The sequence below is a fragment of the Aeromonas sp. s13 genome (assembly GCF_040907905.1).
GTDB lineage: Bacteria > Pseudomonadota > Gammaproteobacteria > Enterobacterales > Aeromonadaceae > Aeromonas > Aeromonas veronii.
Genome location: NZ_JBFOCS010000040.1, coordinates 55,461 through 109,446, shown reverse-complemented (window position 1 = coordinate 109,446; position 53,986 = coordinate 55,461). Strand labels below are relative to the sequence as shown.

The 53,986-nt window shown below is 57.1% G+C and carries 65 protein-coding genes, 1 other RNA gene and 1 riboswitch (2 of these 67 only partly in view); of the genes, 20 read left to right on the top strand and 46 right to left on the bottom strand.

The window, feature by feature from the left end:
• The 12 genes from AB5Y82_RS07160 to lfgB all read right to left on the bottom strand — a co-directional run.
• On the bottom strand, positions 1-456 hold the 5' portion of the coding sequence (locus tag AB5Y82_RS07160; RefSeq protein ID WP_139494816.1) for a hypothetical protein. The gene continues 549 nt to the left of window position 1, outside the view; the window shows 456 of its 1,005 coding nt (coding positions 1-456); the start codon lies at positions 454-456; the stop codon falls past the left edge of the window.
• 17 nt (positions 457-473) lie between these two features.
• On the bottom strand, positions 474-1,373 hold the full coding sequence (gene lfgL / locus AB5Y82_RS07155; RefSeq protein ID WP_368173801.1) for a lateral flagellar hook-associated protein LfgL: 900 nt from the start codon (positions 1,371-1,373) through the stop codon (positions 474-476).
• 11 nt (positions 1,374-1,384) lie between these two features.
• The gene (lfgK, locus tag AB5Y82_RS07150; protein ID WP_047438681.1) at positions 1,385-2,728 is read right to left on the bottom strand and encodes a lateral flagellar hook-associated protein LfgK; all 1,344 of its coding nucleotides are present in this window, start codon (positions 2,726-2,728) and stop codon (positions 1,385-1,387) included.
• A complete protein-coding gene (locus tag AB5Y82_RS07145; protein WP_005336207.1) occupies positions 2,728-3,126 on the bottom strand; it encodes a rod-binding protein in 399 nt (132 codons plus the stop codon). The genes lfgK and AB5Y82_RS07145 overlap by 1 nt, the downstream gene beginning before the upstream one ends.
• 8 nt (positions 3,127-3,134) lie before the next feature.
• On the bottom strand, positions 3,135-4,241 hold the full coding sequence (gene fgIL / locus AB5Y82_RS07140; protein WP_139440290.1) for a lateral flagellar basal body P-ring FlgIL: 1,107 nt from the start codon (positions 4,239-4,241) through the stop codon (positions 3,135-3,137).
• Between the two features lie 8 nt (positions 4,242-4,249).
• Positions 4,250-4,921, bottom strand: a complete 672-nt coding sequence (gene flgH, locus AB5Y82_RS07135) for a flagellar basal body L-ring protein FlgH (protein ID WP_047438686.1) — start codon at positions 4,919-4,921, stop codon at positions 4,250-4,252.
• Positions 4,921-5,706, bottom strand: coding sequence for a lateral flagellar basal-body rod protein LfgG (gene lfgG / locus AB5Y82_RS07130; protein ID WP_127006221.1), 786 nt, complete (start codon positions 5,704-5,706; stop codon positions 4,921-4,923). Before lfgG ends, flgH begins: the two co-directional genes overlap by 1 nt.
• Positions 5,707-5,784: 78 nt before the next feature.
• Positions 5,785-6,519, bottom strand: coding sequence for a lateral flagellar basal-body rod protein LfgF (lfgF, locus tag AB5Y82_RS07125; protein ID WP_005336213.1), 735 nt, complete (start codon positions 6,517-6,519; stop codon positions 5,785-5,787).
• Positions 6,520-6,528: 9 nt separating this feature from the next.
• Entirely contained in the window at positions 6,529-7,719 is a 1,191-nt protein-coding gene (gene flgEL / locus AB5Y82_RS07120; RefSeq protein ID WP_368149910.1) for a lateral flagellar hook protein FlgEL, read from the bottom strand.
• 18 nt (positions 7,720-7,737) lie between these two features.
• Positions 7,738-8,445 (bottom strand): flagellar hook assembly protein FlgD, encoded by a 708-nt coding sequence (locus AB5Y82_RS07115; RefSeq protein WP_368149909.1) that lies wholly within the window; start codon positions 8,443-8,445, stop codon positions 7,738-7,740.
• 4 nt (positions 8,446-8,449) lie between these two features.
• Positions 8,450-8,875 (bottom strand): lateral flagellar basal body rod protein FlgCL, encoded by a 426-nt coding sequence (gene flgCL, locus AB5Y82_RS07110; RefSeq protein WP_019444815.1) that lies wholly within the window; start codon positions 8,873-8,875, stop codon positions 8,450-8,452.
• 2 nt (positions 8,876-8,877) lie between these two features.
• Positions 8,878-9,267: a lateral flagellar basal body rod protein LfgB gene (gene lfgB, locus AB5Y82_RS07105; RefSeq protein ID WP_019444816.1), complete on the bottom strand. Its 390-nt coding sequence runs from the start codon at positions 9,265-9,267 to the stop codon at positions 8,878-8,880.
• Between the two features lie 212 nt (positions 9,268-9,479).
• On the opposite strand from lfgB, the gene flgA reads away from it, so the two are divergent.
• The 3 genes from flgA to AB5Y82_RS07090 all read left to right on the top strand — a co-directional run bounded on the left by flgA (position 9,480) and on the right by AB5Y82_RS07090 (position 10,910).
• Positions 9,480-10,118, top strand: a complete 639-nt coding sequence (flgA, locus tag AB5Y82_RS07100; protein WP_368149908.1) for a flagellar basal body P-ring formation chaperone FlgA — start codon at positions 9,480-9,482, stop codon at positions 10,116-10,118.
• A 76-nt stretch (positions 10,119-10,194) separates the two neighbouring features.
• Positions 10,195-10,470: a flagellar biosynthesis anti-sigma factor FlgM gene (gene flgM, locus AB5Y82_RS07095; RefSeq protein ID WP_236341175.1), complete on the top strand. Its 276-nt coding sequence runs from the start codon at positions 10,195-10,197 to the stop codon at positions 10,468-10,470.
• A complete protein-coding gene (locus AB5Y82_RS07090) occupies positions 10,467-10,910 on the top strand; it encodes a flagellar protein FlgN (RefSeq protein ID WP_021231854.1) in 444 nt (147 codons plus the stop codon). Before flgM ends, AB5Y82_RS07090 begins: the two co-directional genes overlap by 4 nt.
• 9 nt (positions 10,911-10,919) lie before the next feature.
• Here AB5Y82_RS07090 and lfiJ read toward each other — a convergent pair whose 3' ends face one another.
• The 16 genes from lfiJ to rsmI form a co-directional block, all read right to left on the bottom strand.
• The gene (gene lfiJ / locus AB5Y82_RS07085; protein WP_019444820.1) at positions 10,920-11,333 is read right to left on the bottom strand and encodes a lateral flagellar protein LfiJ; all 414 of its coding nucleotides are present in this window, start codon (positions 11,331-11,333) and stop codon (positions 10,920-10,922) included.
• A gap of 9 nt (positions 11,334-11,342) precedes the next feature.
• Positions 11,343-12,674 carry a lateral flagellar FliI-like assembly ATPase LfiI gene (gene lfiI, locus AB5Y82_RS07080; protein WP_201986373.1) on the bottom strand — a complete coding sequence of 444 codons (1,332 nt, stop codon included), beginning with the start codon at positions 12,672-12,674 and terminating at the stop codon, positions 11,343-11,345.
• Entirely contained in the window at positions 12,667-13,359 is a 693-nt protein-coding gene (gene lfiH / locus AB5Y82_RS07075) for a lateral flagellar assembly protein FliH (RefSeq protein ID WP_118854511.1), read from the bottom strand. Before lfiH ends, lfiI begins: the two co-directional genes overlap by 8 nt.
• Before the next feature lie 12 nt (positions 13,360-13,371).
• Positions 13,372-14,400, bottom strand: a complete 1,029-nt coding sequence (gene fliGL / locus AB5Y82_RS07070) for a lateral flagellar motor switch protein FliGL (protein ID WP_005336238.1) — start codon at positions 14,398-14,400, stop codon at positions 13,372-13,374.
• Positions 14,387-16,135, bottom strand: coding sequence for a lateral flagellar M-ring protein FliFL (gene fliFL / locus AB5Y82_RS07065; protein ID WP_279460514.1), 1,749 nt, complete (start codon positions 16,133-16,135; stop codon positions 14,387-14,389). The genes fliGL and fliFL overlap by 14 nt, the downstream gene beginning before the upstream one ends.
• Before the next feature lie 17 nt (positions 16,136-16,152).
• On the bottom strand, positions 16,153-16,479 hold the full coding sequence (gene lfiE / locus AB5Y82_RS07060) for a lateral flagellar hook-basal body complex protein LfiE (RefSeq protein WP_005336241.1): 327 nt from the start codon (positions 16,477-16,479) through the stop codon (positions 16,153-16,155).
• Between the two features lie 3 nt (positions 16,480-16,482).
• The gene (gene lafK, locus AB5Y82_RS07055; RefSeq protein WP_368173800.1) at positions 16,483-17,868 is read right to left on the bottom strand and encodes a lateral flagellar response regulator transcription factor LafK; all 1,386 of its coding nucleotides are present in this window, start codon (positions 17,866-17,868) and stop codon (positions 16,483-16,485) included.
• A gap of 138 nt (positions 17,869-18,006) precedes the next feature.
• Positions 18,007-18,094: riboswitch (cyclic di-GMP riboswitch) on the bottom strand.
• Between the two features lie 174 nt (positions 18,095-18,268).
• Positions 18,269-20,344 carry a lateral flagellar biosynthesis protein LfhA gene (gene lfhA / locus AB5Y82_RS07050; protein WP_368173799.1) on the bottom strand — a complete coding sequence of 692 codons (2,076 nt, stop codon included), beginning with the start codon at positions 20,342-20,344 and terminating at the stop codon, positions 18,269-18,271.
• A gap of 3 nt (positions 20,345-20,347) precedes the next feature.
• Entirely contained in the window at positions 20,348-21,484 is a 1,137-nt protein-coding gene (gene flhB, locus AB5Y82_RS07045) for a flagellar biosynthesis protein FlhB (RefSeq protein ID WP_019444827.1), read from the bottom strand.
• The gene (gene lfiR, locus AB5Y82_RS07040; protein WP_005336245.1) at positions 21,481-22,263 is read right to left on the bottom strand and encodes a lateral flagellar biosynthetic protein LfiR; all 783 of its coding nucleotides are present in this window, start codon (positions 22,261-22,263) and stop codon (positions 21,481-21,483) included. The genes flhB and lfiR overlap by 4 nt, the downstream gene beginning before the upstream one ends.
• Positions 22,260-22,529 carry a flagellar biosynthesis protein FliQ gene (fliQ, locus tag AB5Y82_RS07035; RefSeq protein WP_005336246.1) on the bottom strand — a complete coding sequence of 90 codons (270 nt, stop codon included), beginning with the start codon at positions 22,527-22,529 and terminating at the stop codon, positions 22,260-22,262. The genes lfiR and fliQ overlap by 4 nt, the downstream gene beginning before the upstream one ends.
• 1 nt (position 22,530) lies before the next feature.
• Complete coding sequence (gene fliP / locus AB5Y82_RS07030) at positions 22,531-23,265, bottom strand: flagellar type III secretion system pore protein FliP (protein ID WP_005336248.1); 735 nt, start codon at positions 23,263-23,265, stop codon at positions 22,531-22,533.
• Positions 23,265-23,642 carry a lateral flagellar motor switch protein LfiN gene (gene lfiN, locus AB5Y82_RS07025; RefSeq protein ID WP_068978376.1) on the bottom strand — a complete coding sequence of 126 codons (378 nt, stop codon included), beginning with the start codon at positions 23,640-23,642 and terminating at the stop codon, positions 23,265-23,267. Before lfiN ends, fliP begins: the two co-directional genes overlap by 1 nt.
• Positions 23,643-23,650: 8 nt before the next feature.
• Positions 23,651-24,523, bottom strand: a complete 873-nt coding sequence (gene lfiM / locus AB5Y82_RS07020; protein WP_174218975.1) for a lateral flagellar motor switch protein LfiM — start codon at positions 24,521-24,523, stop codon at positions 23,651-23,653.
• Between the two features lie 227 nt (positions 24,524-24,750).
• Positions 24,751-25,137: RNase P RNA component class A (rnpB, locus tag AB5Y82_RS07015), an RNA gene on the bottom strand.
• A 157-nt stretch (positions 25,138-25,294) separates the two neighbouring features.
• On the bottom strand, positions 25,295-26,128 hold the full coding sequence (rsmI, locus tag AB5Y82_RS07010; RefSeq protein ID WP_111899819.1) for a 16S rRNA (cytidine(1402)-2'-O)-methyltransferase: 834 nt from the start codon (positions 26,126-26,128) through the stop codon (positions 25,295-25,297).
• 199 nt (positions 26,129-26,327) lie between these two features.
• Here rsmI and AB5Y82_RS07005 point away from each other — a divergent pair, with 199 nt between their 5' ends.
• Genes AB5Y82_RS07005 through dolP form a run of 4 tightly spaced genes read left to right on the top strand, consistent with a single transcriptional unit; the run spans position 26,328 to position 29,611 of the window.
• Positions 26,328-28,115: a penicillin-binding protein activator gene (locus AB5Y82_RS07005; RefSeq protein WP_236757990.1), complete on the top strand. Its 1,788-nt coding sequence runs from the start codon at positions 26,328-26,330 to the stop codon at positions 28,113-28,115.
• Positions 28,036-28,428 carry a YraN family protein gene (locus AB5Y82_RS07000; protein WP_085941981.1) on the top strand — a complete coding sequence of 131 codons (393 nt, stop codon included), beginning with the start codon at positions 28,036-28,038 and terminating at the stop codon, positions 28,426-28,428. Before AB5Y82_RS07005 ends, AB5Y82_RS07000 begins: the two co-directional genes overlap by 80 nt.
• A gap of 9 nt (positions 28,429-28,437) precedes the next feature.
• Positions 28,438-29,028 carry an SIS domain-containing protein gene (locus AB5Y82_RS06995; RefSeq protein WP_005336275.1) on the top strand — a complete coding sequence of 197 codons (591 nt, stop codon included), beginning with the start codon at positions 28,438-28,440 and terminating at the stop codon, positions 29,026-29,028.
• 4 nt (positions 29,029-29,032) lie between these two features.
• On the top strand, positions 29,033-29,611 hold the full coding sequence (gene dolP / locus AB5Y82_RS06990; protein WP_005336277.1) for a division/outer membrane stress-associated lipid-binding lipoprotein: 579 nt from the start codon (positions 29,033-29,035) through the stop codon (positions 29,609-29,611).
• A 43-nt stretch (positions 29,612-29,654) separates the two neighbouring features.
• On the opposite strand, the gene AB5Y82_RS06985 is transcribed toward dolP, so the two are convergent.
• The 8 genes from AB5Y82_RS06985 to zapE form a co-directional block, all read right to left on the bottom strand.
• Entirely contained in the window at positions 29,655-30,080 is a 426-nt protein-coding gene (locus tag AB5Y82_RS06985) for a ClpXP protease specificity-enhancing factor (protein ID WP_005336278.1), read from the bottom strand.
• A complete protein-coding gene (gene sspA / locus AB5Y82_RS06980; RefSeq protein ID WP_005336279.1) occupies positions 30,077-30,706 on the bottom strand; it encodes a stringent starvation protein SspA in 630 nt (209 codons plus the stop codon). Before sspA ends, AB5Y82_RS06985 begins: the two co-directional genes overlap by 4 nt.
• Positions 30,707-30,793: 87 nt before the next feature.
• A complete protein-coding gene (locus AB5Y82_RS06975; RefSeq protein WP_111899817.1) occupies positions 30,794-31,528 on the bottom strand; it encodes a cytochrome c1 in 735 nt (244 codons plus the stop codon).
• On the bottom strand, positions 31,525-32,742 hold the full coding sequence (locus tag AB5Y82_RS06970) for a cytochrome bc complex cytochrome b subunit (protein ID WP_040068842.1): 1,218 nt from the start codon (positions 32,740-32,742) through the stop codon (positions 31,525-31,527). Before AB5Y82_RS06970 ends, AB5Y82_RS06975 begins: the two co-directional genes overlap by 4 nt.
• Before the next feature lie 2 nt (positions 32,743-32,744).
• Positions 32,745-33,335 carry a ubiquinol-cytochrome c reductase iron-sulfur subunit gene (gene petA, locus AB5Y82_RS06965; protein ID WP_040068840.1) on the bottom strand — a complete coding sequence of 197 codons (591 nt, stop codon included), beginning with the start codon at positions 33,333-33,335 and terminating at the stop codon, positions 32,745-32,747.
• A 295-nt stretch (positions 33,336-33,630) separates the two neighbouring features.
• Positions 33,631-34,023, bottom strand: coding sequence for a 30S ribosomal protein S9 (rpsI, locus tag AB5Y82_RS06960; RefSeq protein ID WP_005336286.1), 393 nt, complete (start codon positions 34,021-34,023; stop codon positions 33,631-33,633).
• 15 nt (positions 34,024-34,038) lie between these two features.
• Positions 34,039-34,467, bottom strand: a complete 429-nt coding sequence (rplM, locus tag AB5Y82_RS06955) for a 50S ribosomal protein L13 (RefSeq protein WP_005336289.1) — start codon at positions 34,465-34,467, stop codon at positions 34,039-34,041.
• Between the two features lie 266 nt (positions 34,468-34,733).
• The gene (zapE, locus tag AB5Y82_RS06950) at positions 34,734-35,828 is read right to left on the bottom strand and encodes a cell division protein ZapE (RefSeq protein ID WP_111899815.1); all 1,095 of its coding nucleotides are present in this window, start codon (positions 35,826-35,828) and stop codon (positions 34,734-34,736) included.
• Between the two features lie 140 nt (positions 35,829-35,968).
• Between zapE and AB5Y82_RS06945 the strand changes: the two genes are divergently transcribed.
• The 12 genes from AB5Y82_RS06945 to AB5Y82_RS06890 all read left to right on the top strand — a co-directional run bounded on the left by AB5Y82_RS06945 (position 35,969) and on the right by AB5Y82_RS06890 (position 46,890).
• Positions 35,969-36,349 (top strand): YhcB family protein, encoded by a 381-nt coding sequence (locus AB5Y82_RS06945; protein ID WP_005356646.1) that lies wholly within the window; start codon positions 35,969-35,971, stop codon positions 36,347-36,349.
• Between the two features lie 81 nt (positions 36,350-36,430).
• A complete protein-coding gene (locus AB5Y82_RS06940; protein ID WP_005336295.1) occupies positions 36,431-37,792 on the top strand; it encodes a Do family serine endopeptidase in 1,362 nt (453 codons plus the stop codon).
• 109 nt (positions 37,793-37,901) lie between these two features.
• Positions 37,902-39,026: an outer membrane-stress sensor serine endopeptidase DegS gene (gene degS / locus AB5Y82_RS06935; protein ID WP_368173798.1), complete on the top strand. Its 1,125-nt coding sequence runs from the start codon at positions 37,902-37,904 to the stop codon at positions 39,024-39,026.
• Between the two features lie 314 nt (positions 39,027-39,340).
• Entirely contained in the window at positions 39,341-39,700 is a 360-nt protein-coding gene (locus tag AB5Y82_RS06930; RefSeq protein ID WP_368173797.1) for a transcriptional regulator, read from the top strand.
• Positions 39,701-39,717: 17 nt separating this feature from the next.
• Complete coding sequence (locus AB5Y82_RS06925) at positions 39,718-40,083, top strand: SFCGS family glycine-rich protein (RefSeq protein ID WP_005355141.1); 366 nt, start codon at positions 39,718-39,720, stop codon at positions 40,081-40,083.
• The gene (locus AB5Y82_RS06920; protein WP_245148008.1) at positions 40,083-40,379 is read left to right on the top strand and encodes a DUF4312 family protein; all 297 of its coding nucleotides are present in this window, start codon (positions 40,083-40,085) and stop codon (positions 40,377-40,379) included. Before AB5Y82_RS06925 ends, AB5Y82_RS06920 begins: the two co-directional genes overlap by 1 nt.
• A gap of 39 nt (positions 40,380-40,418) precedes the next feature.
• Positions 40,419-41,195, top strand: a complete 777-nt coding sequence (locus AB5Y82_RS06915; RefSeq protein ID WP_005341754.1) for a DUF4311 domain-containing protein — start codon at positions 40,419-40,421, stop codon at positions 41,193-41,195.
• An 11-nt stretch (positions 41,196-41,206) separates the two neighbouring features.
• Positions 41,207-41,857: a DUF4310 family protein gene (locus AB5Y82_RS06910; protein ID WP_368173796.1), complete on the top strand. Its 651-nt coding sequence runs from the start codon at positions 41,207-41,209 to the stop codon at positions 41,855-41,857.
• Between the two features lie 42 nt (positions 41,858-41,899).
• Positions 41,900-43,039 (top strand): amidohydrolase/deacetylase family metallohydrolase, encoded by a 1,140-nt coding sequence (locus AB5Y82_RS06905; protein WP_368173795.1) that lies wholly within the window; start codon positions 41,900-41,902, stop codon positions 43,037-43,039.
• Positions 43,023-44,138 (top strand): DgaE family pyridoxal phosphate-dependent ammonia lyase, encoded by a 1,116-nt coding sequence (locus tag AB5Y82_RS06900; protein WP_111899813.1) that lies wholly within the window; start codon positions 43,023-43,025, stop codon positions 44,136-44,138. The genes AB5Y82_RS06905 and AB5Y82_RS06900 overlap by 17 nt, the downstream gene beginning before the upstream one ends.
• The gene (locus AB5Y82_RS06895) at positions 44,138-44,878 is read left to right on the top strand and encodes a KDGP aldolase family protein (RefSeq protein WP_058058617.1); all 741 of its coding nucleotides are present in this window, start codon (positions 44,138-44,140) and stop codon (positions 44,876-44,878) included. The genes AB5Y82_RS06900 and AB5Y82_RS06895 overlap by 1 nt, the downstream gene beginning before the upstream one ends.
• 107 nt (positions 44,879-44,985) lie before the next feature.
• Positions 44,986-46,890, top strand: a complete 1,905-nt coding sequence (locus tag AB5Y82_RS06890; RefSeq protein WP_058057522.1) for a transcription antiterminator — start codon at positions 44,986-44,988, stop codon at positions 46,888-46,890.
• A 17-nt stretch (positions 46,891-46,907) separates the two neighbouring features.
• Here the strand turns inward: AB5Y82_RS06890 and npr are convergent, their stop codons facing one another.
• The 10 genes from npr to AB5Y82_RS06840 all read right to left on the bottom strand — a co-directional run bounded on the left by npr (position 46,908) and on the right by AB5Y82_RS06840 (position 53,724).
• Positions 46,908-47,180: a PTS phosphocarrier protein NPr gene (gene npr / locus AB5Y82_RS06885; RefSeq protein WP_005336318.1), complete on the bottom strand. Its 273-nt coding sequence runs from the start codon at positions 47,178-47,180 to the stop codon at positions 46,908-46,910.
• A 20-nt stretch (positions 47,181-47,200) separates the two neighbouring features.
• Complete coding sequence (rapZ, locus tag AB5Y82_RS06880; RefSeq protein ID WP_111899812.1) at positions 47,201-48,067, bottom strand: RNase adapter RapZ; 867 nt, start codon at positions 48,065-48,067, stop codon at positions 47,201-47,203.
• Between the two features lie 45 nt (positions 48,068-48,112).
• Positions 48,113-48,559 (bottom strand): PTS IIA-like nitrogen regulatory protein PtsN, encoded by a 447-nt coding sequence (ptsN, locus tag AB5Y82_RS06875; RefSeq protein ID WP_111899811.1) that lies wholly within the window; start codon positions 48,557-48,559, stop codon positions 48,113-48,115.
• A 2-nt stretch (positions 48,560-48,561) separates the two neighbouring features.
• On the bottom strand, positions 48,562-48,849 hold the full coding sequence (gene hpf, locus AB5Y82_RS06870) for a ribosome hibernation promoting factor (RefSeq protein WP_005336323.1): 288 nt from the start codon (positions 48,847-48,849) through the stop codon (positions 48,562-48,564).
• 20 nt (positions 48,850-48,869) lie between these two features.
• Positions 48,870-50,309: an RNA polymerase factor sigma-54 gene (locus AB5Y82_RS06865; protein WP_111899810.1), complete on the bottom strand. Its 1,440-nt coding sequence runs from the start codon at positions 50,307-50,309 to the stop codon at positions 48,870-48,872.
• Between the two features lie 65 nt (positions 50,310-50,374).
• On the bottom strand, positions 50,375-51,100 hold the full coding sequence (gene lptB, locus AB5Y82_RS06860) for an LPS export ABC transporter ATP-binding protein (protein WP_005336333.1): 726 nt from the start codon (positions 51,098-51,100) through the stop codon (positions 50,375-50,377).
• Positions 51,101-51,103: 3 nt separating this feature from the next.
• Positions 51,104-51,631, bottom strand: coding sequence for a lipopolysaccharide transport periplasmic protein LptA (gene lptA, locus AB5Y82_RS06855; RefSeq protein WP_040068817.1), 528 nt, complete (start codon positions 51,629-51,631; stop codon positions 51,104-51,106).
• Entirely contained in the window at positions 51,618-52,178 is a 561-nt protein-coding gene (lptC, locus tag AB5Y82_RS06850) for an LPS export ABC transporter periplasmic protein LptC (protein WP_111899809.1), read from the bottom strand. Before lptC ends, lptA begins: the two co-directional genes overlap by 14 nt.
• A complete protein-coding gene (gene kdsC / locus AB5Y82_RS06845) occupies positions 52,175-52,729 on the bottom strand; it encodes a 3-deoxy-manno-octulosonate-8-phosphatase KdsC (RefSeq protein ID WP_101530526.1) in 555 nt (184 codons plus the stop codon). Before kdsC ends, lptC begins: the two co-directional genes overlap by 4 nt.
• On the bottom strand, positions 52,729-53,724 hold the full coding sequence (locus AB5Y82_RS06840) for a KpsF/GutQ family sugar-phosphate isomerase (protein ID WP_005336342.1): 996 nt from the start codon (positions 53,722-53,724) through the stop codon (positions 52,729-52,731). The genes kdsC and AB5Y82_RS06840 overlap by 1 nt, the downstream gene beginning before the upstream one ends.
• 207 nt (positions 53,725-53,931) lie before the next feature.
• Between AB5Y82_RS06840 and mlaF the strand changes: the two genes are divergently transcribed.
• Positions 53,932-53,986, top strand: partial view of a phospholipid ABC transporter ATP-binding protein MlaF gene (gene mlaF / locus AB5Y82_RS06835; protein ID WP_111899808.1) — the start only. The gene runs 746 nt beyond the window's last position; 55 of the gene's 801 nt are visible here — the first part of the coding sequence; it begins with the start codon at positions 53,932-53,934; its stop codon lies beyond the right edge, outside the window.

The following is a 53,986-nucleotide window of genomic DNA, read 5'->3' as shown; positions in this document are numbered from 1 at the left end:
GGGGAAAGAAAACACCAGTCGCTCAGTGCTTTTTTTGGCGCTTAATAAATCCAGATGCTCGGCACTGAACCGGGTGCGCAGTTCCTGAGGTGACGCAAGAAGTCTGGGCTTGAGCTCGTCAGTCAAAGGGCCTCTTGGTTGGGTGACTTTCTCTTCCAGCATTTTTAAGCGGTTGGCAACGTCACTGCTGGCCAGCTCACGCTGACCCAACTGGCGTTCCAGCCGCTTCAATTCGCCCCAAACCTGATTGAGTGCCTGTTCCCCACCCTGAGCATGGGCAATGCGCTGTTGCGCTGCGCCGATCAGGGCCCATCTATCCATCCGGATAATATTGGGGTGGCGCTCGTTCTGCTTTCGATTTTCCGGAGTGTGAGCCTGTGCAGTTGCGCGGCCCTGCAACTTGGGCTTTGCCTGCGCCTCGGCAACGCCCCCAAGACGGGTTTGCTGGATCTGCATCATGACTCCTTCACTCGTTACGGCATGTAGTTGAACAGGCTAAGGCCATTAACCTTGGCAAAAGCTTGCTGCTGCACCTGCAATGCCATCAGGACATGGGCCTGTCGGGTCGCGGCCTCGGCATAATCCAGCGACTCTATCTGGTTGCTCACTTCCTTGCTATAGACACCTTTCTCGGCATGGCTCTCGTCAATCTGATCCAGCAGATTGATCCGGGCACCAATCGTGCTCACCGCCTGGCTGATACTATCTTGCAGTGTCTGGCTGCGGCCGAGCATGGCTCGGGCTTGATCGACGGCGTCAGGTGCTGCGTCATTAATTGCCGTCACCATGCTATCGAGTCGTTTGAAAAAATCGTCAGGCTTCAGAAACAGCTGGTCAGCAGTCTGGTTCAAGCCCACAGTGACGCCGTTTGCAATACTGACCTCACGCACCAGATTGTCCCCCTGGTAGCTGTAGTCACCACTCGCCTGCTTTACCAATGCAGTCTGATCAACCTTGCTACCGGTAAAGAGGCTGGAGCCACTCTCGTTACGCGCATTGGCCAGATCCAGCAGACCATCCTTGATAATGGCGACCTCGCTGGCTACCGCTTTACGATCCGCATCCGACAAAGAGCCTGTTGCAGCTGTCTGGGTCAACTCCCGCAACCGCATCAGCATGTTGGTCATGGTTTCAAACTGCAGTTCCCCTTGAGAGAGCTGGCTCTTGGCGTTGGCAATATTTTTCTGGTACTGCGCCATCGCCACCTGCTCTTTCAGCAAGCCCAGCAGTTGCACACTACCAACAGGATCATCAGAGGGCTGAAGAATGCGTTTTTGCGTGGAGATTTGGCGATCGAGGCGGGCATATTCACCGAAGCCATGCTGCAAGTTGTCTAGCATGCTGAGCTGGATCTGGTTGGTACTGATGCGCATGGTCACCCTCCTCAGAACATATTCAGAATGGAATTGAAGAGTTGTTCCGAGGTGCTGATCACCTTGGCATTGGCCTGATAAGCCTTGGTGTAAGCCATCACTTTCACCCCTTCCTCATCGGTATTCACCCCGCTGACACTGCTCAGCTTGGCCGCCATCTGTTTTTCCATATTGGCATCGGCCTGCATGCTCGCTTTCGCCTGCCCGCTCTGCACCGCCATCTTGCCAAGCAGGGCACTATAGGCATCGTATTGGCCATTTTTTATCGTCAGCAGGTCCTGCAGGTTGCGGTTATCGCCCTTGCCACCACCGGCCTTGGCAAAAGCCAGGTCGTCTCCGGTAAAACCATCAGCCACCCGCAATGTTCCCAACGCATTGATGTAGTTACCATGGATATCTTTTGTTTCGTCAAAAGCGAATAGCCGTTTCCCGGTTACTCCATGAAGGTCAAAACCACCGGCCTGTTTATCATTGAAATCCTTTGCGAGCTTGCCCGCTATCTGATTCAGCGCCTCTCTGGTCGGCCGCAATACAGTGGTGCGATAATCCATCACACCCGCCAGCGAACCACCGTGCAATTTAGGAACTTCAAACGTCTGACCACCGAAAGCGAGGCTGAGTTTATCGCCAGCAAGCGCGAGAGTACTGCTGCTTCCCCCCAACACCAGCGGCTGTCCTTGCGGCAGGCTGATCGCGAAAGCGCCGTCACTCTGACGATTAACCCGCACTTCCATATAGGTCGACAACTCACGAACAACCTGTTCGCGACTATCTTCCAGCGCTGAGGTATTGACTCCCTTGGCGGCTTGATCGCCAATCTGGACATTCAATTCGGCCAGTTGTGACAGGTAGCTGTTCACTTGGGAAACAGTGCTGCTCAACTGATCGTCGATCTGTTTTTCCTGGGTAACCAGGCTCTCGTCCAGCTGGGTAAAGCGGTTGGCGAGCGCCCCAGCCGAGCTGACGATCTGGCTGCGCTGTGCCGGGGTTTCCGGACTGTCAAGCGCAGCACTGAGCGAGGCAAAAAAGCTGTCGAGCCCTTTTGCGATATTCATCGACTCACTGCCCAGCAACTGCTCTGTCGTATTGATGTACTGATGAAAGGCATAAGAAGAACCGGTGGCCGAACGGCTACGCCAGTGTTGAGCAACCAGATAGTCATCCGTTACCCTGCGTACCCCTGTCACCTCGACACCGGCACCATTATCCAACCGCCCGAAACCGGACAGACTGCCCATCATGGCTTCCTGACGGCTATACCCGATGGTATTGACGTTCGCGATATTCTGGGCGGTCAGGTTCAATGCAATCTGGGCTGCATTTAGTCCGCTGGCGCCGATATTGAGCAGTGACATCAGTCAACCTTCTTCATTTTTGCCGAGTTGAGAGGCTGGCTGAACGCAGCCAGGGTCTGCTGCTCTGAAGCGACCACCCCGTCCGGATTCTTTAATGACGGAGCTAGCTGGTTGACCATCTGCTCCCGCAGACCGATGCCACCTCGCTTGACCATGCTCATCGCCAACTGGCTGTCATACATATCACGATAGAGGGATTGCCCCTTGATGATCTTGTCGTCCTCATCCTGCAGGGCATCCGTCGCCGAGCGCATATGTTTGAGCACGGTTTGCAGAAAACTGACTTCAAACTGACCGGCTGCAGCATCCAGCGCGGCACGCTGATCCGGGTTGCTTTTGATTTGCTGCAATTCATTGAGATCCTGATAAAAACCGGGATCCGAGCTAATTCTGGTCATGATAGTCCTTAGATAACCACCAGCTCACCTTCGAGGGCGCCAGCCTCATTGAGCGCTTGCAAGATGGCCATGACATCATCGGGGGTTGCCCCGAGTGAATTGACAGCCTTGACGATCACTTCCAAGGAAGTGCCATCCGGCCAGACAAACATGTTGTTACGTTCCCGATCGACCTGGATCTTGGAGTTGGGGGTTGTCGTGGTCTGCCCATTGGAGAAGGCGTTGGGCTGACTGACCGTCTGACTCTCGCCAATGGTCACCGTCAGACTGCCATGACTGACTGCAGCCTTGTGAACCTTGACCCCCTGCCCCATCACCACAGTGCCGGTTCGGCTGTTGAAGACCACCTTCGGCCGCTCCTGACCCGGATCCACCTTGATATCTTCCAACAGAGCCATAAACGCGATGCGCTGGCTCTCGTCCCTGGGGGCTGCAACCTGAACCCGCCCGGCACTCACCGCTCGGGCGACCGGCCCCAGCTGATGGTTGATGGCGCGCTCCACATTGCGGGCTGTCTTGAAGTTGGGTTGGTGCAAATTGAGGGTCACTTCCGGCTTTTCGGCAAAATTGCTGACCACCTCTCGCTCGATGGTGGCGCCATTGGGGATAATCCCGGCTGTCGGCACGTTAATCGTGACCGATGAACCCGATTGCCCTTCCGCTTTCACACCGGCGACAACCAGATTGCCCTGCGCCACGGCATAGACTTCACCGTCGATACCACGCAGGGGGGTCAGCAGCAGAGAACCACCACGCAAACTCTTGGCATCACCAATGGAAGTCACGGTCACATCAAGCAACTGCCCCTTGCCAGCCAAAGCGGGTAGCGTGGCCTGGACCGAAACGGCTGCCACGTTCTTGAGCTTGGGATCGAGATCGTCCGGTAACTGCACACCAAACTGTTTGAGCATGTTGGCCATGGATTGGCCGGTAAATTTGACCTGGCTTTTGTCACCGGTCCCGGAGAGACCAACCACCAGACCATAACCTACCAGCTGGTTGGTTCTCAGCCCCTGTACATCGGCAATATCCAGCAAGGCTCGTTTGGCCGGTGCGGCAGCCTGACTCACCCAGGGCATGCTGAGACACAGCAGGGCGATAAACCATCTGTTCATGTGATTCCTCAAAATGGCGCAAACGCCGAGCTAAAGAAGCGGCCCAGCCACCCCATCTGGTTACTGTCGGCGAGGGCACCACGACCGGCATAGGTGATGCGGGCATCGGCAATGCGCTGGGACGAGATACGGTTACTCTGGTCAATATCTTCAACCCGAACCATGCCGCCCAAGCGGATATATTCATCCCCCTGATTGAGGCGGATCCACTTTTCACCGCGGATCCCCAACACACCGTTGGGCATCACTTCTGCCACGGTCACGGTAATGGAACCTGCCAGGGTATTCTGCTGACTGGAGGTCGCTCCACCATCAAAATCCCGATCCGCACTGAGGGCGGCCCCCCAGTCGGGGCGCAGTTTACCGCCAATAGAGGGGGCCGGCACATTCATGCTGCTGTTTTTGCTCATGCTGGTATTGGCTTTCTTGCTCGACTGGGTACGCTCTTCCAGCACAACGGTGAGAATGTCACCAACACGGTAAGCACGCCGATCCTGAAACAGGGTCATCATGTAGTTGCCACGATAGAGACCACCATCTTCGCCCTGCGCAGCCGCAGTCACCTTAGGACGGGATGGCGCCCATTTCTCGTCACCTGGCTCGGGCGCCTGCAGCTCATAGGTGGCACAGCCGCCCAACAGCAATACCAACCAGATATAACGCAGCATCGACTTCATCATTACAGTGCCTGAGTGACAAACTTGAGCATCTGGTCGGCGGAAGAGACCACCTTGGCATTCATCTCGTAAGCCCGCTGGGTCGTGATCATGTCAACCATCTCCTCGACCACGTTCACGTTGGAGCTCTCCAGCGTGAATTGCTTGACGGCCCCCATCGCCTCTTCACCCGGTACACCTTCAATGGGCTCACCGGACGCGCCGGTTGCACGGTAGAGGTTGCCACCAAGCGCTTCCAGACCGGCCGGGTTGGAGAAGTTGGTCAGGGTGATACGGCCCAGCTCGACGTTCTCTTGTTGACCCGGCAAAGATGCGCTGACAGTGCCGTCGGTACCAATGGAGATCTTGGTGGCGTTATCGGGGATCTGGATCTGCGGCACCATGGGCAAACCATCCGCGTTAACCAGCTGCCCCTCGGCATTGCGATGCCATTGACCATTACGGGTATAGGCCGTCTCGCCATCCGGGCGCTCAACCCCGAAGAAACCGGCACCAACCACCGCCATATCCAGCTCCTGATTGGTATTCTGGAATTGGCCGGAGGTGAAGACCTTCTGGGTACCCACCACCCGCACACCATTACCCATCTGAATACCGATAGGCGCCAAATTCTGCTGATCCTGCTGGGCACCTGGCTGGCGCTGCACCTGATAAAAGAGATCTTCAAACGCTACCCGATCACGCTTGAAGCCGACCGTGTTCACGTTAGCCAGGTTGTTGGAGATACTGGACATCTTGGCATCTTGTGCCGACAGACCTGTTTTACTGACCCATAATGCTGCGTGCATTGTTATTCCACCTTGTTCATCAAGCCCAATCCATAAAGGAGTGGCCAGATACCGGACATCAGCCCGATACCATCAATCTCAACCCTGACCGGAAATCAATTTGGCCCCTTGACGAGCCTGATCATCCGCCGCTTTCATCAACTTGACCTGCAGTTCGAAATTGCGGGTCAATGACATACTGCTGACCAGCTCATCCACAGCATTGACGTTGGCCCCTTCCAGAAAGCCGGATGCCATCACCACCTGTTCGCTGCTTTCGGCATCCCCCCCCTGGCGCATCCGGAACAGACCATCGTGGCCTTTTACCAGCTCAGCCGGATCAGGATTGACCAGTTTCAGACGCCCCACATCGAGCCGGGCGCCACCCCCCGGAGGAGTGATACTCAGGGTGCCATCCTTGCCGAAACTGATGTCACGATAAGCGGGCAGCACCAGCTCGCCCCCCTCCCCCAGCACCGGCCGACCATTGAGGGTCAACAGCCCGTCGGCATCGGCCTCCAGATTACCAGCGCGGGTATAAGCCTCTTTGCCATCAGGCGTCTGCACCGCCAGAAAACCCTCGCCACGAATCGCCACATCCAGCTTGCGACCGGTCTGCATCAGAGGGCCAGCTTTGAAGTTGGTCCCGGCCATCTCTTCTCTGGCCATCACTCGGCTCTGGTAACCATCGCCCGTCAGGGCATAAGCCGAAACCCGCTCAAAGTCAGCCCGAAAACCGGCGGTATTGACGTTGGCCAGGTTATTGGCCCGGATTTGCTGGGCCATCAGGGTATGCTGCGCCCCGGACATGGCGGTGTAGATAAGCTTTTCCACGGGTTACCCTTAGAAGGAGTTGAACAGAACCTGGGTCATCTTGTCAGCGGAACTGATGGTCTTGGCGTTGGCCTGATAGTTACGCTGGGAAGTCATCAGGCTTACCAGTTCACCGGTCAGATCCACGTTGGAGCTCTCATAGGCCCCGGCGGTCAGCTTGCCCATGGTGCCGGTTCCCGGCGCCCCCAGTACCGGCTGGCCGGAACTGAACGACTGTTGCCAGGTGGTGTTGTTGGTCTGCAGCAGACCATTGGGATTGGTGAAGTTCGCCATCACGACCTGCCCCTGCAACAGGCTCTGACCGTTGGTAAAGGTGGCATAGACACCACCATCGGCATCAACCCGCACACCGGTCAGGTCACCTGCGGTATAACCATTGGACTGGTTGCGGGTAGCGTTGAAGTCAGAGGCATACTGGCTCACCTTGCTGATATCCACTGCCAGCGTGATATCTACAGCCCCTGGCGCATTAAGGGTCAACTTGGGCATTTTTTCAGCAGCAGGCGCATTCAATGTGCCGTTTTTGGTGAATTCCAGATCCGTTTTTGCAGCCAGATCACTACCATCGAGGGTGTAATGTACTGTCCACTTGTTCTCATCGGTCTTGACAAAATACTGGGTCAGGCTGTGCTCACTGCCGAGGGAGTCGTACACCTTGCTGGTCTGGGAGTAGTTATAGGTTTCCGAATTATCTTTGTTGAACACCTGGGTAATCTTGCTGGCATCCGCTTTTAGGTTCGCCACAAACTCCAGCTTGTCGGATGCCTTGGCTGGCAGGCTGCCCGCCTTGACCTGAATATCCCCGACCACACCAGATTGCAGTTTGCCCGCGTCATCCGTGGTATAACCCTGCAGACGGGTACCACTCGCCGTGGTCAGGTAGTTACCGCTATCACGCTGGAACATGCCAGCTCTGGTGTAGGAGGTTTGTCCGCTGCCATCTTTCAGCACGAAGAAACCACTGCCAGAAATCGCCAGATCCAACCCGCGCCCGGTGCGCATCACATCACCGTTGCGATCAAAGTTCTGGGAGACGTTGTTCATCTCGACACCGCCAGCCTGACCACCACCATAGATGGCAGCAAACTCGGCACGGCTGGATTTGAAGCCCGCGGTGCTGGCGTTAGCAACGTTGTTACTGATAACGCTCAATTCCTGGTTTACGGCGCGCAGGCCGCTCAATCCGATACTGAAAGACACTGTGTCGCTCCTATCTAATTACGCTGATTTGCCGAACTGGATTGCACTGAACAGCGGGACATCGCCCACACCGGCAACCTGCAGCATGATTTCTCCCGTACCGGGCAAAGCAACACGTTCTACCTTGCTCGCTACATAATTTTTGGTCGCCACCAAGGTCTTGCCCGCCGAGGCCTTGACCTCAAAGTGGTACTCTCCGGCAGGAAGGGGGGGCAGTTCATAATCCAGCCCGCCCGCCTTGCTCTCACCCCAACTCTTGCTGGCCACCAGCACGCCGTGCTGGTCATACACTTTGAGATCCACTTGCTCCGCCGCACCTTGCAGCTCGATTTGACCGCGGACCTTGTGCTCTTGCTGTTGTTTAAGGGTTTTGCTCGGCACCATGACCTCTTTGTCGACCAAAGCGGTACTCTGCAACACCTGCTGGGTATCCATCTTGGTGTTGCTCTGTAGCTGAAGCTTCTTCAGTCCTTCGACGCCCTCTACCATGCTGAACTGGGCCAGCTGGGCAACATACTGGGCTCCATCAAGTGGGTTGGTGGGATCCTGGTTCTGGATCTGCGCCACCATCATCTGCAGGAATTCGTTACGCAGTTGCATCCCGCTATTCTGATTGGCTTGCGTTTCCTGAGCAGCACCGGCGCCATTGCTGACGATCTTGGGGTCAGCAACAGCCTGACCCGTACCACGCGCCGTATCCAGACTGCTTATCTGTGGCAGACTCATGGGCTTAGGCTCCCTGACCAAGACGCAGCAAACCTTGCTGCATACTGTTGATCCGGTTGATCACCTCCACCGAGGTTTCAAAACCGCGAGAGGCGCTCATCATGTCAGCCATCTCTTCCACCACGTTGACGTTGGAGTAGTAGACAAAGCCATCCTGATCGGCCATCGGGTTGGTCGGCTCCAGCCGTTTCTCTACCTGACGGTCGGACTGCACGATACCCGCCACTTGCACCGATGCAGCGCCGAGGCCATCGGCATCCTGAATCTTCTGATAGAGAGTGGAAAAAACCGGCTTGATGGCTCGAAACGCGGCGTCTTCACTGGCGGCCGCGCTATCCACGTTGGCCAGGTTGGAGGCAACGGTATCCAGCCGCACGGTCTGGGCGCGCATGGCACTGCCGGCGATGTCATAAATCTTGTTGAACGACATGGTTAACGGCCCTCGATCGCCTTGGCGATCCCGGTAATCTTCATATTGAGGAAAGTGAGACTGGTCTGAAAATCGGTGGCGTTGTTGGCAAATTTGCCCTGCTCAACCCCCAATTCGGCGGTATTGCCATCCATGGAGACCTGATAAGGAATGCGATAGAGGGGGTGACGCATATCGTCACGCATGGCGCCCTGGCTGATGGCCTGACTCTCCTCGCCCGCAGCAACTTGCTGCGCGACACGGCCCAGAATCGTCTTATAATCGACATCCCGAGCCAGATAGCCCGGTGTATCCACGTTGGCCAGATTTCCCGCCAGAATACGCGCCCGCTCCGCCCTGACATCGAGGGCATAAGGGTGTACGCCGAGGGCGCTGTCAAATGAGATACTCATGCTTCATCCTTTATCGTTCACTCAGACCGGGGTTACCCTTATCAAGACTCATGCCAACCATGAAGATACCTAGTTTCAAGCGGTTACCATGCACCATCCGCCGCAAGCAGATGAGAAATGAGGAAGTGCGACTTCCCGTGTGGAAATGGAGTGGCATCCTCTGGCTACTGCTGAGCGCATTCGCGGACGGTGCCCCGCAGGTGCAAAGCACCATGCTTGAACAGTTGCTTGAACAAGATGCCCGCCAGAGTCTTGATGACTACATCACCCAGCAGGGATGGCCTGTAACCACAGGAGAATTTCGAGTCTGGCTTGCCCCTTCCGCCGAGCACCTTCCTCCCTGTCCCTCACAGTCACTCTCGTTACAAGCAGGTGGCCAGTATCGGCAACCCTGGGGACGACGCCCCTATCTCATCGAATGCACAGATCCCGCCTGGCAAGTGCGCGGGCGGGTAGAGGTCTCGCTACTGTTGCCGGTCTGGGTTGCTGCACGGGATATCGCAAAAGGTCAGGGCATCAGCGCCAGCGATCTGGTGGAGAAAGAGTTGGATGTCAGCCGCATACAGCGCGGGTTCACCCCGAGTAATCACTCCCTGCTGGGCCATAAAAGCAACCGGCATCTGAGAAGCGGGCAACTCATCGGTGAGCTGGACTTACAAAAAAGTTGGGCGGTCAAACAGGGGGAAGGGGTACTAATTCGTGCAGGGAAAGGTGAGTTCTCCGCCACAACCAGAGGGGAGGCCCTCGATAATGGCGGAATAGGCGAGGGGATCAGAGTGAAAAATCTTAGCTCTGGCAAGCAGATACAGGCATGGGTGACTGATATAGGGGAAGTTGAAACCCGTTTTTGAACCAAGATCGCAATTTGATTCAAGTTCGACAAGCCTTGGGTCGCTTGTCATAAACAGACCATCAGGAATTTATGTTATGAAAATTACCCGTACTGACTCGCTCTATATTCAAAACCAGTCTGGCCGCAAACCGGATGTGACGGCCAAACCGGAAACCAAATCTTCACAGTCATCCGAAGCCCGGATCAGCAGCACAGCGCAGTCAGTAGCCAACGCCCGCAGCCAGCTGGCCACCACATCCGACGTCGACATGGACAAGGTCAACGAGATCCGCAAAGCCATCAGTGAAGGCAAACTGGAGATCGATCTGGATGCGCTGGGTCAGGCCATTCTGGATATGCATCGCCGATGAGCGTGGATACCAAGGCCACCGTCAAGGCATTGATCCTCGGGATCCAGCAGGATAACGGCCACTACACCGAGCTTACAGCCTTGTTGCTGCGCCAACATGCACTGCTGGCAAGCCATGATGTCGATGGCCTGCAAGTCCATAACGAGCAGCAGACAGCGCTGATGGCCAAGGTGACACAACAGGCAAAGTTACGCTGCCAGCAGCTGCAGACATTGGGCCTCAAACCCGATGAGAAGGGGATGGCCACCCTGATAGCCAAGCTGCCACTTCCCCTGCGCACCACGGTAACCAATCAATGGCAACAGCTTGAACAGCTGCTGCACCAGTGTCTGCGCCAGAATGATCTCAATGGCCGCCTGCTGGCAGGCCAGATGGAGACGATTCATTCGCTGTTGGGACAAGAGTCAGGTTATCGCGACCCGGACAGCATCACAGATTAACCTTCCGTCTTACTCTTTGCGGGTCAGGTGACGCAAACTCGCCAGCTCATCCAGCTGCAGTTGATCCCGCCTCTCCTGCTGCTGGCGAGCAACATCATCACGTCTTGCCAGCAATAGCTCCAGCCCCTTGACCCGCCCGAACTGCCGGACAAGTTCCCCTTCGTGGCGCTCCAGATCCAGTCTGGCCAGCGCAGATTGCTGCACCTGATGGGAGAGCAAGCGGCGCAACTGGCCATCCATCTGTTGCTTGTTTTGCCATAGCAAAGGGTGAAACTTGTCGGAACCGGGCCGCAGCGAGGAGATCACTTCCTGCAATTTGTGTGCTCGCTGCTCTTCCCGCAACGCCAGCTCCCGCAAACGCTGACGCTCAGCACCAAGATTTTCCAGCTCTTCCTGTTGCAACCCCAGATAAGACTTCAGCATAACGAATCCTTATCCCTGCCCCAGCACCTGCTTGAGACCAACCATCACCTGTTCAAAGGCCATCTCTTCATGCAAGCCTTGCTGCAGGAATGCGGCAATCCCCGGATAACGCTGAACAGCCTCATCCATCTGCGGATCGGCCCCGGGTTGATAACCGCCCAGTGGCAGCAGTTCACGCACCTGCTGATAGCGTCCCCACAGCTGGCGCAAGGTGACCGCCAGCTTTTGCCATTCGGCAGGCACGACTTGTGGCATAACCCGACTGACCGAGGCACCGATATCGATGGCTGGATAGTGGCCCTCTTCCGCAAGACGGCGGGTCAGCACGATATGACCATCGAGAATGGCGCGCGCCGCATCGACCACCGGATCCTGTTGGTCATCCCCTTCCGCCAGCACGGTGTAGAACGCACTCAAACTGCCATCCGGATGCGTGCCGTTACCGGCTCGCTCCACCAGCTGGGTCAGCATGCTGAATACCGAGGGTGGATAACCCCTGGTGGCAGGAGGTTCACCGATGGCCAGCGCGATTTCCCGCTGCGCCTGGGCATAGCGAGTCAGTGAATCCATCAGCAGCAGCACATCCTGCCCCTGCTCACGGAAATACTCGGCAATCCGGTGGCATAGCTGGGCCGCTCGCAGCCGCATCAGGGGAGATTGATCCGCTGGCGCCGCAATGACCACGGCGCGAGCCAGACCATCGGCCCCCAGACTGTGTTCGATGAATTCGCGCACTTCACGGCCCCGCTCACCAATCAGCCCCACCACCACAATCTGGGCTGCAGTATTGCGGGTCATCATGCCCAGCAACATACTCTTGCCGACCCCCGAGCCGGCGAACAGCCCCAAGCGCTGGCCCTTGCCAACCGTCAGCAGGCCATTGATGGCGCGGATACCGACATCCAGCGGTTCACGTACCGGAGTTCGCAATAGCGGATTGGGGGGAAGAGCAAACAGGGGGACACTGTCACCAACATCGGGTAACGGCTGCCCGTCGAGGGGCTGCAGCAGGCCATCGAGTACCCGCCCCAGCAGATGACAACCAAGCCGAACGGTTTCCTCCCCATCGATCGGTTCGACCTGAGCTCCCGCGAAGAGGCCACTCATCGGCTGCAGCGGCATCAGGTAAGAGATATCCCGGTTAAAACCGACCACCTCGGCCAGCAAGGGGGCGCCACTTGCCGTGCTGACACGACAACGCTGCCCCATCACCAGTTGGCAGCCGACTACCTCGAGAGTCAAGCCGGTCACTCGCACCAACCGGCCAAAACGACGAAACGCGGGCAGTTCATCAAGATTATCCAGCGCACTGGTCAGTGCCTGCTGCAAGGCTTCATGCATCTTGCGGCACGTCCAGCGAGCTGTTGAGCTGTTCGATGCAGGTTGCCAGACGGGAGCTGGTGCTTACCTCGACGACGGCAGCGCGCGTTTCGATACGGGCATCGCCTACCCCAAGTGCTGCATCAACTTGTAATGGCCACCCTTCGCAGCGAGTCACCCCCTGCTCGGCGAGTCGCTGTCGATCTCCCTCGTTGAGGTAGATCACCAGCTCTTCCGACCCACTCGGCAAGGTAGCCAGCGCCTGCTCGACCTGATTCATCACCTGCTGCGGATTGAGGGTGAACTCGGCCATGATGACCCGCTTGGCCACCTGCGCCACCAGCTGGGCAATCAGCTCTTTCTGCTCGGCCATTCGGGCCCGGCTCAGTGACTCCCACTGCTCTTGCAGCTTGGCAAATGGCACCATTGCCTGTTCGAAGGCAGCGCGTCCCTCCGAAAGGCCCTGAGCAAACCCGCGAGTTTGCCCTTGTTGCAAACCGGTGCTCTCGCCTTCCTGCAGGCCGCTAGTCAGCCCTTGCTGATAGCCGGCCTGATAACCTTCGTCATGACCTTGCTCCAGCCCCTGCTGATAGCCGAATTCAAACTGTTCTTGCTGACTCCGGGCCTCTTCCCCACTCTGACCGAGCGCAGGGAAACGATACAGACGGGTCGCCCCAGGCATCAATTTGCGCACATTGTGACTCATGAATGCCTCCTGTTAACTGACGGTGGGCTCTTCGAACAGCTGGAACTCGATCTCGCCCTGCTCCACCAACTCGCGGACCAGTTGCATGACCTCTTCCCTTGCCTGCTCGACCTTGCGCAAAGAGACACTGCCCTGGTTCTGGATCTGATCGTCCAGCGCCTGAGCCATCCGCTTCGGCATGGCACCCAACACCACCTTGCGGAAGCTGGTTTCTGTGTTCTTGAGAGCCAATGCCAGCAATTCGCTGGGCAGCTCCTGCACCAACCGTTGCAAGGTGTCGTCGCTCTGACGGCGCAACGCCATGAAATCGAACATGTTCTTCTCAATTTCAAGCGCCATGTCACCATCGTGTTCCCGCAACAGGGAGAGCATCTGCTCCTTGTCACCCTGATAACGGTTGAGAATATCGGCTACCTGCCGCACCCCGTTTACCTTGGCACCAGATTGATCCGCCACGTAGGTGAGACAGCGATCCAGTGTCAGCCTGAGTTCGCCCAGCACATGTTCACTGACACTGCTGAGACTGGCGACGCGCACCAGCAAATCGTCATGCACCGAGCCGGGCAAGGCATCAAGCACGGCGGACGCAGTCTGGGGCGGCAGGAAGGCCAGCAGCACAGCCTGCATCTGGGGATGCTCGTTGCGGAAGAAACGTGCAAGCACATCGGCAGGTACCCACTGCAGACGCTGGATATCCTGGCTCATCACATCGCCGTACAGACTGTCGAGCAGACTACGGGAGAGTCGTTGCCCCAAAGCAAGATCGAGCGTCTGTTCCAGATACTCCCGTGAAGCGCTGCCAATTCCGCTCTGCTCACGGTAGTGATTGAAGAACTGCTGCAACGTCCACTTTGCCTCCATCGAACTGACGCCAGAGAGAGAGGCCATCTTGGAAATCAAACGCTGCACCTCGTCGCGGGAGAGCTTTTGCATCACCTTGGCCGCAGATTCGGTCCCCATGCTCAGCAACAAGATGGCGGCCTTCTCAAGGTTGTCGATATCGATATCGACGGCACTCTGATTCAAGTTAACGCTGTTCATTGCCACTCACCCATGCTCTGACAACCTCCGCCACCCGGGCGGTATCTTTTTCAACCAGCAACTGCAAATGCTTGAGCTGAACCTCCAGCTCGGATCCAGGTTCCGGCAACGACTCCATATCGAGTGACGAGAACTGGGGCTCCATCTTGTTGTCAGTACGGATCAGACTATTTGAAAGAGCAGACGTCAGCTGGGGATCATCGTCATCCCTGCGCATGGACAATCCGACTGTGGGCTCCAGCTCTTCTTCCGTCTCACCCATTTCCATATCCGGCTGCTGTTGGGTGCGAACCAGATGTTTCACCAACGGACGAATACCGAAGAAGACCAGTGTCAGGCCAAGCAAACCTCCGACCAGATAGCGCAAGGAGTCTTGCCAGTAGGGGGTCTCCCACCAACTGGATTCGGGAGCGGCTACTTGTACTGCACCATTGAAATCGAAGGCCTGCAGACTAATCTGATCGCCACGCGTCTCATCGAAACCGACAGCACGCTCTACCATCTGACGGATCTGTTCCAGCTGCTCGGCACTCCAGCCACCTTTCGGTGCAATCTGCTGGTTAAGCAGAATTGATACGTTAATTCGTTCCAGACGTCCCTGCTGGTAACGGGTGTGTACTATGGTGCGACTGTTTTCGTACTGCTTGCTGACTTCCTGACGCTCGGTACGAGTGTCGTTCTGTTGTGTAGCGGTATTGGCATTTGCATTGCTTTTGTCAGCACCAGCCTTTTCATCTTTTGCCGCCGTTTCAGGCGGGCGGTTGGATAACGCCCCCGGGATCCCCATCGCCAGCGCATCGATGGTCTTGTCTGACTTGTTGGACTCGCGAGTCACCACACCTTGCGGATCAAGCTGCTGCTGGGTCTCTTCAACAGCGTTGAAGTTAACGTCTGCCGCAATCTGCACCTTGAAATTGGTGCTGCCGAGCATGGGATAGAGCATGTCATTGGCACGCTGACGAATGTATTGTTCCAGCTTGCGGACATACTCCATCTGTTGAACGCTCTGCTTGCCAAAACCGACCTTGTCCCCCAGCTCTGCGCTGAGCAACTGGCCGGATTGATCAACCACAGTGACGGCACCGGGCTTCATTCCGGAGATACTACCTGCTACCAGGTTGGCAATCGCCTCGACCTGACCCGCTTCGATGGATTGGCCCGGTTGCATATCGAGCATTACCGATGCGCTGGGTTTCTCCTCATCGCGCCCCACGAACAACGTGCGTTTCGGAATAGCCAGATGAACGCGGGCACTGCGCACGGCATCGAGGGCTATGATGGTACGGGCCAGCTCCCCTTCCAGGGCATGACGATAACGCGCCCCTTCCATAAATTCGCTGGTACCCAATCCGGTTACGTTGTCCAGCCCTTCCAGACCAGACGGCATGGCTGCACGCACCCCTCGTGCAGCAAGCGCCATCCGGACATGAGCCAGCTGGTTTTCAGGAACCAGTACCTGACCGGTGCTCTTTTCCAGACGGAAAGGCACCTGCTCTTTCTCCAGCATCTCCATGATGTTGGCGGTATCGTATAGCTCCTGTTTGCCATACAGGGGTACATAGTTTTTGCTGGAGGTCCACAGGATAACGACTATGGTGCCTGCCACAATGGCAGCCAGCAGAGCAATGGTCAGGATCGATTTGTTGTCACGGGAGAGGGTACGCCAGTTGCGTAATCCCTCTTGTAGCCTGATTTTGAGCGAATCAGGGGCTGCCCCCTGAGGAGACGTTACCAGTTCAGTCATCTGTTACCTCAGAGCGGCATGCGCATAATGTCGTCAAAACCGGTCATCAGCTTGTTGCGAACCTGCATCAAGGCTGAAAAACTCAAGCCGGCTTTTTGACTCGCCACCATGGCGCCCACCAGATCATCGCTCTGCCCAGCATCGACCGATGCCATTAATTTTGACGCGACATTCTGCTGTTCATTGACACGCCCGACCACATCCCGCATGGCATCGGTAAATGATGCTCCCGACAGATCATTGGATTCGATAGAAGGGGTCTGGCTTGCGACACGCTGCATCTCCTGCATCTGCTGCAGTAGTGTCACTTGTGATGACATCATCTGAATCTTCACTCTTTATCCCTCTGCTTGAATCTGCTGTTCAATATCAATGCCTTGCTCACGCATCGCCGCAAGCTTGTAGCGCAGTGCCCGGGTTGTCATGCCCAGTGCATCGGCTGTGCGGGTACGATGGCCACGAAAGCGGCGCAAGGTCTCTAATACAAATTGGAACTCGGCATGCCGCCGGGTTTCACTCAACCCCTCGGGAGCATGCCACGTGTCTGCTGCGACTGTTTCTTCGGGAAGAATACAATTTGGCAACATCAAATCGACGGACTGTATATGCAAACCACGCGCCATTATTAATGACCGTTGAATGACATTATCCAGCTCTCGTACATTTCCTGGCCATTCATATGACAGCAACAACTGACAGGCACGTTCACTCAGGCGATAGCCCTGTTGGGATGCATAACGCTCAATAAAGTAGTTGGCCAGCGGAATAATATCCTCAGGACGTTCACGTAATGCAGGCCAATTCATTGGCAATACATCAAGACGATAGAAAAGGTCTTCACGAAATAGCCCACATGCAACCAGTTTGCGCAGATCTTTATTGCTGGCGGCAATGATTCGAACATCAAGAGCAATCGTTTGATTGCTGCCAAGTCGCTCAACTTCTTTTTCTTGCAGCACCCGTAATAATTTAGCCTGCAGGTTCAAAGGAAGCTCTGATATTTCATCCAGCAACAGGGTTCCCCCCTGAGCCAACTCAAATTTTCCGGGCTGGGCAGAAACAGCACCGGTAAATGCACCTTTATTGTGGCCAAAAAGAATTGACTCAAGCATTGCCTCAGGAATTGCTGCACAATTAATCGCCAGAAATGGTTTTTCCGCTCTGGCAGACATTTCGTGAATATAACGGGCCAACCGTTCTTTACCGGTTCCTGACTCACCACCGATCAGAATGGTGGCAGAGGTTTTGGCTGCTCGTCGGGCCAGTTGCAAGACCTGCAGGCTCATGGGCGACACAGCGATAAGATTGGGGATCGCCTGACGAAGGCGTAGAGCACCACGGACAACATCGAGCAATTGCTGGGGGCAGAAGGGCTTGATAATATAGTCAACAGCCCCGGCACACATAGCTTCCGCAGCAATGGTGGCCTGGCGCTCATTGACCATGATGACACAATCAAGTCCTTCGAACTCACGCAGAATACGCGGCCCGAGCTCGGTCATAGCATCCATATCGAGCAGGATCAAATTGACATTACCATCAGCAATAATGCCCTTTGATTGTTTAACAGAATTAACGCTTGATACCCTGATGCCTTCCTTTGATAGGACTTTTTCAACCTCATTTTCGGAAACTATTAGCGGCTGAATCAATAATATATATGGTTCAGCCAAGCTATCGCCACATAACCCGATGATTTTATTTATTGATAATCCCGAAGACATAGACGTCTGACACCTGTGATTGTGGATAGAACAATCAATAGAACTGAAGTATCAGGCACAAAGGAGCAATACAAGATCATACTGGAAAAAACAGCATACCCAATATCTATATGGTAACAATTTTGTATCCAAATTCACCTTGGTAACCCCGCTGTCATTAGCTTTCCTGCTGTTAGACCGGAGGCTTTGCGTCCTGACTTTTCAGTTCAGTTTGCCCTTACAATGTGATAACACACCCGACCTGATGGTCTAAGCGTGTAGCAACACAATTAATATTGTTTTTGTTATTTAACTTTCACACATTGCTGCGTCAATTTTCGCCACATCATATAGTATTCATACGGCAATTCAAGCTGGGGCGGAAAAAACACTTCCCTTCAGGATATTTATCCAACAGTAATTAACCAAGTGTACCAATTACCTCCACCCGTAGCTCTTCAGGTATCTCATTGTAAGAAAGCACTTTGAGTCCCTTTGAAAATGATCGGGCATAACGGGCTATTAACGGTCTCAGTTGCGGCATAACAACCAATACGGGGGCATGTCCCAACTGCTGCAACTGCTCCTTCACCAACGGCATATTTTGCTGCAATTGGGCCAGCAGTTGCGGATCAACCGGGAAGCTGTCCAGCTGGATTTTGCCCTGCTGTTGTGACTGATTCATTGCAGCCAGCAATGTCTGCTCAAGGCGATCATCCAGCGTAAACGTAGCCAGCACATCGCGATTACCAATGGCCTGCCGCACAATCTGGCGCTTCAAGGCACAGCGCACATCGGATGCCAGCAAGACAGGGTCTTTGGTCAGCTCGCTCGCATCCAGCAGCGTCGTGGCAACGGTTCGTATATCGGTAAGACTGACCTGCTCCTTTAGCAATTGACGAAACACTCTCAATTGCTGCATCTGGGTCAGCGCCAGATTCAGCTCTTCAGCCAACCGGGGGGACTGACTGGCGAGATATTGGCCCAGTTTGCCAACTTCATCGTGACCAAACAGTGCATCAAGTTGTTCACGCAACAGCTTGCTGGCGTGAGTGGCAATCACGGTGGCCGAATCCACCACCGAGTAACCAAGATTAAGGGCCTTGGCCTTTTGCTCCGGGGAGATCCAGACCGCACTCATGCCGTAGGCCGGGTCCTGGGTCAGCTCGCCATCGAGCGCACCATAAGTCTCACCACTGCTGATGGCCATCAAGCGCTGGCAATCCACATTCCCCATCGCCAACGCGACACCGGACAACTTGATCCGGTACTGATCCGGCTGCAACTGCAGATTGTCGCGCACCCGGATCTCGGGGAGCAGAAAACCGTACTGCTCGGAGAGGGTTTTACGGATCCCGCGCACACGGGCAAGCAGTTCAGCCCCTTTATCAGTTTCAGCCAAAGGCACCAGACGATAACCAAGCTCGATGGAGACCGTATCAACTGGCGGCAAATCCTGCCACTCCAGTGCCTGCTGTTCAGGCTGAATCATTTGACGAGTCAGCTCTTGCGCTGCATCCAGATCCGGCACATTGACGGCTCGTTGGCTGACACTCCAGCCAGTCCAGGCCAGTACAGCTGCGAAACTGAGGAATGCGAGCATCGGCATCCCGGGCACCAGACCCAGGATCAGCATGATGGTTGCGGAGGTATAGATAACGCGAGGTGATGCCAGGATCTGCTGACCTACCTGATCAGCCATCTCCCCCTCATCGCTGACCCGGGTCACGATAATGGCCGCAGCAGTCGACATCAGCAGGGACGGGATCTGGGCAACCAGACCATCACCAATGGTCAGCAGCGCATAGCGCTGGAAGGCTTCGGCAACGGGCAAGGCATGCTGGAAGATACCGATGGCCAACCCACCCACCAGGTTGATGATCAGCACCAACATGCCAGCTATCGCGTCACCACGAACGAACTTGGAAGCACCATCCATCGCACCATAGAAGTCCGCCTCGCGCGCGATCTCCTCACGGCGAGCCCTGGCCTGATGCTGATCCATGGTGCCGGCATTCAAGTCGGCATCGATGGCCATCTGCTTGCCGGGCATGGCATCCAGAGTGAAGCGGGCGGATACTTCCGAAATCCGCTCACCACCCTTGGTGATCACCACAAAGTTGATGATCATCAGGATCACGAAGACCACCAGACCGACGACATAGTTGCCACCGATCACGACTTCACCGAATGCCTGGATGACCTTACCGGCTGCTTCATGCCCTTCGTGACCGTGCAGCAACACCACCCGGGTAGAGGCCACGTTCAGCGACAGTCGCATCAAGGTGGCCACCAGCAACACGGTTGGGAATACCGAGAAATCGAGTGGTCTGCGGGCCGAGACGGATACCAGCAACACCAGAACCGCCAACACGATGTTGAAGGTAAAGAGCGCATCCAGCAGCCAACCGGGCAGAGGCAGGATCATCATGGCCAGAATGGCCAATAACATCAGCGGAATTGCGGTATAGGATTGGGTGAATACACGCCAGTTCACAACTTACCTCTCAGGTTGACGTAACTCGGGCGGTACATATAACGGGGCAAGAGGGGTCGGTTTCCTCCCCTTGCCTGCCTCATACGCCCTTAACTGCAATACATGGTTCAATACATAGGCAACTGCCGTGTACAGCCCTGCGGGGACTTCCTGATCCACCCTGGTCGAGTGATAGATGGCTCGCGTCAACTCGGGCAAGCTCATCACCATTTTGTCATGCTGTTTGGCGACCTGACGGATCCGCTCGGCCATGCTGTCGACCCCTTTGGCAATCACGAAAGGGGCATTGGCACGAGTCGCATCATATTTTATTGCCACCGCATAATGGGTCGGGTTAACGATAATCACATCTGCCTGCGGTACCCGCTGCTCGATACGCGCGCGGGCAAGCATTCCCTGTACCTGGCGGATTTTGGCTTTGATTTCGGGACGCCCTTCGCTGTTCTTGTGCTCATCCTTGACCTCTTGTTTGGTCATCCTGAGCTGCTTGTTAAGCGACCAGCGCTGATAGGGCACATCCAGCACGGCAATCAGCATCTGAACGCTCCCCAGCAGAATAAATGCCTGGGAGAGGATTCGTAGCGCCTGTTCGAGGGCCGCCTGAGGGGGCATCCGGTTCATCATCAACAAGGAAGGCCATTGATGATTTAACATCAACGCCAGCGTGCCGCCGATCAGCGTCACCTTGAGCAGTGACTTCAGCAACTCCATCAGGCTGTTCTTGGAGAACATGCGCCCCAGCCCCTTCAAAGGGTTCATCTTCTCGCCACTGGGTAGCAGCTTTTTCCAAGTCAACGCCATACCGCCCGGCACTATGCTGAGCAACACCAGCATCAGAGCCAGAAAACCAAACAGGGGCAGCAGCACCCACAGCATGTTTATGAGCGCTTCACCCAACCAATGGATCATCATCTGCGGGTCACGGGCACCTTGCCAGTCAAAACGCTGCGGGCGCTTCATCAACTCGGCAAAGAACTGGCCAAACCCCGGCACCATCCACTGCATCACCAACCCGCCAAGCAGCAGCAAACCGGCAGAACTGAGCTCTTTTGAGCGGGCGATCTGCCCCTCATCTCTCGCTTTCTGGCGTTTCTGGCTGGAGGCCTCTTCGGTTTTGTCCTGTGCGCTATTCTGACTCATGCCGGGGTCAAGCCTCGCAGCTGTTCAAGCACATGGGTAACCAAATCCAGATAACGGGAGGGCACACCACTGATGGAGAGCGCCATGGTGAGCAATCCGAGCAACAGGGTCATGGGAAAACCGAGAGAGAAGATATTGAGCGAAGGGGCGGTACGGTTCATCACCCCGAAGGTCAGGTTAACCATCAACATGGCGACAACGGCAGGCAACGTCAGCAACAGGGCGGCACCGATAGACCAACCAAACAACCCGATCACACCTTTCATATCGATCAGATCCAGAGATGAACCCGGCGGCCAGCTACGCAGGCTCTGCACCAGAATGTCCAGTACCACCAGATGGCCATTCAGCCCCAGAAAGAGTAAGGCGCAGAACACCATCATGACCTGACTGATGATGGGGGCAGAATCCCCATTGACCGGATCATTCATCACCGCCATCGCGAGCCCCATCTGCATGGAGAGGATCTGCCCCGCAGTGGTCATCACCATATAGAGCAGCTGGACACACAGACCAAACAGCAAACCAAACAGCAGCTGCTCCACCGCCAGGACCAGCGCACCGGCACTGAAAGGATCGACAACCGGCATATCCTTCATCATGGGGGCGAGCAGCAGGCTGATGATGAACGCCAGCATCAGGCGAACTTGCGCAGGCACTCGGGTATCCCCAAAGACCGGCATCACCCAGAATGCCATACCGATCCGGATAAACGGCCACCACCACTGTCCCAACCATGCGGTCAGGTCAGCAGCACTGAGGGACAGCAGCGAATTCATCCGATAAACCCGGGAATTTTAAGAAAAAGATCCTGGAACAAGGTGGTTATCTGCGACAACAGCCAGTTACCCGTAAAGATAAGGGTCATCAGAGTCACGATAAAACGGGGAAGAAAACTGAGCGTCTGCTCCTGGATCTGGGTGGCCGCCTGAAAAATACTGACCACCAAACCTACGATCAGGCCCGGTACAATCAGCACCGAGACCATGGTCACCACCAGATTGACCGCGCCACCAACCAGGGCAACGCTCTGCTCAGGGGTCATATCAGCCTCCCCCACCAAAGCTGGCAGCCAAGGTGCCGACGGTCATCGACCAGCCATCGACCAGCACAAACACCATCAGTTTGAAGGGTAACGAGATGATCAGCGGTGAGAGCATCATCATCCCCATCGCCATCAAGACGCTGGCGACCACCAAGTCGATCACCAGAAAGGGGATAAACAGCATAAAGCCAATCTGAAATGCGGTATTCAACTCACTCAATACAAACGCAGGCAACAGCACCCCGAAAGGCACATCCTCTTTGGCGACCGTTGTTGGTTCACCAGAGATGCGCAGCATCTGCTCCAGATCCGGTTCACGGGTCTGGGCCAGCATGAATTTACGCAGGGGTTTTTCTGCCTTGGCGATCCCCTCTGACAGGGTTATTTCATTCTGGTCATAAGGGACAAATGCATTTTGATACATGTCCGTCCAGACCGGACGCATAATCACCACAGTCAGGATCAGACTGATGCCGATCAGCACCCGGTTGGGAGGGCTCTGCTGCAGGCCAAGTGCCTGTCTCAATATGGCCAGCACGATGATGATCCGGGTAAAACTGGTCATCATCAGTAACAAGGTCGGGAGCAGACCCAGCAGGGTCATGAAGAAGAGGATCTGCAACTTGATGTTGTAGTCCTCGCCCCCTGAAGCGCCTGGCGATACCGAGAACAGGGTCATGTCCGCGCCCCAGCCGGGCAGCGAAAATAACAGCAGCGTCAGCAGCAGATAGCGCATCAGTCGTCCATGCCACCCAGCAGGTTGGTATCGATCACATCGACCAGGCGCAGACCATATTTGCCATTCACGACGACAACTTCGCCCTTGGCCAGAAGACGGCCATTAACCCGCACATCCAGCGGTTCACCCGCCAGCTTGTCCAGCTCAATGACAGCCCCCTCCTCGACGCGCATCAAATCGCCGAGAGGCACTTCGGTACTGGCCACTTCCAGCGTTACCTTGACCGGGATCTGGCGAAAGAAGGAGAGATCCCGCTGTTTGCTACTACTGGTTGGCGCCATGTAGTCTGCTGCGCTGGGCATGCTGATGCCGTCACCAAACAGTTGATCCAGTCCATCCAGATCCAGTGGATCATTCATATTGTGCTCGCTCATGATTCGATTTACTCCTCTACAACCGTCGCAACCTGATAGACCAGGCTGCCTTTGTGTTCTGCGATTCGTCCACTAAAGCAGGGACGGCTGCCAATCAATGCTGGCACCACTTCAGGCAAGTCCAGTGACAACACATCACCCACCTTGAGACACTCAAGATCCGCCAGCGTCATGGACAACTGTCCCATCACCACCCGCAGACGTACCGGGACATGAGTCAGAGCCTGTTCCAGCTGACCTTCCGGCAATGAATGACTGACCGGAGAAATGGACTCCTCAGGAGGAAGCAGCCACATCTGCCAGTGGTGCGTGCAATTACCTGCCTGCAGGGTTGCCTGCGTGGTCCAGAGCTGGCGGTGGGTGATAGAATCCCGCGGCACGACATGCACCTGCCACTTCAAATCACCCAACCCCTGACACGCACACCAGATATCAACCTGATACTGGCAAAGCCGCAATAACAGCCGCTGTTCAGTATCGGTCAGTCCTTTGCCTGACTGAACGGGTTCCTCTTTTTGCTGCAAGGTGCCACCGAAAAAGAGAACCGCCAGACGATAGATAACCAGAGGTGCGATCGAGAAATAGACGACGCGCTGTGGTTCAAGCGGACTTCTCGCCTCTACCCAAATATGGGCATCGGCAGTCTCTGCCGGACCGGAAAAGGCGAACTCGCCATAATTCAGTTCGCACTCCGCGCTGTTGAACAGCTGGGCCATACAACTCGCAGCCTGCAGGGAAAATGTGCTCAACTGGCCATTGACCTGTTTCAAGCGGGCGTGGTTAACCCGCTCTATACCCAACAGATCATAATGAGGCAGGGTTCTGCCCCGTTCTGCGCTAAGCAGCCGGGAAGGTGTGAGCATTGCGCTGCTTGATGACATTAATAATCCACCTTAACCATTTCATCTCGCCTTACTGCCACAGGGTCGCTCATCAGGCCAGCAGTGTGATAGATACAGACAGTCCAGCCGACGTATATCGACCAAAAAGGGTGAGAACTTTATTACAAATTCCAGAAAGCCGCCATGCGGTGCATCTCGGCGTGAATAATAAAAATCCCGGTGCCGTTAGGCACCGGGATTTTAGCGTGACGGTTCACGCGGAATGAGGTCGGAGTCGGCCTGTAAGCCGGGTTCTGTACCGGGTTGCCCCGGGTAGCAATCATTCCTCTAGGCCAGCAATCGCTCGCTGGCTCAAGCAACCTACCCGCCCCCAACGCGGGCCGCGCCAATAGGGGCCTATTTGGTCTTGCTTCGGGTGGAGTTTACCGTGCCACGAACTGTTACCAGTCGCGCGGTGCGCTCTTACCGCACCCTTTCACCCTTACCTGATCCCTTGCGGGCCATCGGCGGTCTGCTCTCTGTTGCACTGGTCGTAGGCTCACGCCCCCCAGGCGTTACCTGGCACCCTGCCCTGTGAAGCCCGGACTTTCCTCCCCTCCGCCCGTCTGTCCCGAGGGACACAACGACGAAGCAGCGATTGCCCAGCCAACTCCGAGGCGCGGATTATAGCCTTGCGATACGCACGGGGTAAACCGGCAATTCCCGTTTACAGCCATTTATCGCGCTTTGGTCCCCGTTTACAGGGTGAATGCTCACAGATATAGAGGAGCGTACTGGTCATAAAATAATCTGGCGGCCCATTCCACCGACTCAATAGTGCTCGAGACCATATTTATAGAGAGCATTCTTCTTCACGCCGTGGATCTCGGCGGTCAGGGCGGCCGCTTTTTTCAGTGGCAGCTCTGCCACCAGCAGTCCCAAAGTGCGGATCGCCTCGGCAGGCAGCTCCTCTTCTTCTTTGGAGGCGCCAGCCACGACCAGCACGATCTCGCCGCGGCAGCGGTTGTCATCCTCGCCAAGCCAGGTCAGCATTTCAGAGGCTGGCAAACCGTGGATCGACTCAAAGGTCTTGGTCAGCTCGCGGCACACCACCACCTGACGCTCGCCGAGAATGCGAGCAATCGCTTCCACTGTATCCTGCACACGGCGCGGCGATTCGTAAAACACCAGCGAACGGGTATCTTCGATAACGGCTTGCAGGCGATCGTCACGTCCCTTGCTCTTGGCGGGCAGGAAGCCTTCAAAGGCAAAGCGATCGGTGGGCAGACCGGCCGCGCTCAGGGCGGTAATGGCGGCACAGGGACCGGGCAGCGGCACCACCTTGACCCCGGCTTCACGACAACGGGTGACCAAGTGATAACCGGGGTCGCTGATGAGCGGGGTGCCGGCATCGGAGACCAGCGCAACACTCTTGCCCTCTTTGATCCGGCCGATCAGCACATCGGCTTTCTGCTGCTCGTTGTGATCGTGCAGGGCGAAGGTCGGCACCGAGATTTGGTAGTGGCTGAGCAGGATACCGGTATGACGGGTATCTTCAGCTGCCACCAGATCGACACTGCGTAAAATGTCCAATGCACGCTGGGTGATGTCCGCCAGATTGCCGATCGGAGTGGGGACTATATACAGGGTTGGGATGTCACTCATGGGATCTCCGAGTGCCCCGACAATTGTGTCGCCATATTGGCCCGTTTACACTATGGGGAACTTCAACACTGGTCGGGGAATGAACTTGAACCGGGTTACAAAGCAGCTAAGTGTATCACGACTCTTCGGCATCATACTCGCGGCAGTACTGCTCGCCGCCTGTGCGTCGGAGCCCAATCAACCGTCAGGGCAGTCAGGCATGCCCTCTGCGTTCTCCAATCTGACCAAGAATGCCCAGTGGTATCTTGAGCAGGTGGACCCCGCCAAGCCGGCCGAGGCCTTTACCTGGCAGATGCTGGCGGCACGCAGCTATCTGGCGCTGGGCCAGGCTAAACCGGCCTCGGCACTGTTCCAGCAATTGCAGAAGCAGGCCAAGGATCCCGTTCAGAAGGCGCAGTTGCAACTGCTGCAAGCCCATCTGTTGCTGGCGCAAGGCCACGCCAATCAGGCGCTGATCCTGCTGGAAGGCAAACCCGAGGTGGTGCTGGATGCCGATACCCAGAAGGATTGGTATCGCCAGCGCGTGGTGCTGCAGCTAGACATCAACAACAAGTTTGGCGCAGCCAAGTCGTTGATTGCACTGGAGCCCTACCTCAATCAGAGCGAGCAGGCGACCAACCATCAGCAGATCTGGTCGTTGCTCAAAAGCATGACCCCCTCCACCCTGCAAGCGCTGGAAGAGGCTCCGGCCCCTGATGTGACCACCGGCTGGTTGCGACTGGCGGCACTGGTCAACGAGTTTGGCGCCCAGCCGAACCTGCTGGCCCGCCAACTGGCAGGCTGGAAGCGCGACTTCCCCAACCATCCGGCTCAGAAGGATATGCCGGCAGGATTGGGCGATCTGGCGGCCACTGCCAGCACCTCGGTGCAACAGATCGCAGTGCTGCTGCCCCTCTCCGGCAATCTGGAGCCGCAGGGCGCCGCCATCCGTAACGGTATGCTGATGTCTTATAAGGAAAATCAGGGGCAATTCACCCTGAACTTCTACGACACCCAGAGCAAGTCGACCGGCGACCTTTATAAGCAGGCGATTCAGGAAGGGGCAGACATGATCATAGGCCCGCTGCTGAAAGATCGTGTCGAGGAGCTGCTCAAGGCCAATCCAACCGTGCCGGTACTGGCGCTCAACGAGCTGGACAAGCCGGTCGTCAACGACACCACCTACTACTTCTCCCTCTCTGCCGCCGCAGATGCCGCGCAGGCAGCCCAGTACCTCTACACCCTGGGCTACCGCAAACCGCTGCTGATCGCCGCCCAGGGGCGGATCGGTTACAGCAGTATCAAGGCGTTCGAGCAGAGCTGGGCCACCCTGAGCCAGGATAAGCCGGTCGTAGCCACCTTCGGTGCCCGCAACGAAGTGCAGGGGATGGTCAAGAATGCCCTGAGCGGCCGCTCTACCGCCCGTGCTGGCGAGGTAGTGCAACTCTCTGATGCCGCACCGCGCAGCATCGATGCCGTTTATGTGGTGGCCAACAGCCTGGAAACCCGGATGATCAAGCCCTACGTGGATGTCTCGGTCAATCCGATGGGCAGCCTGCCCATCTACACCAGCTCCCGTGGCTACGACAGCGCAGCCACCGAGGTCGCCTCCGAGCTCAACGGCATGCATATCGCCGATATGCCGCTGCTGCTGGGCGGCTACGAGAAACAGCGCGAGCAGATCGCCCTGCTCTGGCCGCAGACCCAGGGCGACCTGCTGCGTCTGTTTGCCATGGGCTACGATGCCGTCAGCCTGGCAGAGAACCTACAGCAGATGCGCAAGGTAGGCGGCATGCAGCAGGCCGGCATGAGCGGTCAGCTGAGCGTGGATGCTCAGGGCAATATCGTGCGGATGCTGAGCTGGGGTACTTACCAGAACGGCAAGCTGGTCGACGAGAACGCCGTTCAGCAACTGGAGGAGCCCTCCAATGAAGGAACTATGGAAACGGATGCGCCAGCAGTTGCCGAGCCTGTTCCCCTCACCAACGAGCAAGGGACAGCACTTTGAACAAGTCGCTGAACGCTGGTTGCAGGCTCGGGGCCTGCAACCGGTAGCTCGCAACTACCGCTGTCGTGGCGGTGAAATAGATCTCATCATGCACCAGGGCCAGACCCTGGTGTTTGTTGAGGTGCGCTACCGGGCCACTGGCAGCCATGGCGGGGCCGCCAGCTCGGTCACCCGCAGCAAACAGCACAAGATCATGCTGGCAGCGCGCCACTATTTGAAGCAACATGCCATCAACGAGGCCAATCAGGCCTGCCGATTCGATGTGATTGCGTTCGAGGGCGACCAGCCAGCCTGGATCCAAAACGCATTTTAAGAGGACCCTATGACTGACCGCATCAAAGAGAACTACACCGAAAGCATCCAGACCAAGATAGCCGCCGCCGAGGCGCTGCCGGATGCCATCCATACTGCAGCCCAGATGATCACCATCTGCCTGCTCAATGGCCACAAGGTGCTGGCATGCGGTAACGGTCCTTCTGCCGCACTGGCGCAACTGTTCATCTCCGAGCTGGTCAACTGCTACGAGACCCAGCGCCCCTCCCTGCCCGGCATGGCCCTGACCCCGGACATGGCGACCATCAGCGCCATCGCCACCGACCACGGTTTTGAAGAGGTCTACGCCAAGCAGATCCGCGCGCTGGGCCAGCCTGGCGACATTCTGGTGGTCATCACCACCTCCGGCCACAGCCGCAGCCTGATCAAGGCCGCCGAGGCTGCCCTCTCCCGCGACATGACCATAGTGGTGCTGAGCGGGGGGGACGGTGGCGAAATGGCAGGTCTGCTCGGCCCGAACGATGTGGAGATCCGTGTTCCCTCCGCCCGTCGCCCTCGCATTCTGGAAGTGAACCTGTTGACCCTGCACTGCCTGTGTGATCTCATCGACCAGACACTTTTCCCGCAACAGGAAGATTGAAACCATGAAAAAGCACACTATCCTGCTCGGTCTGCTGGTTAGCACCCTGCTGCTGCAAGGCTGCGCAGCCCTGGTTGTTGGCGGCGCCGCAGGGACTGCCAAGGCCTCTGGCGATCGCCGAACCCTGGGCGCGCAGTGGGATGACCAGACCATCGAGTTGAAAGCGGCCAATCTGCTGGCCGACAACAAACCCCTAAGTGCAGCCAGCAAGATCAGCGTCTACAGCAACAATGGCCGCGTACTGCTGGTCGGACAGACACCTTCTGACGTTTACAAGATTGAGGCGGGCAAAATTGTCAGTCGCATCGAAGGGGTCCGCCACGTCTACAACGAATTGCGCATCGGCCAACCTGCCAGTTTCACCACCCGCAGCAATGACTCCTGGATCACCTCCAAGGTGAAAGCCGACATGTTCGGCACCAAGAACTTCGACAGCACCAAGGTCAAGGTGGTCACCGAGAACGGCGAGGTGTTCCTGATTGGTCTGGTGACTCGCCAGGAGGGAGAGCAGGCAGTCAACATCGCCCGCCATGTCACCGGCGTGAAGCGCGTGATCAAGGCCTTCGAATTCGCCCAGAACTAAGCCCGACCGCACATAAAAAAACGCAGCCAATCGGCTGCGTTTTTTATTTGATCACCTTCAGGGTCGGACGACCGCTTGGACGCGGCGGTTCCGGCTCAGGCTCCACCGGCGCTTCAGCCTGCTCCAGCCAGATATCGTAACCCGGCTCAGGCGGGAACATGGTGCCCACGCCGTTCTCCCGGGCATGGATAGCCAGCACGGCCGCCATCGGGATATAGACCTGCTGGGATACCCCGCCAAAACGGGCACTGAAGCTGATAGCCTCGTTATCCATGTGAAATTGCATCACGGCTCGGGGCGCGATATTCAGTACAATTTGCCCGTCCTGAGCAAACTGCATCGGCACCATCACATGGGGAATGTTGACGTTGACCACCAGATGAGGGGTCAGATCGTTGTCCAGCAACCAGTCAAAGAACGCCCGTAACAAGTACGGGCGGCTCGGTGTCATTGTCGGTTCCATGCTCATACGCCAGCACGGATCTCGCGTTCGGCTTCGGTCAGGGAAGCCTGGAAGGACTCACGCTCGAACAGACGAACCATGTAGGCCTTCAGCTCTTTGGCGCCACGACCGGTCAGGTCGATGCCAAGGCTCGGCAGACGCCACAGCAGCGGTGCCATGTAGCAATCCACCAGACCGAACTCTTCGCTCATGAAATAGGGCATTTCACCGAAGATCGGCGCGATGGCCAGCAGGTTGTCACGCAGTTCGTTGCGTGCCGCTTCAGCATCGGTACCGGCCATGATCTTGTCGGCCAGGGAGTACCAGTCCAGCTCGATGCGGTGCATCATCAGACGGCTGTTACCACGGGCAACCGGGTAAACAGGCATCAGGGGCGGATGCGGGAAGCGCTCGTCCAGATACTCCATGATGATGCGCGAGGTGTAGAGCGCCAGCTCACGATCAACCAGGGTTGGTACAGAGTTGTACGGGTTCAGCTCGGCCAGCTCATCCGGCAGATTGGCTGGATCAACCTGGCAGATATCCACGCTAACACCCTTCTCCGCCAGGACAATACGCACCTGATGGCTGAACATATCGTTGGCACCGGAAAACAGCGTCATTACCGAACGCTTATTGGCAGCTACAGCCATTGAACCCTCCCGTCATTAAAAAGCAGAAACGGCAATGAAGCATCTTGGTCTTCATTGCCGTGCATTATATTACCCGTATCTGGTCGCTTAGTGAACGTCGCGCCAGAATTCCTTCTTCAACAGCACAGTGAAGATGAAGAAGATCACGATGAAACCAAGCACCCAGAAGCCCATGCGTTCACGCTCCTGTTGTACCGGTTCAGCCGAGTAGACCAAGAAGTTTACCAGATCCAGTACCGTCTGATCATACTCTTCGTCATCCATTTCACCATTACCGTCAGATTTGATGCTGACAACCTGCTGGGTCTCGATTCCATCGACCGTGTGAGTGACGAACTCGGCACGGGGGGTTCCCTGCAACGGTTCCAACACATGGGGCATACCCACAGACGGGAACACCACATTATTCACCCCAAACGGACGAGTCGGATCCACGTAAAAAGAACGCAGATAGGTGTAAATCCAGTCCGCACCACGTACCCGGGCAACCAGAGTCAGATCCGGAGGGGGAGCACCAAACCACTTGGCGGCATCCTTCTCGGACATGGCGCTCTTCATCAGATCACCCACTTTGGCGCCGGTGAAGATGAGGTTCTCCTTCATCAGCTCCTCTGGGATCTCCAGATCGGCAGCAACCCGGTTGTAGCGTTGATACTGGGTAGAGTGGCAGCCTGCACAATAGTTCATGAAGGTGGCAGCTCCACGTTGCAGGGATGCCTTGTCGCTCAGATCATAATTGGCTTTGTCCAGATGCACGGCCCCAGCATTGGCAAACACCAGTGATGGCAGCAGGGTCAGCACTGCAAATATTATTTTTTTCATTTAAATGTAACCCTCTCCGGCAGCGGCTTGGTGCGTTCGTTTTTGCTGTAGAAGAATAACAGCACGAAGAAACCGAAATAACCCAAGGTACAAATCTGGGCAACCAGCGTCAGGGTCGGCGTCGATGGCAGTACACCCAGCACCCCCAGGATGATAAAGCAGACCACGAACTGGGCGATGTTCAGCTTGTGCAGCTTGCTGCGATAGCGAACAGAACGCACCTTGCAGCGATCCAGCCAGGGCAGCAGGAACAACACCACAATAGAGAGGCCCATCATGATGACGCCAAGCAGCTTGTCAGGTACCGCACGCAGAATCGCGTAGAAGGGGGTGAAGTACCACACAGGCGCGATGTGAGCAGGAGTCTTCAGGCCGTTGGCCACTTCAAAGTTCGGCTTCTCGAGGAAGTAACCCCACATATCCGGCTTGAAGAAAATGATGGCGCAGAAGAAGAACAAGAAGCCAGCCACACCGATCATGTCCTTGACGGTGAAATAAGGGTGGAACGCCACCGCATCCAGCGGCCAGCCGTTTTCGTCCTTGTGCTTCTTGATGTCGATACCATCCGGGTTGTTGGAACCCACTTCGTGCAGCGCCAGAATGTGCATGGCAACCAGCATCACCAGTACCAGCGGCAACGCGATGACATGCAGCGCGAAGAAGCGGTTCAGCGTCGCACCGGAGATCACGTAGTCACCACGGATCCACAGGGTCAGATCGTCACCGATGACCGGAATGGCGCCAAACAGCGAGATGATGACCTGAGCACCCCAGAATGACATCTGGCCCCAGGGCAACAAGTAGCCCATGAAGGCTTCCGCCATCAGCACCAGGAAGATCAGCATGCCGAAGATCCACAGCAGTTCACGAGGCTTCTGATAAGAGCCATAAATCATGCCGCGGAACATGTGCATGTAGACCACGATGAAGAATGCAGACGCACCGGTTGAGTGCATGTAACGCAGCAGCCAGCCGTACTCCACATCGCGCATGATGTACTCCACGGAGGCAAACGCACCTTCCGCAGAGGGGTTGTAGTTCATGGTCAGCCAGATACCGGTGATGATCTGGTTGACCAGCACCAGCATGGCCAGCGAGCCGAAGAAGTACCAGAAGTTCAGGTTCTTCGGTGCCGGATACTTGGCCATGTGGTCGTTGTACATGGCCGTGAGCGGGAATCGATAATCGATCCAGCCCATCAGTTTACTCAACATGGTCAGGCCTCCTTGCCATCGGCACCGACCAGGATGGTGGTGTCATTAATGAATTGATAGGGCGGAATGACCAGGTTCAGCGGTGCAGGCACCCCCTGGAACACACGGCCGGCCATGTCGAACTTGGAGCCATGGCACGGGCAGAAGAAGCCGGACGTAACGCCCTGCACCTGCTCGCCAAAGCTGTCAGGCAGATAGGAAGGTGAACACCCCAAGTGGGTGCAAATACCGACCGCGACAAAAATTTCGGGCTTGATCGATCTGTACCCGTTATGGGCATAGTCAGGCTGCTGCGGCTCTTCAGATGAGGGATCCCGCAGCTTGTCATCATGCGCGGCCAAGGCATCCAGCGTCTGTTTGGTGCGTTTCACCACCCAGACAGGCTTGCCTCGCCACTCGACACGGATGAGCTGACCCGGTTCCAACTTGCTGATATCGACTTCAACCGGCGCACCGGCTGCTTTGGCCTTGGCGCTCGGATTCCATGACTTTATAAACGGCACTGCGGTAAACGCAGCTCCTACCCCACCAACGGCAACCGTTGACCAGGTAAGAAATCTGCGGCGACCGGTATCAACTGGCGCATTGCTCATCCAAAAACTCTCCCATGTGGACTCCGCACATTCTTATAGTGTCCCTGTTCCCCATTTTTCCCGTGACAACAGCGGCGGAAGCTGGATTTACAATTGCCACAGAAAACAGGGGAAATTTTAAAGAAAAGATAACAACTTGACAAGAAAGAGCGGTGAGCAATGAAAACAATAAAGAAACAATTTTTTGTCTTTTGTGACGCGTGGTTAGCATTGATGTCGGTAATATTACCAATAAAAAAAGCCTGGCAACCGCCAGGCTTTTTTGACACTCGAAAGAGTGAGTACCAAAAGCGAATTAACGCTTGGAGTACTGCGGACGCTTACGAGCTTTGTGCAGACCAACTTTCTTACGCTCAACCTTACGGGCATCACGAGTAACAAAGCCAGCTTTACGCAGTTCGGAACGCAGGGTTTCGTCGTACTGCATCAGAGCACGAGTGATACCGTGGCGGATCGCACCAGCTTGACCGGAGATGCCACCACCGTTAACGGTGATGTACAGGTCCAGTTTCTCGGTCATCTCAACCAGTTCCAGCGGCTGACGAACTACCATGCGGGCAGTCGGACGGCCGAAGTACTGCTCCAGGGAGCGCTGGTTGATTACGATCTTGCCGCTACCCGCTTTGATAAATACGCGAGCAGTGGAGCTTTTGCGACGGCCGGTACCGTAGTATTGATTTTCTGCCATGTTGCCAGTTCCCGATTAGATATCCAGTACTTGAGGTTGCTGAGCAGCATGAGCATGCTCGGCGCCTGCGTAAACTTTCAGTTTACGGAACATGGCACGGCCCAGAGGACCTTTCGGCAGCATGCCTTTGACGGCTGCTTCGATTACCATTTCCGGTTTACGCTGAATCAGCTTGTCGAAGCTGATTGACTTGATACCACCCGGGAAGCCGGAGTGAGCGTGGTACATTTTGTCGGTAAATTTCTTACCGGTTACGTGTACCTTCTCAGCGTTTACAACGATGATGTAATCACCGGTGTCAACGTGCGGAGTGTACTCAGCTTTGTGCTTACCACGCAGACGAGCAGCGATCTCGGTTGCGATACGACCCAGAGTTTTACCTTCTGCGTCCACAATGTACCAGTCACGTTTTACGGTTTCTGGCTTGGCAACGAAAGTTTTCATTAAGTTAAACCCAATTACCTGTTACAGACCCAATTGCTTATGGGGGCTCTCCCACAAACAACAAACGATGGCCTACCTGTACCCCTTCGAATACAAGTAAAGCTTAAAGTGTTGCTGTCTTATCGACAGCTGTAACGTGGGCCGGGCGATTATAAGTGAAGTTGCCTTAAATATCACCTGCTAATTTCACTGCCATGAAACCAGCAAATGTCGCCCGGCCCTACCTGCCGCAGATGCCCATCCGACTGGCAGGCGCGGTATTGTGACTAAGGAAGGTGCACTCTGGCAAGGTATTCGTGCGATTGCATTTCCTGAAGCCGCGAAAGACAGCGTTTGAATTCGAAATTCAGCAGCCCTTCGCCGTAGAGTTCTGTCATGGGAACCGCCGCCGACATGATGAGTTTGACGTGCCGTTCGTAGAACTCATCGACCATGGCAATGAAGCGGCGAGCCGCGTCATCCGTGCCTGTGCCCATTGGTTGCACATTGGCCAGCAGAACGGTATGGAACAGCCTGGCCAGCTCGATATAGTCGTTCTGGGAGCGGGGAGTACAGCAAAGTTGCTCAAATTCCATGTAGAGCACCCCTTCCCCCATCCCGAGCGACGCCAGCTGACGATGATTGACCTCGAACGTCCCCTCGCAAGCCGTGTGCCCACCGGTTAATTGCTGAAAATAGTGGTCAAGATTGGCTTTTGCCTGCAAGTCCAGCGGGCAGTGATAAATCTCGGCTTGTTCCAGCGTACGCAGGCGATAGTCGATACCGCCATCCACGTTAAGTACCTCGCAATGGCGCTCGATAAGCTCGATAGCTGGCAGAAAACGGGCTCGCTGCAGCCCGTTGCGATAAAGATCCTGTGGCGGAATATTTGAAGTGGCAACCAGCACGACACCGTGACCAAACAGCTCCTGGAACAGCGTACCCAGCAACATGGCGTCGGTGATGTCGGAGACAAAAAATTCGTCGAAACAGATGATGTCTGTCTCGCTGGCAAGCTTGCTGGCCACCAGCTTGAGGGGATCGGATTGCCCGCTCAGCCCCTGCAGTTCATCGTGAATGCGGTGCATGAAGCGGTGGAAATGGCTGCGCATCTTGCGCGTCCCAGGCAGGTTGTCGAAAAAAGTATCCATCAGCCAGGTCTTGCCTCGGCCCACTCCGCCCCACATATAGATACCGAGGACGGGCTCCGGCGGCTTGGGCTTTTGCAGCCAACCCAGCAACCCTCGAGATCTGGTCGGAGTCGGGCGCCGTAGCAAATCCTGATACAGTCGCTCCAGCCTGCTAATGGCCATCCCCTGCGCGGGGTCGGCCACAAAGCCGGGGCGCAGCAGATCCTGCTGGTATTTTTGCTGCGGTGTCATCCTTGAGCGCCTCTCCAAGTCCCTGAATCGAGGACAAAATGGTATCACGGCCTCAGGACGCACGGTATAGTGCCATCAAGGCATGGCGGTTATGACGACCGCATAAACCCACTCTGTTTTAGCTGTAACAAGGAGCATCTATGAGTCTGTTAACTGGGATCCTGCTGGCTGTCGCGGCCTTGATTATCGGTATCGTTCTCGGCCGTTTTTCGGTACGTAGCCGCGATGCTGGCCGTCTCGAACAGGAACTGAAGAAGGCCCACAAGGAGCTCGAGAGTTATCAGGGCCAGATCAACACCCACTTCGCCGACAGCGCCGCCCTGATGGAGCAACTGGCCGAGCAGTATCAGACCCTCTATCGCCACATGGCCGAGCAGAGCAAATTCCTGGCCAAGGCGCAGGAACCGCTGTTCCGCGAATCATTGGTAGAAGAAGCCCCTGCCAATGTGGCAGAAGAGCCGGGCGTCCCGCCTCGCGACTATGCTGGCGCCTCTTCCGGACTGCTCAAGCAACCAAACTAGTTCCTCGCGGAACTAATTGGCCAGTCCCGTGGTCTGACCTTGACGATTGCAATGCAACTTTTTCTGGGAGCTGTTTTTCATATGCGTAAACCTCTTTCCATGCTCAGTGTGCTAGCCCTCAGTGTCGGTATCGCCATGTCTGCGGCCCCTGCTCAGGCTGCACTGCCTTCCCTGTTAGGTTCAAATCAGGAGATGCCAAGCCTGGCGCCTGTTCTCGAACAGGTCACCCCGGCGGTGGTCAATATCTCGGTTTCTGGCAAAAAAATTACCCGTCAGCGTCTGCCGGAACAGTTCAAGTTCTTCTTCGGCCCCAACATGCCCGATGAACAGGTGAGCGAGCAGCCGTTCCAGGCGCTCGGCTCCGGTGTCATCGTCGATGCCAAGAAGGGTTACGTGATCACCAACGCCCACGTGGTGCACGAGGCGGACGAGATCAAGGTCAACCTGAAGGATGGTCGTGAATATGCGGCCAAGAAGATCGGTGAAGACAAGCAGTCCGACATCGCCCTGCTGCAAATCAAGGCCGAGGATCTGGTACAGATCAAGTTCGCCGACTCCGACGAGCTGCGGGTAGGTGACTATGCGCTGGCCATCGGCAACCCGTTTGGTCTGGGCCAGACCGTCACCTCCGGTATTGTCAGCGCGCTGGGTCGCAGCGGCCTCAACATCGAGAATCTGGAGAACTTCATCCAGACCGATGCGGCCATCAACTCCGGTAACTCCGGCGGCGCCCTGCTCAACCTGCGTGGCGAGCTGATCGGTATCAACACCGCGATTCTGGGCCCGAACGGCGGCAACATTGGCATCGGCTTTGCCATCCCCTCCAACATGGTGCGGGATCTGACCGAGCAGATCGTCAAGTACGGTGAAGTGCGTCGCGGCCAGCTGGGTATTACCGGCACCGAGCTCACCTCCGACATCGCCAAAACCTTCGGTTACAACAAGAAGGATGGTGCCTTCGTCAATCAGGTCATGCCTGATTCGGCGGCCGACAAGGCGGGCATCAAGGCCGGCGATATCATCGTCAGCATCGATGGCAAACCGGTTCGCTCCTTCGGTGAGCTGCGCGCCAAGATCGCTACCATGGGCGCTGGCAAGCAGGTCGAATTGGGGCTGATCCGCGATGGCAAGTCGCAAACTGCCAAAGTGACCCTGAAGCAGGCCGATGACAGCGAAGTACGCGCCAGCGCGCTGCATCCGGCACTGGAAGGGGCCAAGCTGAGCACCACTACCGACCCGGTCTCCGGTGTTGCGGTGGCCGACATTGATCCTCGCTCTCCGGCAGCTGCTTCCGGCCTGCAGAAGGGTGACATAATCATCGGGGTCAACCGCCTGCGCATCAACACCCTGGGCGAGCTGACCAAGGCGCTCAAGAACAAACCTGACGTGCTGGCGCTCAACATCCAGCGTGGCGACTCCTCGCTCTATCTGGTGATCCGCTAACGCTCAAGTTGTTCGCCAACCCCTCTATCACCCGCGGCCTTCACCGCGGGTGATTTTTATCCATCGATAGTGTTATTCTCTGCGCGCAGCCTGTACGGATGAGAATGACATGAAAATCCCCCCTTTAGTCAGTTACTTGGGCAAGTCTGTCGGTTTTGGATTGACCGTCGCGGCGCTGCTGTTGCTGCTGTTTCCCCATTTTCGCGGTGGTGCCCAACTGCCCGGCATCATCACCAATGCCCGTGAACTGAGTTTCTCCTATGCCGCCCATCGGGCAGGCCCTGCCGTCGTCAACATCTACACCCGCAGCTTTGCCCCCAATCAGGGCAATCAGGGGGAACTGCGCCCGCAAGGGCTGGGTTCTGGCGTCATCATGAATCAGCGCGGCTATGTGCTGACCAACTACCACGTCATCGCCGATGCCGACCAGATCATAGTCGCGTTGCAGGATGGTCGGGTCTTCAGTGCCGAGCAGGTCGGCACCGATCAGCTCACCGACCTCGCCGTGCTCTATATCGAGTCAGACAACCTGCCGGTGATCCCGCAGGATCCCGAGCGACTGCCAGAAGTGGGGGATGTGGTGCTCGCCATCGGCAACCCCTACAACGTCGGCCAGACCATCACCCAGGGCATCATCAGTGCGACCGGCCGTACCGGCCTCTCCAGCATGGGACCTGACAGCAATGGCCGTCAGGATCTGCTGCAGACCGATGCCGCCATCAACGAGGGCAACTCGGGTGGCGCGCTGGTCAACGGCCGTGGCGATCTGGTGGGGATCAACACCGCCACCTATCACCTCAACGGCAATCAGGAGAGCTACGGCATCAGCTTCGCCATCCCCTACCGGCTGGCAAAACGGATCATGGATGAGCTGATCGCCAACGGCCGGGTGATCCGCGGCTACCTCGGGATCTCCAGCGTCGAGATCAACCCCATAGTCGCGCGGATGATGAACCTCGGCGACCTGCGTGGCTTGGTGGTGGAGAGTCTGGATCCCAACGGCCCGGCGGCCAAAGGCGGCCTGCAGCGAGGGGATGTGCTGCTCAAGATCAACGGAGAGGCCATCAGTGGCGTACGCAGCGCCATGGACAAGATTGTCGAGAGCCGCCCCGGCACCAAGCTGACCATCTCGGTATTCCGCTCCGGCAAGCCGCTGGAAGTGGTGGTCACCATAGAGGAAGACCTGCGCTATCAGCAGAGAACGGCCAGCTCGAGCGCCACATCGGCCAGCTAGCGTCACTCCTTTTTATGAGAAGGGCGGGAAACCGCCCTTTTCCACATCAGTCCCCTCGGCAACGTCTCTTACCGTGAGATGACTCACAGTTTCCCGCAACGCTTGCCCTGCCCCCGCCCCCCGATTTGTGCGCTACCGATCACACAAAACCAGCTTCAATAAGCACTCCTTTTACCTTTTCAGTATCCAAACGATCACTTCGGGGCCATTTCCTCAGGAATTTCCGCTTCGAATCGGAAAAACGCTGCCTCCTCCACATCGACGCGCAGGCTTAGGGTAACGCCATACCTTCTGCCAGCCTTGGAGAGCAGACATTGCAAACAGAGACTCACGACCAGAACCTGACCCCGAACAGCCCGGAGTTGCTGCGCCAGACCGATCATATCCTCGCGCGCATTTATCCCCTGCTGGCCGAACAGGGCATCATCCCCAACGAGGTGCAACAGCAGATGCTGGCCTCCCATGTCAAAGCCATGGTGTGGCGCTCCCACAGCGGCGAGCCCCTGCCAGAAGTTGACCTCAGCCTGTTTGAAGAGATCTCCCCCCTCTCACTGCGTCTCGCCGAACAGGTCGTCAGCTGGCTGGATCAGCTTGCTTATGAGGAGGCACACCTCTTGTCCGTCCATTTTGAAGTCGCCAAAGAAAACGAACTCAGCTCGGTGCAGAACCAGTAACTCAAGGAGAAATCGATATGACAGCCATCAAACTCGTAATCGGAGATCGTCTCGGCAAGGGTCAGAAAGTGGGTGCAGGCGCGGAAGCTGCCGGGGCCAACGTGACCATCATCCCCGGCATGGCCGCTGACATGAAGCTCGGCGACGTGATGAACAAGGAGCAGGCGGATCTCGGCATCTCCTTCTGCGGTAGCGGCGGCGCCGGGGCGATCACCGCCCAGACCAAGTACGGCTACAAGTGCCGCTACGGCATGCGCTCTGTTGAAGAGGGCGTCACCGCCATCAACGAAGGGTGCGTGGTGCTGGGCTTCGGTTTCATGGACAAGGAAGAGCTGGGCCAGAAGCTGGTCGAAGCCTTCGCCAAAAAGCACGGACGCGCCTGATGAAAGAGAACTTCACCACCCAGGTCATCGTCAACGGCAAGGGGACGACCCGCCAGCAGGCGTTTGCCTCCGCCCTCAGCCAGGTGCAACCCACACTGCTCAAGGACAACCAGCAGGTACTGCTGCGCATTGAGCCGGTTGATGTAAAGGTGCTCAAAGCCGAGGAGTCGGTCCGGGTGGAGAAGTTCCTGTTCTTCTTCCTGCCGCGCCAGCGCCGCGAATACCGCGTCCAGCTGGAGATCAAGGTTCAGGTGACCAGTCTGGATGTCGCCAAGGTGACATTCACCCAGGTGTGATGCCTGCGCAGGCACAACCCCACAAGAAGGATACGTTGGATGTTTCTAATCATTTTTATCAAGTCACTCATCATTGGCGGCCTGGTTGGCGTCGGGGTGGGGGCCGGCGCGGCGCGGATGTTCCACGCACCGACCGTACAGGGCATGGGTGCCTTCCGCACCTTGGGCGAACTCAACTCCTGCGAGGGGGATCCCGCTTCCCACTTCTCGTTTGGTCTGGGCTTCTTCTTCAACGCCTGGGCCTCCACCGTGGCGGCAGGCGCCTTCACCCAGGATGTGGATCACCGCATCATCCCGCACTGGGCCACGGCGGCACTGCTGTTCAAAAATCGGGATCTCGCCACCACTCTGCACGACCCGAAAAAGATGGCCATCGCCGGCGGCATCATAGGTGCCATCGTGGTTGCCTTCCTCAACAGCACGGCCGCAGCCGTCCCGGCCGCCCTGCAGGTCACTGCGGTCAAGGTGCTGGTACCGGCAGCCAACCTGCTGGTCAACACCGTTATGCCGGTGATCTTCTGGCTCGCTGCCATCGAAGCGGGCAAGAAGTCCGGTTTCTGGGCCACCATCTTCGGCGGTCTGGCACAGCTCATCATGGGCAACGCGGTACCGGGTCTGGTGCTCGGCATCCTGATCGGCAAGGGCGTGGAAGAGAGCGGCTGGAACCATGTCACCAAGGTGATGATGGCAGCCATCGTCCTGCTGTTCGTGCTAAGCGGCTTCTTCCGCGGCTTTGACATGAAACTGATTGAATCCTTCCATATGGGTGTCCCCCTCTGGCTGGAAAACGTCCATAACCTGCTGAGCGGCAAATAAGGGGTCACACCATGGATGAGAAACTGAAAAACAACTTCTGGTACGCCGACTGGTCATTCCCCATCTTCGTCGGCCTGCTCTCGGCCGGGGTCTTTGCCGGTACCCATATGTTCTATCTGTACGGGGTTGGTGCCTTCAACGAGGTAGCCTTCGTCGCCATGCTGAAAGCCGGAATGGACACGGGTGCCTACGGCGCGGTAGCCGCGTTCGGTGCCAGCTTCCTGTTCGCCCGCATCATCGAGGGATCCCTGGTGGGGATCCTGGATATCGGCGGCGCCATCCAGACCGGGGTCGGCCTCGGAGTGCCAGCCCTGCTGCTGGGGGCTGGCATCGTCTATCCGGTGGAGAACTTCGGTGCCTCGCTGGCAACCGGCATGGGGATTGGTCTGGCCATCGGCTACGTCATCATTCTGGCGCGCAAGTTCACCATCAACCAGAGCCACTCCACTTACGGTGCTGACGTGATGATGGGCGCTGGCAACAGCTCTGGCCGCTTCCTCGGCCCCCTCATCATCCTCTCCGCCATGGGCGCTTCCATCCCAATCGGTATCGGTTCCCTGCTGGGTGCGCTGCTGTTCTACGTGTGGGGCAAGCCCATCACCGGCGGTGCCATCCTGGGAGCCATGCTGCTGGGTACCTTCTTCCCGGTCGCCCTTGTGTAAGTACCAGCCGCCCTGCGGGGCGGCTCGCCAGAGGTTATCAGCATGTACGACATCATCATCAGGGCGGGGCGGCTGGGAGATGGCCAGCTCGTCGATATTGCCATCAGGGAGGGCAAAATCGCTGCCATCGGCTCCCTGCCGGAGACGGCAACGGCGCGGCAGATCCTGGATCTCGGCGGCCGGGTGCATGTGAGCGCTGGCTGGATCGATGGCCACACCCACTGCTACCCCGACTCCCCCATCTATCACGATGAGCCGGACAAGGTGGGCGTAGAGTCCGGCGTCACCACCGTCATCGACGCGGGCAGCACCGGAGCCGACGATGTGGATAACTTCCAGCAGATCGCTGCGGGCTGCAAGACCCGGGTGCATGCCCTGCTCAACATCTCCCGCATCGGTCTGCTACGCCAGAACGAGCTGGCGGATAGCCGGGACCTCGATATGGATCTCGCCTCGGCAGCCATTCGTCGCCATCCCGATTTTATTGTCGGCATTAAGGCGCGGATGAGCGGCAGCGTGGTCGGTGAAAATGGCCTGCAACCACTGCGCATGGCCAAGGCGCTGCAACAGGCCCACGACCAGCTACCACTGATGGTGCACGTGGGCAACACGCCGCCGGATCTGGACGAGATAGTTGCCTTGCTGGGAGATGGCGATCTGCTGACCCACTGCTTCAACGGCAAGCCCAACCGCATCCTGACTCCGGCTGGCGAGCTGCGGGTCGCGGTGCGCGAGGCGATGAAACGGGGCCTGTTGCTCGACATCGGCCACGGCGGCGCCAGCTTCAGCTTCGAGGTGGCGGAGCTGGCTATCCGACAGGGGATCCTGCCCCGCACCATCAGCTCCGACATCTACTGCAAGAACCGCATCAAGGGGCCGGTCTACAGTCTGGCCCACGTGATGTCGAAGTTTCTCGCCATCGGCATGACGCTGGAGCAGGTGCTCGCCTGTGTCACCCATCAAGCGGCCGATGCCCTGCGCCTTTCCGGCAAGGGGCGGCTTGAGGTGGGCGCCGATGCCGACCTGACCCTGTTCGAGGTCGCCAGCGGCCCGACCCTGTTTATGGATACCGAAGCCCAGTCCCGCAGCGGTGACCAACAACTGCAGCCTCTCGCCGCCCTGGTCGGTGGCGAACTGGTTCTGACTCACTATGGGAAATCACACCATGCCTTCTGTTTATGAGAAATATCAACTCAAACCGGTGATCAACGCCTCCGGGCGCATGACCATTCTCGGCGTCTCCACCCCCGAGCAGGAGGTGGTCGATGCGGTCAATTTTGGCCTGGGCCACTACTTCGAGGTCAAGGATCTGGTCAACAAGACCGGCGCCTATCTGGCTGGTTTACTGGATGTGGAAGATGCGGTGGTGGTCTCCTGCGCCAGCGCCGGCATCGCCCAGTCAGTCGCCGCCATGATAGTGCGCGGCGATCCCTATCGCCTCGAGTACCTGCATACTCATCACCATGAGGTGCCGAGTGAAATCGTGCTGCCCAAGGGGCATAACGTCAACTTCGGCGCCCCGGTCGGTACCATGGTCAATCTGGGTGGCGGCAAAGTAGTGGAAGCCGGTTACGCCAACGAGTGCACCCCTTCCCAGCTGGCCGCTGCCATCAATGCCAACACAGCAGCCATCCTCTACATCAAATCCCACCACTGCGTACAGAAGAGCATTCTGTCGGTGGCAGAGGCCGCCGAGGTCGCCAAGACCCACGGGCTCCCGCTCATCGTCGATGCGGCTGCTGAAGAGGATCTGCGCCTCTACTACAACCAGGGAGCGGATCTGGTCATCTACAGCGGCGCCAAGGCCATTGAAGGGCCCACCAGCGGGCTGGTGCTCGGCAAGCGTCAGTACGTGGAGTGGGTCAAACAGCAGGCCAATGGCATCGGTCGCGCCATGAAAGTGGGCAAGGAGGGGATCCTCGGCCTGACCCACGCCATCGAGCGCTATCTGGCCAAAGAGAAAGAGAGCGGCGCCGCCATGGTCGCCAAGATGAGCCCCTTCATCGAACGCCTAAACCAGCTGCCCGGCGTCACCGCCAAGGTGGTGTGGGACAGCGCAGGACGCGACATTGCCCGCACCGATATCGCCTTTGACCACCAGCAGCTCGGCATGACCACAGTGCAGGTCGTCACCCGTCTGCAACAGGGCACGCCTGCCATCTACTGCCGCGGCTACAAGGCCAACGAGGGGCATATCGAGATCGATGTGCGCAGCGTCACCGTGCCCCAGCTAGACCAAATCCACTCCGCCATTGCCAACCTCGTTCAGGAGAATCGCTGATGTCCCTTACTCCCAACTACTACCGTGATCGGGTCTGTCTCAACGTGCTGGCAGGTTCCAAAGATAATGCCGTCGAGGTGTACGACGCAGCCGAAGGCCACGTGCTGGTCGGTGTGCTCTCCAAAAACTACCCGGATATCTCCTCCGCGGTGGCCGACATGCGGGCTTACGCCAAGCTCATCGATAACGCCCTCTCCATCGGTCTGGGTGCCGGTGATCCGCGCCAATCCGCCATGGTGGCCGAGCTGGCCTGCCAGCTGCAGCCCCAGCATGTCAACCAGGTGTTCACTGGCGTTGGCGCCAGCAGGGCGCTGCTCGGCCAGTCGGAAACGCTGGTTAACGGCCTGATCTCCCCCACCGGCATGCCGGGCATGGTGAAGATCTCCACCGGCCCGCTCAGCGCCGGACAGCCGGACGGGATTGTCCCCATCGATACCGCCATCGCCCTGCTCAAGGACATGGGTGGCAGCTCGGTCAAGTTCTTCCCCATGGGCGGGCTGGCCTGCCGAGACGAGTATCAGGCGGTGGCCGAGGCTTGTGCCCGCCACGGCTTCTGGCTGGAGCCGACTGGCGGCATCGATCTGGAGAACTTCGAGGAGATAGTGCGGATTGCGCTGGATGCCGGGGTCGAGAAGGTGATCCCCCACGTCTACAGCTCCATCATCGACAGCGCGAGCGGTCAGACCCGTCCTGATGATGTACGGACTCTTCTGGCCATAGTGAAACGACTGTTGGCGTGATGGTAGTCACGGGCACCGGTTCAATCACTGACCGGTGCCTGGCTTGTTGATGACCCACTTGTTAACATCGACCCTTTATCTCGCAACAGGAGTCTTGCATACCCCCTATGATCAAGCTGCCACACCCCAGGCTCCATCAACTGCTGATCCAGCTCCACGCCGAACCGCTGCCACAGGAGGAGCTGGCTCGCCGCCTCAATGTCTCCACCCGCACGGTGCGCACCGATGTGGCGACCCTCAACGAACTGATTGCCACGCACGGCGCTCACCTGATCCACCAGCGTGGCAGCGGCTACCAGCTGAAAATCTACAATCAGGGACTGTTCGAGGCTCTGCTGGCCGCCCAGGGTCAGGATAGCGGCCTGCCACGCACCAGCCGAGAGCGGGTGCTGCACCTGCAGATCCTGCTATTGACGGCAGAGCAGGGGATCAAGCTCGATGAGCTGGCTGATACCTGGTATCTGAGCCGGGCGGCACTGCAGGGGGATATGGCGGAAGTCCGTGAGCAACTCAGCCACTTCAGGCTCAGCGTCGAGAGCAAACCCCGCCTGGGGATGCGCATTCAGGGGGAGGAGACGGCGATCCGGGCCTGTTTGACCCAACTGCTCTATCAGGAGTTGCTGCACAACAACCAGTTGCAAACCCTGTTGCCCAACCTTTGCCCCAGCAAGACGATGGAGGTAGTGGGCAATCATATCCATGCCCAGCTTGCCCGACATCAGCTGCGTCTCGCTGACGAGAGCCTGCAGCAGCTCGCCATCTACTGCGCAGTTGCCCTGCTGCGTCAGGCATCCGGTCACGAGTTGCGCCACTTCGCCAGCGAGGATCTGACTCTGCCGCTGCTGGCAGTATCTCGCGATATATATGCGGTATTGCCCACCCTGACGCCCCCCGTAGAGGACGAGATCGCCGGTCTCGCCATCCAGATCCAGGCGCGCCTGATTGCCGATACTCCCCAGCTCAGCCCGGCGATGGCCGCCGAGAGCGAACAGCTGGTGGAGCATCTGCTGACCTACATTCATCAACACTACCCTTACGACCTGCGAGGCGACCAACAGCTGCGGGCCGACCTGCAAACCCATATCAGCGCCATGCTGCTACGGGTCAAATACCAGATAGGCAACCACAACCCGCTGGCCGATCACATCAAGCAGTACTATCCCCTCGCCTACGACATCACGCTGGCGGCCATTTCGGAGTGGATCAAGCAGACCCCCTACCGATTGACCCACCACGAGATCGGCTATCTGGTGATCCATATCGGGGTCGGGCTGGAGCGCCATTACGATATCGGCTATACCCGCCGCCCGCAGGCGCTATTGCTTTGCGATGCGGGCAACGCCACCTTCCGGGTGCTGGAAGCACGCATCAAGCGGGAGTATCCCCAGTTGCAGCTGACCACGCTGGAGTCAGTGCGGGATTACGAAGGTCTGGCGCAGATCGCACAGGACTTTGTCATCAGTACCGTCAAGGTGAACGAAAAAAACGCTCCCGTGGTACTCGTTGCCCCCTTCCCGACCCAATACCAGCTGGAGCAGCTTGGCAAGCTGGTGCTGATCGACCGCACCCGCCCCTACATGCTCGACAAATATTTCGATGCCGACCACTTCATGGTGGTCACAGAACCCCTTACCCAGGCCGAACTGTTTGCCCGCATCTGTGATCAGCTGGAGGCGGAAGATCTGGTGGAGAGCGGCTTCAGAGCCTCACTGCAGGAGCGGGAGCGGATCGTATCCACCATGTTGGGAGAAGGGATCGCCCTGCCCCACTCCCTCGGTCTGCTGGCGCGCCGCACTCTGGTTTACACCGTGCTGGCCCCGCAGGGGATTGACTGGGGGAATGGTGAAATCGCGACGCTCATCTTCGTGCTGGCCATCAGCAAGGCCGACTACGAGGAGGCGATGGGTCTCTACGACCTGTTTCTGGCACTGATGAACGAAAAAGCCAGCAGGAATCTGCTGGCTTGTCGCGATTTTGCCAGCTTCAAAGCGCTGGCGCGTACCGGTTCATAACATAAAACGAGGAGTGACTACTCCTCGTTGAAGCCGGAGGTGAACAGCTCAACCACGGCGGCCAGGGCCTCGACCTCTTCGGGGCCCTCAACCTGTACTTCCACCTGCCGCCCTTGCGCCGAATCCAGCATCAGCAGGCCGATGATGCTGTCAGCATCGGCCTCCACACCATCTTCATTGCGCAGCAGCACGTGAGCATCGAAACCCTGCACCAGCTCGAACAGCATCATGGCTGGTCTGGCATGAATACCCAGCTTGTTTTTCACTTCAACCGAGGCGGAAACAGTCATCGGGTCGTCCTATTGGTCCGTCAGGATTGGGGGGCACTCTTGTCGAGAGTGCGGTGGCGGATCTGCACGTTCTTGCCGAGCAAACGGAATGCACTGGCCAGCCGTTCTGCAATAAAGACCGAGCGGTGCTGACCGCCGGTGCAACCGATGCCGACCGTGAGGTAGCTGCGATTGTTGCGCTCCAGATGGGGCAACCAGGTCGCCAGCATATTTTCGATCTGCTGGGTAAACAGCATCACGTCAGCCTGCGCCGAGAGGTAGTTGGCGACCGGCTCATCCTTGCCGGTAAACGGCTTGAGCTCGGGGATCCAGTGCGGATTGGGCAGGAAGCGGGCATCGAACACGAAGTCGGCATCCTTGGGAATGCCGTACTTGAAACCGAACGACTCGAACACCAGCACCAGCTCGTTCTCTTTCTTGCCGAGTACCCGGGTTTTGATGAGCTCGCTCAGGTCGTGAATGCTGAGGGTGGTGGTGTCGATGCGCAGGTCAGCGGTCGAGGAGATGGGCGCCAGCAGGTGGGTCTCCTCCCGAATCGCCTCATCCAGCGACAGCTTGTTGCGTGAGAGGGGGTGCAAGCGGCGGCTCTCGCCATAGCGCTTGAGCAGGGTGCCATTGTCGGCGTCGAAGAAGAAGCTGGAGAACTCAACCCGCCCCTCATTGCGCACTTGAGCCAGCAGATGTTCCAGTTTCTCCGGATCGCTCGGCAGGTTGCGCACATCGATGCTGACCGCCAGCTTGTCATACTCGCTCTCCACCGAGACAATCAGCTGGGGCAGCAGATTGACCGGCAGGTTGTCCACACAGTAGTAACCCAGATCTTCCAGCACTCGCAGGGCTACCGTTTTACCGGAGCCCGAACGTCCACTTACCACGATTAACTGCATCTTGTTCCCTCACGCCAAAACGGGTGTTTCATCCTTGGCCTGCTGTCAGGCCGAGGTCATGATCTGATAGAGCTCTTCGTCGCTGGTTGCCTGACGCAACTGGCGGCAAACCACCTTGTCACCCAGCTTGGAAGCCATCAGAGAAAGGGTCTTCAGATGCTGCTTGCACTCGCTTTCCGGCACCAGCAAGGCAAACAGCAGGTCAACCGGTTGATTGTCGATGGAGTCGAAAGGAATAGGGTCGGCAAAGGTCATCAGGATCGCGGTTGGCGGGAACTCATCGTCAATGCGACCGTGGGGGATTGCAATACCTGCACCGATCCCGGTACTACCCATTTTTTCGCGGGCCAGCAAGCATTCAAACAGCGCCTGGCGGGAGGTGCCAAGGCGTTCGGCGGCCAGCTCGCTGATGATTTCGAGTGCGCGTTTCTTGCTGGTACAAGGGACTGCACTCTTGGTGCAGTCCCGACTCAGTATGTGTTCAAGTTGCATGGTTATTTTTTATTTAACTTATCTTTGTGCTTGATGATCTGCCTGTCCAGCTTGTCGAGCAAGGTGTCTATCGCAGCATACATATCGGCATGTTCAGAGTTGGCAAACACTTCGCCACCGCTGACATGTAATTTGGCTTCCGCTATCTGGTTCAGTTTTTCCACGCTAAGCACCACATGAACATTGTTGATGTGGTCGAAGTGACGCTCGAGTTTGGCAAATTTGTTATTCACATAATCACGCAGAGCTTCGGTGATCTCGACATGGTGTCCGGTCAGGTTAATTTGCATAACATCATCCTTTTGTTTGCCTAAACCAGGCGTTTGCGCTGATTGGAAGGTGGGATAAACAAGGATTCGCGATACTTAGCGATCGTGCGTCTCGCCACCATAATACCCTGTTCGGCCAGCAAATCCGCGATCTTGCTATCACTTAACGGCTTGGCAGGATTCTCTGCCGTGACCAGCTTCTTGATGAGCGCGCGAATTGCGGTCGATGAGCACTCTCCTCCTCCTTCGGTGTTCACATGGCTGGAGAAAAAAAACTTCAATTCGAAGATACCACGAGGGGTATGCATGTACTTCTGGGTCGTCACCCGGGAGATGGTCGACTCATGCATCTCTACCGCTTCGGCGATGTCATTGAGCACCATCGGCTTCATCGCCTCTTCACCATACTCGAAAAAGCCCTGTTGCTGCTCGACAATACAACTGGCCACTTTCAGCAGGGTGTCATTGCGACTTTCCAGGCTCTTGATGAACCACTTGGCTTCCTGCAAATGGGAGCGGATAAACTGGGTGTCGGTGCTGCTGCGAGCGTTGCGGGCCATGGCGGCATAGGTCTCGTTGACCCGGATGCGGGGGGCGGAGTCGGGATTGAGCTCGACCACCCACTTGCTGCCCTTCTTGACCACGGAGACGTCGGGGATCACGTACTGGGAGTCGCTCTGGATGATGCCGTTGCCGGGACGCGGCTCCAGCAGCAGGATCAGATCCAGCACCTCCTTGAGGTCGCTTTCTTTGAGTTTTGTCTTGCGGGCGAGGGTACGGTAATCCCGGTTGCCGAGCAGTTCCATGTGCTCAAGGATCACCTCTTTGGCCTCGTTGAGCCAGGGGGTCTGCGGGTCATACTGATCCAGCTGGATCAGCAAACACTCCTGCACAGAACGGGCAGCAATACCGACCGGATCGAAGTGCTGCACCCGCTTGAGTACCGCCTCGACCTCATCGAGTTCCACCTCTACGTCATCGCTGGTGACGGCAGCCTGGATATCCTCCAGCGCAACGGTCAGATAACCGGATTCGTCGATGGCATCGATGATGGCGAGCGCGATGGCGGCATCCACATCGCTGAAAGGTGTGAGCCGCATCTGCCACAGCAGATAATCCTGCAGGTTTTCGGTAGTTTCACCCTGATAGACGCTATCTTCCCCATCGTGGATGGGGCCCGCGCTCTGGGCGGTGCCGGCAGAGTAAACCTCGTCCCAAGTGGTATCCACCGGTAACTCGTCCGGCATCTGCTCCTGAGCCATGGCATCGCTGGAATCCAGCTGGCTGGCATCGACCGGCGCTTCCGGACTGGTCTCTTGCGCCTCGCTCTCTTCCTGCTCCAGCAGAGGGTTGTTTTCGAGCGCTTGCTGAATTTCCTGCTGAAGTTCCAGAGTGGAGAGCTGGAGCAGACGAATCGCTTGTTGTAATTGCGGCGTCATGGTCAGGGACTGACCGAGACGCAACTGTAATGTCGGCTTCATCTACGTCGGGATATCCTTATGTTCAGCGAGGCACTCGTCAAAGGAAATGAAGGCATGCCCCCTTACTATAGACTGAATTGATCGCCCAAATAGACGCGCTTGACCTGCTCATCGGCAAGGATGTCAGCCGGTGCACCTTCGGCAATCATCTTGCCGTGGCTGACGATATAGGCCTTCTCACATACGTCCAGAGTCTCTCTGACGTTGTGGTCGGTAATCAAGACGCCAAGGCCTCTATCTTTCAGATGCTGAATGATCTTCTTGATGTCTATCACAGAAATCGGGTCAACCCCTGCAAAGGGTTCATCCAGCAGAATAAAACGCGGCTCAGCCGCCAGCGCACGGGCGATCTCGACCCGACGGCGCTCACCGCCGGAGAGGCTCTGACCCAGGTTGTCGCGAATGTGGGTGATATTGAACTCTTCCAGCAGTTGCTGAACCTTGTCCTCGCGCTCCTCACGGCTCAACCCCTTGCGGGTCTGCATCACCCCCATCAGGTTGTCGAACACCGACAGGCGACGGAAGATGGAGGCCTCCTGCGGCAGGTAACCGATGCCGTTACGCGCCCGCACATGCATGGGCTGCAAGCTGATGTCCTGATCGTCGATGGTGATGAGACCGGCATCGCGCTGCACCAGCCCCACGATCATGTAGAAGGAGGTGGTCTTGCCCGCCCCGTTGGGGCCGAGCAGGCCGACAATCTGGCCGGTGCCCACTTCAAGACTGACGTCACTCACCACCATGCGTCGCTTGTAGCTCTTCTGCAGGCCCACTGCTTTTAACACTGCCATGGCTTATTTTCCCTGCTTCTTCTGGTCGGCGGGCTTGTCGAAATTCTCTACCTGATCAGGCAGGAACACGGTTTTGACCCGCTGGCTCGGGCTCTTGCTCTCGGCAATCATCTTCTGTTTGACGATGTCGTAGCGGATCAGATCGCCATTGACCTGGCTATCTTCCTGCTTGAGCTGACCGTTGCCGGTGATGGTCACCAGCCGGTTCTTCAGCTCGTAGCGGATAGTGTTGCCGTGGGCATTGACCGGCTTGCCGTTATCCAGGATCTGGAAGAAGGTGGCGGGTTTGCCGTAGGCAGTCATCACCTCCGCCCCTTTCTCGCCGGAGCGGGTCACTACCACCTTGTCAGCCTTGATCCGGATGGTGCCCTGATTGATGGTCACATCCTCTTCGAAGGTGATGCGGTTGTCCTGCATCTCGGCCACCTGTTTGACGGCATCGACGTAGACCTTCTCGGCAAAGTCGGACTCTTTGGCGGTCACCGCACCACACAACAACAGGGCTGCGAGGGCCAGATTAGCGTTTTTCATTGAAATAGATGGCATGGCCTTGATCCAGTAACTCAAAATATTTGCGGTCCAGATGGCCCTTGAGGCCAACCCCTTGGGTCTGGAAATCCCGACCCAGAATGTTCACTTCCCGGTTGCTGCGCACATCCTGCGTCACCAGATCCAGCTCCAGATAGGGGGTATCTAGTGTGGAGATGAAAGAGGTAGGTAGCAGACCATACAGATGCACCTTGTCCCGCAGGATGACGTTGTCGCCGGTGTTGAGCACGCCGGTTTCGGCGGTCACCTTCCACTCGGCAGCCCCCTGATCGTCATACATGTAGACCACCGGCTTGTCGAAGGTGGCCTGCTCGAGGATTTGATAATACTCGGCGTAGGTCGACTCCAACCGCTCGGTGCGCTTGCCGTTGATATCAAAACGGGTGGTCACCAGATCTTTGGCGACAAAATCCGGCTGATAGTTTTCGATTTTGACGGCGCTCTCAGGCACCAGCTCAACCTTGCCCAACTGCCAGGCAACCAGTGCGACCAGAAACAGCAGGGCAAACAACAGGGTCTGTCTGCTCATACCGAGGCCTCGGGCTGATAATCGTCGTGGCCCTGCGCCTGCAAAATGAGGTCACACACCTCGCGCACCGCGCCCATGCCACCGCCAAGCCGGGTCACCATATCGGCACGACTCAGCACCAGCGGATGGGCATCGGCCACCGCGATACCCAGGCCGCAAGCGGCCATCACCGGCAGATCGATGGTGTCATCGCCCATATAGGCGGCCTGTTCAGCAGTCAGCCCCAGCTTGGCCAGCAGCGCTTCGAAGTGAGGCAGCTTTTTATCAGCCCCCTGCACCACATGAGCCACCCCCAGGCTTTTCATCCGATCGCTAACGATACGGGAGTTGCGCCCGGTGATGATGGCGATCTCGATCCCGGCATTGAGCAGTGCTCGCATGCCCGCACCATCGCGGGTGCAGAAGGTTTTCAGCTCTTCGCCGTTGTTTCCCATGTAGATGAGGCCGTTGGAGAGCACCCCGTCCACATCGCACACCAGCAGGCGGATTTGCGCCGCCTTCTCAAACTGGCTGCGCGTCACCGGACCATAGAGGGTCGGTACGTTTTGCATCAAATTACTCCGGCTTTCAGCAGGTCGTGCATATTGAAGGCGCCGAGCGGGCGTTTCTCTTCATCCACGACCAGTAATCCGTTGATTTTTCTCGTTTCCATCAGCTTGACGGCTTCCGCAGCCATCATCTCTGGACCTACGGTAACACAGTTGGCCGTCATCACACGGCTGATGGGGGTGTGATGGATATCGATCTGCTGGTCAAGAATGCGGCGCAGGTCGCCATCGGTAAAGAGCCCGGCCAGCAGGCCATTGCCATCGACCACAGCCGTCATACCGAGCCCCTTGCGGCTCACTTCCAGCAGCGCCTGGCTGATGGTGGCATCTATCCCCACCCGGGGCAACAGATCGCCACTGTGCATCAAGTCGCCAACCCGCAGCAACAGACGCTTGCCGAGCGACCCGCCCGGGTGAGAGAGGGCGAAGTCATCGGCGGTAAAACCGCGCGCTTCCAGCAGGGCGACCGCCAGGGCATCGCCCATGACTAAGGTTGCCGTGGTGCTGGAAGTGGGTGCCAGACCCAGCGGGCAGGCCTCTTTCTCCACCTTGATGCACAGATGCACGTTGGCCTCTTTGGCCATGGTGGAGGCGGGATTGCCAGTCATGCAGATGAGCGGAATGCCGCGGCGCTTGAGTACCGGCAGCAGGGCCAGGATTTCGTCACTCTCGCCGGAGTTGGAGATGGCGATGATAAGGTCGCCGCTGGAGATCATCCCCAGATCGCCGTGACTCGCTTCTCCCGGATGAAGGAAGAAGGCCGGTGTGCCGGTGCTGGCGAGGGTGGCGGCGATCTTGCTGCCGATATGGCCCGATTTGCCCATGCCGGTGACCACTATCTTGCCACCGCAGCGCAGCACCATTTCGCACGCCTTGTCGAAGGCGTCGTTCAGATACTGATAGAGTCCATCAATGGCTTGCTTTTCTGTGTCCAGCACCGCGCGGGCACTACGACGAAAATCGAACAGTTCAGACACTTTCTCAGGCTTTACAGACATAAAGACACAGCTCCGGGCCGAAATTAGCTGCGGGATTATAAAAAAGTCTGCCCGGATAAGCGAATCGGATGGCAAGTCCCGCTCTCGATGACGCACTTTGTTACAGAAAACTGTCGTGCAAATGGGCTTGCAGCCTGTTCAATAGTTGTTCCTTGCTGTTGCTTAGACCTAGACTACCCCATAAAATTCGCACCTCATTTACACCGGATGGACAATTGTTTGAACAATGACCTGATCACCATCTCCGATCTGACCTTCAGTC

What these genes read in the sequence shown, in the direction of transcription:
- lfgL (WP_368173801.1), bottom strand. Translation starts at nt 1,373, where the DNA reads ATGCGCATCAGTACCAACCAGATCCAGCTCAGCATGCTAGACAACTTG.
- lfgK (WP_047438681.1), bottom strand. Translation starts at nt 2,728, where the DNA reads ATGTCACTGCTCAATATCGGCGCCAGCGGACTAAATGCAGCCCAGATT.
- AB5Y82_RS07145 (WP_005336207.1), bottom strand. Translation starts at nt 3,126, where the DNA reads ATGACCAGAATTAGCTCGGATCCCGGTTTTTATCAGGATCTCAATGAA.
- fgIL (WP_139440290.1), bottom strand. Translation starts at nt 4,241, where the DNA reads ATGAACAGATGGTTTATCGCCCTGCTGTGTCTCAGCATGCCCTGGGTG.
- flgH (WP_047438686.1), bottom strand. Translation starts at nt 4,921, where the DNA reads ATGATGAAGTCGATGCTGCGTTATATCTGGTTGGTATTGCTGTTGGGC.
- lfgG (WP_127006221.1), bottom strand. Translation starts at nt 5,706, where the DNA reads ATGCACGCAGCATTATGGGTCAGTAAAACAGGTCTGTCGGCACAAGAT.
- AB5Y82_RS07115 (WP_368149909.1), bottom strand. Translation starts at nt 8,445, where the DNA reads ATGAGTCTGCCACAGATAAGCAGTCTGGATACGGCGCGTGGTACGGGT.
- flgCL (WP_019444815.1), bottom strand. Translation starts at nt 8,875, where the DNA reads ATGTCGTTCAACAAGATTTATGACATCGCCGGCAGTGCCATGCGCGCC.
- lfgB (WP_019444816.1), bottom strand. Translation starts at nt 9,267, where the DNA reads ATGAGTATCTCATTTGACAGCGCCCTCGGCGTACACCCTTATGCCCTC.
- flgA (WP_368149908.1), top strand. Translation starts at nt 9,480, where the DNA reads ATGCTTGAACAGTTGCTTGAACAAGATGCCCGCCAGAGTCTTGATGAC.
- flgM (WP_236341175.1), top strand. Translation starts at nt 10,195, where the DNA reads ATGAAAATTACCCGTACTGACTCGCTCTATATTCAAAACCAGTCTGGC.
- AB5Y82_RS07090 (WP_021231854.1), top strand. Translation starts at nt 10,467, where the DNA reads ATGAGCGTGGATACCAAGGCCACCGTCAAGGCATTGATCCTCGGGATC.
- lfiJ (WP_019444820.1), bottom strand. Translation starts at nt 11,333, where the DNA reads ATGCTGAAGTCTTATCTGGGGTTGCAACAGGAAGAGCTGGAAAATCTT.
- lfiI (WP_201986373.1), bottom strand. Translation starts at nt 12,674, where the DNA reads ATGCATGAAGCCTTGCAGCAGGCACTGACCAGTGCGCTGGATAATCTT.
- lfiH (WP_118854511.1), bottom strand. Translation starts at nt 13,359, where the DNA reads ATGAGTCACAATGTGCGCAAATTGATGCCTGGGGCGACCCGTCTGTAT.
- fliGL (WP_005336238.1), bottom strand. Translation starts at nt 14,400, where the DNA reads ATGAACAGCGTTAACTTGAATCAGAGTGCCGTCGATATCGATATCGAC.
- lafK (WP_368173800.1), bottom strand. Translation starts at nt 17,868, where the DNA reads ATGTCTTCGGGATTATCAATAAATAAAATCATCGGGTTATGTGGCGAT.
- flhB (WP_019444827.1), bottom strand. Translation starts at nt 21,484, where the DNA reads ATGAGTCAGAATAGCGCACAGGACAAAACCGAAGAGGCCTCCAGCCAG.
- lfiR (WP_005336245.1), bottom strand. Translation starts at nt 22,263, where the DNA reads ATGAATTCGCTGCTGTCCCTCAGTGCTGCTGACCTGACCGCATGGTTG.
- fliQ (WP_005336246.1), bottom strand. Translation starts at nt 22,529, where the DNA reads ATGACCCCTGAGCAGAGCGTTGCCCTGGTTGGTGGCGCGGTCAATCTG.
- fliP (WP_005336248.1), bottom strand. Translation starts at nt 23,265, where the DNA reads ATGCGCTATCTGCTGCTGACGCTGCTGTTATTTTCGCTGCCCGGCTGG.
- lfiN (WP_068978376.1), bottom strand. Translation starts at nt 23,642, where the DNA reads ATGAGCGAGCACAATATGAATGATCCACTGGATCTGGATGGACTGGAT.
- lfiM (WP_174218975.1), bottom strand. Translation starts at nt 24,523, where the DNA reads ATGTCATCAAGCAGCGCAATGCTCACACCTTCCCGGCTGCTTAGCGCA.
- rsmI (WP_111899819.1), bottom strand. Translation starts at nt 26,128, where the DNA reads ATGAGTGACATCCCAACCCTGTATATAGTCCCCACTCCGATCGGCAAT.
- AB5Y82_RS07005 (WP_236757990.1), top strand. Translation starts at nt 26,328, where the DNA reads ATGCCCTCTGCGTTCTCCAATCTGACCAAGAATGCCCAGTGGTATCTT.
- AB5Y82_RS07000 (WP_085941981.1), top strand. Translation starts at nt 28,036, where the DNA reads ATGAAGGAACTATGGAAACGGATGCGCCAGCAGTTGCCGAGCCTGTTC.
- AB5Y82_RS06995 (WP_005336275.1), top strand. Translation starts at nt 28,438, where the DNA reads ATGACTGACCGCATCAAAGAGAACTACACCGAAAGCATCCAGACCAAG.
- dolP (WP_005336277.1), top strand. Translation starts at nt 29,033, where the DNA reads ATGAAAAAGCACACTATCCTGCTCGGTCTGCTGGTTAGCACCCTGCTG.
- AB5Y82_RS06985 (WP_005336278.1), bottom strand. Translation starts at nt 30,080, where the DNA reads ATGAGCATGGAACCGACAATGACACCGAGCCGCCCGTACTTGTTACGG.
- sspA (WP_005336279.1), bottom strand. Translation starts at nt 30,706, where the DNA reads ATGGCTGTAGCTGCCAATAAGCGTTCGGTAATGACGCTGTTTTCCGGT.
- AB5Y82_RS06975 (WP_111899817.1), bottom strand. Translation starts at nt 31,528, where the DNA reads ATGAAAAAAATAATATTTGCAGTGCTGACCCTGCTGCCATCACTGGTG.
- AB5Y82_RS06970 (WP_040068842.1), bottom strand. Translation starts at nt 32,742, where the DNA reads ATGTTGAGTAAACTGATGGGCTGGATCGATTATCGATTCCCGCTCACG.
- petA (WP_040068840.1), bottom strand. Translation starts at nt 33,335, where the DNA reads ATGAGCAATGCGCCAGTTGATACCGGTCGCCGCAGATTTCTTACCTGG.
- rpsI (WP_005336286.1), bottom strand. Translation starts at nt 34,023, where the DNA reads ATGGCAGAAAATCAATACTACGGTACCGGCCGTCGCAAAAGCTCCACT.
- rplM (WP_005336289.1), bottom strand. Translation starts at nt 34,467, where the DNA reads ATGAAAACTTTCGTTGCCAAGCCAGAAACCGTAAAACGTGACTGGTAC.
- zapE (WP_111899815.1), bottom strand. Translation starts at nt 35,828, where the DNA reads ATGACACCGCAGCAAAAATACCAGCAGGATCTGCTGCGCCCCGGCTTT.
- AB5Y82_RS06945 (WP_005356646.1), top strand. Translation starts at nt 35,969, where the DNA reads ATGAGTCTGTTAACTGGGATCCTGCTGGCTGTCGCGGCCTTGATTATC.
- AB5Y82_RS06940 (WP_005336295.1), top strand. Translation starts at nt 36,431, where the DNA reads ATGCGTAAACCTCTTTCCATGCTCAGTGTGCTAGCCCTCAGTGTCGGT.
- degS (WP_368173798.1), top strand. Translation starts at nt 37,902, where the DNA reads ATGAAAATCCCCCCTTTAGTCAGTTACTTGGGCAAGTCTGTCGGTTTT.
- AB5Y82_RS06925 (WP_005355141.1), top strand. Translation starts at nt 39,718, where the DNA reads ATGACAGCCATCAAACTCGTAATCGGAGATCGTCTCGGCAAGGGTCAG.
- AB5Y82_RS06920 (WP_245148008.1), top strand. Translation starts at nt 40,083, where the DNA reads ATGAAAGAGAACTTCACCACCCAGGTCATCGTCAACGGCAAGGGGACG.
- AB5Y82_RS06915 (WP_005341754.1), top strand. Translation starts at nt 40,419, where the DNA reads ATGTTTCTAATCATTTTTATCAAGTCACTCATCATTGGCGGCCTGGTT.
- AB5Y82_RS06910 (WP_368173796.1), top strand. Translation starts at nt 41,207, where the DNA reads ATGGATGAGAAACTGAAAAACAACTTCTGGTACGCCGACTGGTCATTC.
- AB5Y82_RS06905 (WP_368173795.1), top strand. Translation starts at nt 41,900, where the DNA reads ATGTACGACATCATCATCAGGGCGGGGCGGCTGGGAGATGGCCAGCTC.
- AB5Y82_RS06900 (WP_111899813.1), top strand. Translation starts at nt 43,023, where the DNA reads ATGCCTTCTGTTTATGAGAAATATCAACTCAAACCGGTGATCAACGCC.
- AB5Y82_RS06895 (WP_058058617.1), top strand. Translation starts at nt 44,138, where the DNA reads ATGTCCCTTACTCCCAACTACTACCGTGATCGGGTCTGTCTCAACGTG.
- AB5Y82_RS06890 (WP_058057522.1), top strand. Translation starts at nt 44,986, where the DNA reads ATGATCAAGCTGCCACACCCCAGGCTCCATCAACTGCTGATCCAGCTC.
- npr (WP_005336318.1), bottom strand. Translation starts at nt 47,180, where the DNA reads ATGACTGTTTCCGCCTCGGTTGAAGTGAAAAACAAGCTGGGTATTCAT.
- rapZ (WP_111899812.1), bottom strand. Translation starts at nt 48,067, where the DNA reads ATGCAGTTAATCGTGGTAAGTGGACGTTCGGGCTCCGGTAAAACGGTA.
- ptsN (WP_111899811.1), bottom strand. Translation starts at nt 48,559, where the DNA reads ATGCAACTTGAACACATACTGAGTCGGGACTGCACCAAGAGTGCAGTC.
- hpf (WP_005336323.1), bottom strand. Translation starts at nt 48,849, where the DNA reads ATGCAAATTAACCTGACCGGACACCATGTCGAGATCACCGAAGCTCTG.
- AB5Y82_RS06865 (WP_111899810.1), bottom strand. Translation starts at nt 50,309, where the DNA reads ATGAAGCCGACATTACAGTTGCGTCTCGGTCAGTCCCTGACCATGACG.
- lptB (WP_005336333.1), bottom strand. Translation starts at nt 51,100, where the DNA reads ATGGCAGTGTTAAAAGCAGTGGGCCTGCAGAAGAGCTACAAGCGACGC.
- lptA (WP_040068817.1), bottom strand. Translation starts at nt 51,631, where the DNA reads ATGAAAAACGCTAATCTGGCCCTCGCAGCCCTGTTGTTGTGTGGTGCG.
- lptC (WP_111899809.1), bottom strand. Translation starts at nt 52,178, where the DNA reads ATGAGCAGACAGACCCTGTTGTTTGCCCTGCTGTTTCTGGTCGCACTG.
- kdsC (WP_101530526.1), bottom strand. Translation starts at nt 52,729, where the DNA reads ATGCAAAACGTACCGACCCTCTATGGTCCGGTGACGCGCAGCCAGTTT.
- AB5Y82_RS06840 (WP_005336342.1), bottom strand. Translation starts at nt 53,724, where the DNA reads ATGTCTGTAAAGCCTGAGAAAGTGTCTGAACTGTTCGATTTTCGTCGT.